The organism is Bacteroides luti (genome assembly GCF_900128905.1).
GTDB classification, from domain to species: domain Bacteria; phylum Bacteroidota; class Bacteroidia; order Bacteroidales; family Bacteroidaceae; genus Bacteroides; species Bacteroides luti.
Map to the genome: position 1 here is coordinate 1 of NZ_FQTV01000020.1, position 57,671 is coordinate 57,671.

The 57,671-nt window shown below is 38.8% G+C and carries 29 protein-coding genes, 1 pseudogene and 1 riboswitch; of the genes and pseudogenes, 5 read left to right on the forward strand and 25 right to left on the reverse strand.

Annotated elements, in window-relative coordinates; translation table 11 throughout:
• From BUC21_RS14610 to BUC21_RS14645, 8 genes are all read right to left on the reverse strand, one after another.
• The coding region (locus BUC21_RS14610) for a hypothetical protein (RefSeq protein ID WP_139261458.1) at nucleotides 1-215 on the reverse strand (215 nt) is incomplete at its 3' end.
• A 114-nt stretch (nucleotides 216-329) separates the two neighbouring features.
• On the reverse strand, nucleotides 330-2,612 hold the full coding sequence (locus BUC21_RS14615; protein WP_073403761.1) for a GH92 family glycosyl hydrolase: 2,283 nt from the start codon (nucleotides 2,610-2,612) through the stop codon (nucleotides 330-332).
• A 72-nt stretch (nucleotides 2,613-2,684) separates the two neighbouring features.
• The gene (locus tag BUC21_RS14620; protein WP_073403763.1) at nucleotides 2,685-4,814 is read right to left on the reverse strand and encodes a hypothetical protein; all 2,130 of its coding nucleotides are present in this window, start codon (nucleotides 4,812-4,814) and stop codon (nucleotides 2,685-2,687) included.
• A gap of 171 nt (nucleotides 4,815-4,985) precedes the next feature.
• A complete protein-coding gene (locus BUC21_RS14625; protein ID WP_073403765.1) occupies nucleotides 4,986-5,741 on the reverse strand; it encodes a DUF3823 domain-containing protein in 756 nt (251 codons plus the stop codon).
• A gap of 18 nt (nucleotides 5,742-5,759) precedes the next feature.
• Complete coding sequence (locus BUC21_RS14630) at nucleotides 5,760-7,718, reverse strand: RagB/SusD family nutrient uptake outer membrane protein (RefSeq protein WP_073403767.1); 1,959 nt, start codon at nucleotides 7,716-7,718, stop codon at nucleotides 5,760-5,762.
• A gap of 14 nt (nucleotides 7,719-7,732) precedes the next feature.
• Nucleotides 7,733-11,260 carry a TonB-dependent receptor gene (locus tag BUC21_RS14635; RefSeq protein ID WP_245797133.1) on the reverse strand — a complete coding sequence of 1,176 codons (3,528 nt, stop codon included), beginning with the start codon at nucleotides 11,258-11,260 and terminating at the stop codon, nucleotides 7,733-7,735.
• A 62-nt stretch (nucleotides 11,261-11,322) separates the two neighbouring features.
• Entirely contained in the window at nucleotides 11,323-12,264 is a 942-nt protein-coding gene (locus BUC21_RS14640) for a FecR family protein (protein ID WP_073403769.1), read from the reverse strand.
• Nucleotides 12,265-12,334: 70 nt separating this feature from the next.
• The gene (locus tag BUC21_RS14645) at nucleotides 12,335-12,892 is read right to left on the reverse strand and encodes an RNA polymerase sigma-70 factor (RefSeq protein WP_073403771.1); all 558 of its coding nucleotides are present in this window, start codon (nucleotides 12,890-12,892) and stop codon (nucleotides 12,335-12,337) included.
• Between the two features lie 354 nt (nucleotides 12,893-13,246).
• On the opposite strand from BUC21_RS14645, the gene BUC21_RS14650 reads away from it, so the two are divergent.
• The 3 genes from BUC21_RS14650 to BUC21_RS14660 are packed head-to-tail and all read left to right on the forward strand — an operon-like array spanning nucleotide 13,247 to nucleotide 18,653.
• Nucleotides 13,247-14,305 (forward strand): efflux RND transporter periplasmic adaptor subunit, encoded by a 1,059-nt coding sequence (locus tag BUC21_RS14650; protein WP_083547724.1) that lies wholly within the window; start codon nucleotides 13,247-13,249, stop codon nucleotides 14,303-14,305.
• A 2-nt stretch (nucleotides 14,306-14,307) separates the two neighbouring features.
• Nucleotides 14,308-17,364 (forward strand): efflux RND transporter permease subunit, encoded by a 3,057-nt coding sequence (locus BUC21_RS14655; protein ID WP_073403774.1) that lies wholly within the window; start codon nucleotides 14,308-14,310, stop codon nucleotides 17,362-17,364.
• Nucleotides 17,361-18,653 carry a TolC family protein gene (locus BUC21_RS14660; RefSeq protein ID WP_073403775.1) on the forward strand — a complete coding sequence of 431 codons (1,293 nt, stop codon included), beginning with the start codon at nucleotides 17,361-17,363 and terminating at the stop codon, nucleotides 18,651-18,653. Before BUC21_RS14655 ends, BUC21_RS14660 begins: the two co-directional genes overlap by 4 nt.
• 696 nt (nucleotides 18,654-19,349) lie before the next feature.
• Here the strand turns inward: BUC21_RS14660 and BUC21_RS14665 are convergent.
• Nucleotides 19,350-20,642 (reverse strand): voltage-gated chloride channel family protein, encoded by a 1,293-nt coding sequence (locus BUC21_RS14665; protein WP_073403777.1) that lies wholly within the window; start codon nucleotides 20,640-20,642, stop codon nucleotides 19,350-19,352.
• 75 nt (nucleotides 20,643-20,717) lie between these two features.
• Nucleotides 20,718-20,780, reverse strand: a riboswitch (Fluoride riboswitch).
• 231 nt (nucleotides 20,781-21,011) lie between these two features.
• Here BUC21_RS14665 and BUC21_RS14670 point away from each other — a divergent pair.
• On the forward strand, nucleotides 21,012-21,461 hold the full coding sequence (locus BUC21_RS14670) for a bacteriohemerythrin (protein WP_083547725.1): 450 nt from the start codon (nucleotides 21,012-21,014) through the stop codon (nucleotides 21,459-21,461).
• 144 nt (nucleotides 21,462-21,605) lie between these two features.
• Here the strand turns inward: BUC21_RS14670 and BUC21_RS14675 are convergent, their stop codons facing one another.
• The 5 genes from BUC21_RS14675 to BUC21_RS14695 all read right to left on the reverse strand — a co-directional run bounded on the left by BUC21_RS14675 (nucleotide 21,606) and on the right by BUC21_RS14695 (nucleotide 29,827).
• Nucleotides 21,606-22,709 carry an Sb-PDE family phosphodiesterase gene (locus BUC21_RS14675; protein WP_073403781.1) on the reverse strand — a complete coding sequence of 368 codons (1,104 nt, stop codon included), beginning with the start codon at nucleotides 22,707-22,709 and terminating at the stop codon, nucleotides 21,606-21,608.
• A gap of 197 nt (nucleotides 22,710-22,906) precedes the next feature.
• Nucleotides 22,907-24,385: a calcineurin-like phosphoesterase C-terminal domain-containing protein gene (locus tag BUC21_RS14680; protein WP_073403783.1), complete on the reverse strand. Its 1,479-nt coding sequence runs from the start codon at nucleotides 24,383-24,385 to the stop codon at nucleotides 22,907-22,909.
• A 26-nt stretch (nucleotides 24,386-24,411) separates the two neighbouring features.
• Complete coding sequence (locus BUC21_RS14685) at nucleotides 24,412-24,954, reverse strand: hypothetical protein (RefSeq protein WP_073403785.1); 543 nt, start codon at nucleotides 24,952-24,954, stop codon at nucleotides 24,412-24,414.
• A 165-nt stretch (nucleotides 24,955-25,119) separates the two neighbouring features.
• Nucleotides 25,120-26,583, reverse strand: coding sequence for a SusD/RagB family nutrient-binding outer membrane lipoprotein (locus BUC21_RS14690; RefSeq protein WP_139261460.1), 1,464 nt, complete (start codon nucleotides 26,581-26,583; stop codon nucleotides 25,120-25,122).
• Nucleotides 26,584-26,602: 19 nt separating this feature from the next.
• Nucleotides 26,603-29,827, reverse strand: a complete 3,225-nt coding sequence (locus tag BUC21_RS14695; RefSeq protein ID WP_394332767.1) for a SusC/RagA family TonB-linked outer membrane protein — start codon at nucleotides 29,825-29,827, stop codon at nucleotides 26,603-26,605.
• Between the two features lie 335 nt (nucleotides 29,828-30,162).
• On the opposite strand from BUC21_RS14695, the gene BUC21_RS14700 reads away from it, so the two are divergent.
• Nucleotides 30,163-33,396 (forward strand): S41 family peptidase, encoded by a 3,234-nt coding sequence (locus tag BUC21_RS14700; RefSeq protein WP_073403791.1) that lies wholly within the window; start codon nucleotides 30,163-30,165, stop codon nucleotides 33,394-33,396.
• Nucleotides 33,397-33,663: 267 nt separating this feature from the next.
• On the opposite strand, the gene BUC21_RS14705 is transcribed toward BUC21_RS14700, so the two are convergent.
• From BUC21_RS14705 to BUC21_RS14755, 11 genes and pseudogenes are all read right to left on the reverse strand, one after another.
• Nucleotides 33,664-34,980, reverse strand: coding sequence for an acetylxylan esterase (locus BUC21_RS14705; protein WP_073403793.1), 1,317 nt, complete (start codon nucleotides 34,978-34,980; stop codon nucleotides 33,664-33,666).
• Between the two features lie 134 nt (nucleotides 34,981-35,114).
• Nucleotides 35,115-36,467 (reverse strand): glycoside hydrolase family 28 protein, encoded by a 1,353-nt coding sequence (locus BUC21_RS14710; protein WP_394332768.1) that lies wholly within the window; start codon nucleotides 36,465-36,467, stop codon nucleotides 35,115-35,117.
• A gap of 34 nt (nucleotides 36,468-36,501) precedes the next feature.
• A complete protein-coding gene (locus BUC21_RS14715; RefSeq protein ID WP_073403797.1) occupies nucleotides 36,502-38,967 on the reverse strand; it encodes a glycoside hydrolase family 95 protein in 2,466 nt (821 codons plus the stop codon).
• 129 nt (nucleotides 38,968-39,096) lie between these two features.
• A complete protein-coding gene (locus BUC21_RS14720; RefSeq protein WP_073403799.1) occupies nucleotides 39,097-43,398 on the reverse strand; it encodes a hybrid sensor histidine kinase/response regulator transcription factor in 4,302 nt (1,433 codons plus the stop codon).
• A 184-nt stretch (nucleotides 43,399-43,582) separates the two neighbouring features.
• Nucleotides 43,583-44,395: an SDR family oxidoreductase gene (locus BUC21_RS14725; protein WP_073403801.1), complete on the reverse strand. Its 813-nt coding sequence runs from the start codon at nucleotides 44,393-44,395 to the stop codon at nucleotides 43,583-43,585.
• A gap of 23 nt (nucleotides 44,396-44,418) precedes the next feature.
• Nucleotides 44,419-45,597, reverse strand: coding sequence for a mannonate dehydratase (gene uxuA, locus BUC21_RS14730; protein ID WP_073403803.1), 1,179 nt, complete (start codon nucleotides 45,595-45,597; stop codon nucleotides 44,419-44,421).
• A 10-nt stretch (nucleotides 45,598-45,607) separates the two neighbouring features.
• Nucleotides 45,608-47,785, reverse strand: a complete 2,178-nt coding sequence (locus BUC21_RS14735) for an alpha-glucuronidase family glycosyl hydrolase (RefSeq protein ID WP_073403805.1) — start codon at nucleotides 47,783-47,785, stop codon at nucleotides 45,608-45,610.
• A gap of 188 nt (nucleotides 47,786-47,973) precedes the next feature.
• Nucleotides 47,974-50,631 (reverse strand): glycoside hydrolase family 3 C-terminal domain-containing protein, encoded by a 2,658-nt coding sequence (locus tag BUC21_RS14740; RefSeq protein WP_073403824.1) that lies wholly within the window; start codon nucleotides 50,629-50,631, stop codon nucleotides 47,974-47,976.
• A 14-nt stretch (nucleotides 50,632-50,645) separates the two neighbouring features.
• Nucleotides 50,646-52,274 carry a GH35 family beta-galactosidase gene (locus BUC21_RS14745; protein ID WP_073403806.1) on the reverse strand — a complete coding sequence of 543 codons (1,629 nt, stop codon included), beginning with the start codon at nucleotides 52,272-52,274 and terminating at the stop codon, nucleotides 50,646-50,648.
• Between the two features lie 129 nt (nucleotides 52,275-52,403).
• Entirely contained in the window at nucleotides 52,404-54,353 is a 1,950-nt protein-coding gene (locus BUC21_RS14750; RefSeq protein WP_073403808.1) for a RagB/SusD family nutrient uptake outer membrane protein, read from the reverse strand.
• Between the two features lie 12 nt (nucleotides 54,354-54,365).
• Nucleotides 54,366-57,420 (reverse strand): annotated as a pseudogene (locus tag BUC21_RS14755) (SusC/RagA family TonB-linked outer membrane protein).
• Nucleotides 57,421-57,671 lie beyond the last annotated feature (251 nt).

Genomic DNA, 57,671 nt, shown 5'->3' on the forward strand with positions numbered 1-57,671 from the left:
GTTTGAGGAACCCAAAAGTTCATTCCCCAGGGAAGGGCTATGGCAGGATAGGTATTACCGGTTGATAACTCATAAGTAGACTGGCTGCCAATCAAAGGATTGACGTAATCTACCGGTGAAGATGAATCACTGCTGGCTGCAGATACAAAAACTGGATTTGACACCCACTGCAAAAGCACAGTGAAAATAGCTGCTAATAATTTCTTATTTCTCATAATATATAATTAAATCTATAACGGTTTCTGTTTTACTAAAAAGGGATAACCTTTTGCTAATACAAATAATAAGAGCAAATTACTTATATCAAGATTCACTTTTTTGTAAATTTCTTATTTCAGATTGACCGATACAGAATAGGGTCTGTCTTTTATTGATGTTCCCCATGACTTATTAGGTTTATTTCCCATTTTATACTGGATAGTACCTCCATTCATCAGCTCCTTATAGGTAAGCCATGTACGGGTAAACTTCTCACCATTGAGACTGGCCGACTGGATATAACGGTTTTTAAGCGAATTGCCATCAGATACTATAGTCAGAGTTTTTCCATTCTCCAAATGAACAGTCATCTTAGGGAATACCGGTGAGCTAACCACGTACTGATCAGTACCCGGACATACAGAATACAAGCCTAATGCACTGATAACATACCAGGAAGAGGTTTGTCCCTGATCTTCGTCTCCGGGATATCCATCGGGAGTTGAGTTGTAGAGCTTTTGCATCACCTCGCGTGCCCAATACTGAGTTTTCCATGGAGAACCGGCATAGTTATACAGATAGATCATGTGCTGGATAGGCTGATTTCCATGTGCATACTGTCCTATATTGATCATTTCCATTTCGGCCATTTCGTGAATAACCCTTCCGTATGTTCCCACTTTGAAAGTATTAGGAACAGAGAAAACAGAATCGAGCTTAGATACAAAGTTATGATCGCCTCCCATCAGGTTGATTAATCCCTGTATATCATGAAAAACCGACCAGTGATAATGCCATGCACATCCTTCCGTATAAGGGCCTCCCCATTCCGAAGGATCAAAATTTGGAACCCACTTTCCATCTTTTTGTTTTCCTCTCATGAAACGGGTACCGGGATCATACACATTCTTATAGTTGTAAATCTGTCGTTTGAAGATATCCTCATAATGACTGTTACCGGATAGGCGAGCTACTTGCATGGCACAAAAATCATCATAACAGAACTCCAAAGTTTTTGCTACCGATTCCGCATATCCCGGATAAGGTACATAACCCAGCTTGAAGTAATCCTGCCAGCCATCGCGCCCATTTGATGGTCCGATTGTTCCTTTATTGGTTGCTTCGTGATACATTGCTTCCAGCGCCTTATCCGCATCAAACGTTCTTACTCCTTTAACATAGGCATCGGCCAGCAGGGAAGCAGCATGGTTTCCTACCATTCCGCAACTATGTCCCGGGAATGACCAGGATGGCAACCATCCGCTCTGATCGTAAGCATCAACCAACGACTTTACATATCGTCCGTGCATCTCGGGATGCAGGAAAATATTTAAAGGGAACTGTGCACGGAAAGTATCCCAGAATCCATTATCGGTATACATGTATCCTTCGTGCAACTTACCATCGTAAGGGCTATAATAAATAGGATTATTATTTGCATCGTATTCATAAAACTTTCTTGGGAAAAGCATAGAACGGAAGAAGCATGAATAGAATGTAGCCTTTTCTTCGGGAGTGCCACCCTCTACTTCTATTTTCCCTAATTGCTTGTTCCATGCATCCTGAGCTTTTGATTTTGCATCTTCCAGCGTATTCAGGCCGGCCAGTTCTTTCTTGAAGCTAAGCTCTGCCTGTTCGATACTGATAAAGGAAGAGATAACCTTTGCTTCTACTTGTTCATCAGGGCTAAACTGAATATAAGATCCGACATAATCGCCAAAGGCTTCTTTACTATCTTTTGATATGTCACCTTTGTCGTTCTTCCAGGTTCCATAAGCCTTGAACGGTTTGTTGAATTTTACCACAAAATAGTTGGTAAAGCCTTGGGGCACCGAATGATTGGCATTTTTACAATATCCTACTATTTTCTGTTCTTCGGGATAGATTCGTACCATACTTCCGCCACTATTTCCATCCACTACCACATAAGCATCTTTTTCCTGAGGGAAACTGAATCTGAAGTATACGCCTCTTTCTGTTGGAGACATTTCTGTTGTAAGGTTATTATCGAATGTTACCTTATAGTAATGCGGTTTGGCAATTTCATTTTTATGATCAAAGCGTAATGCTCTCTGGTATTGGTCGACTACCAGTTTGCCTGAAACAGGCATCAATGAAAAGGCGGCATAATCATTAGTCCACGAACTGCATTGATGTGTTTGACGGAAACCACGTATGGAATCCTTGAAATACTGATAAATCCATCCATCACGGTTGACTCCGGTTTGAGGAGTCCAGAAATTCATACCCCATGGCATAGCCAGTGTAGGGTATGTATTTCCTCTGGTTAACTCAAACCTGGAGTTAGTACCTTGCAAAGTATTCACATAATTCACAAAATCTTTTTCTGCAGCCTGAACCGGAGCATAGAGGATAATAAATAATATTATAGCTATTAGTTTTAATTCTTTCATTATATTTCTTCTTTAAATTAAAAGCACAAATAATAAGCTGTGCATGATCATAGAATTATCTTGATCACTGCTTTACCATTTAATTTGCACCTTAACTCCATCAGGATTATTTTCAAAGGTTACTTTGCAGGTTTTACTTTCGTTATCCCAGTTCCAGCTTGCATCTGCCACTTTATTTCCTGCGGCATCAGTAATTGTACATGTTGCAGGTTTTGAAGGCAACAGAATGCGCATCACATTAGAAGTGTTGAGCGGACTTTTGGTGATGAACGAATAACTTGTTTTGGTTACTTTTTCATTATATACACGTGAGGCAGCAGCCAACACCTGAGGTTTATTTAAGTTCTTTAGTCTGTCTATGTTCAACATATATGCCTGCTCACCCGGATTTACAACCTTTTCATGCACAACAGGAAGCTGAGGATCAAATAAGTCGATTAAACGTCCCTTCAGAATATATGGTTCTTTACTTACACTTTCATCCATAACAGAAACTAAATCATACGCTCCTCTGCCCAGGTAGAAATTATTTTTAAATGCCAGTATGCCTGCTTTTGCTTTTTGTTCATACAACTGTTTAACTATACTAACCAACTGACTGTCGTTACCTGATTGCATCACAAATTCTTTCGGGTCTTTGCGTATAACATAAACAGTTCCTTTGCCGAAAGTATATTCGCCTTCGTTGGCAGAAGGCTCCATGTTCATTAACTTAAATAAGTGCTCTGAAGGTTTACAGAAGGTGTTTCCTCCTGTATTCCACCATTCCTGTACAGTTTGAAAAGGATCTGAGTCTCTTCCGCAATACACAAGCACTCCTCCGGCTTTCACCCAATCGGCAATATACTTGTGAGATTCGGGAGAAAGAGGTTTCATATTTGAATATGACATGATTAAGATCTTAGTATCTTTCCATGTTTTGGGATAGGATACATTTTCAATATGAAGAGTCTTCACAGGAACACCTCGTTTGAGGAATGGTAACGCCTGACCGTAGAAATTAGATAGCTGAGGATCTTCATATCCCTTGTGTGTTGGGAAACGTTGGAACATTAATGAATTAGACATCAGTACACTTATTCCTGCAGATCCACTGACTTTATTATCAGACAAAGGCATCTCATTCAGTGAGTTTACCATAACCTGCATCTGGGTAGAATAATATCGTGGAATGCGTTCTTTTTCTTCGCTGTTGGGTTTTCTGTATAAGCCTTCATAAATTCTGTCGGGCCAAGGCATTACTTCATAATTAGCAAGATTAGGATACAACAATTGTGCTGTAAAAGTAGCCTGATAGTTTTTCTTATAATCTCCCCAGTCACGAGGCCAATCCTCAATAGGGTCTGTTAAAAAGAACATTTTACGGCCCGTTGGAGCTGTCATAGATTCCATAGATCCATATTCGAGAAATGCATTTTCGAAAACACGTTCTTTTTTAATTCCATTATAAAAATTAGGTTCGCGAGAAGTACCGGTCCATACCTGAGCAATGTATCCATCAACACATGGAAGAGATGCCAGACTAGCTTCGGGACTTACAATTTGCCATTGCGAATAGTTTACCAATGAATGTGTAGGTACATAACAACGTACATTCATTCCCTTACTTTTTCCGTACTCTTTAGCAAAGGTAAATACTTCCTTCAGTGCCTTATAGTACAGTTTATATTTTAGTTTATTTGATAAGTATGTATTTTCGGGAGATTCATGTTGCGGACGCCAATCGAATCCATACTCCTTTTTCCACTCTTTTTTGAAAGCCTCACTATACCCGGCTCTGGCCCAGAACTCAGGTTCTTCAAGGTAAATAGCATCGATACCTGCATCAATTACACGCTTTATATGCTTCTCCTTCATGTACTTGATATAATTGTCAGTAGGCACAATATAAGGAACCATGTGTCCATGCCAGATTGTATCTCCGTTTTGTTGTACCTGACCTTCATCCAGGTGCATTTTGCCATCCCATTTTCCCGTAAAATAGTCCTGATACTCTCCCCAGGCTATTCCGGTCATGAAATGAGTTATATATCCTTTATCACGCCAGGATTGAACCCGCTGTTCAAAAGTTAAGTTTTTCCTGTCGCCTGCTCCATAAACAATAGCAACATCTGATCTTACATCAGTAACAGGCTTCCATTGTCCCGATGTTTGAAAAGTAGTTTTTTCTCTTCTGTAATCAATCTTTTGAGCGCTAACCATCGTTGAACTGCCAGCAAAAGCGATGGTTAAAATAGCCCCCATTAATATACCTTTATCTATATACATATCTATTATAGTTTAAATATTAAATTAAATGGGTATTCAAACAAAAATACATTTCGCACTAAGTTGAATACCCACTAATTATAAAGAAAACAACTCTCTACTAAACTAAGAAACCTTTACCTGTTTAGGCTCGTTATAGTTATATCTTCTACTTCCGTCAACGCTATAGTCAATACGGGCACCGGCACGCACATAGTATATACGGCTGCCTGGCAATACCGGAGTGGTAAGAGTGATGGTCTTTCCAACTGCATTATTTGCATCAGCACCAGACAGGTGAACAGAATAACGACTGTCGTAGTTATTATTTCCTACATAAGGACTAGAGTAGTTTACATACAGATACACATCAATGCAATTCTGCTGAAAATTAGGATCAGTAGTTCCTCTTTCTATTTTAATCTGTGTACTGATGGTGCTGTTACTGTTTGCAACCGGCTCTCCTACCCATGAAACAGCAAGAAATGGATCAACCTTGAATTCATGAGTTACAGTTCCTTTTATATCAATTGTAAGACTTTCATCCTTGGTAATTTTACCGGTATTGTCGGTCTGAACAAAAGGTACAAATGCTCCCAGAGGGGTTATATTATAATTGCCTTCGAAAACTTTAGTGTCCTGGAACTGACCATCTTGTTTACAAGTAAAATACCAGGGAGTAGGATTATTACTCCAGCTAAGTTCGAGCATTTTGAAGCGAACGCCTCCATCACCAACTTCAGTCTGGAAACCTTTACCTGTTGTATTATCTATAACGGTGCCCTTAAATGTCTCAGCAGGTGCTTCATAATTATCATACTCACAGGATGTGAAGCAGAACAAACAGAGTGCATAAACTATTGAATATATTATTTTTTTCATTTTCTTATATTTATAGAATTAGTAACCAGGATTCTGAATAATAAGATTATTACTTGTTGAAATTGCATTGCCAGGTATTTGTTGGTAATACCATCTTGTATCAAAAGTATAGGTGTTACCTCTTTCATCCCAACGGATATCAAAGAAATACTTACCAGCATAATCTGCATAGAATGGCATCAATGTATAGTAACGAGTGTTTTGTTGTTCTTTATCTGCAACTCTCCAACGCTTCATATCCCACCATGTTTTATTTTCAAAGCCCAGTTCTTTACGACGTTCTTTACGAACTGCACTTGTGAAACTTGCAACAGATGATTTTTCGGAACTGCTTAGTAATGTAGCACCAGCACGGTTACGTATTTTATCAATGCATGAATAAGCATCGCTCAGATAATCGGCCTTGCCTAAAGAAGCAAGTTCTGCAGCAGCTTCTGCTCTAGTTAGAAGTACCTCTGCATAACGCATTTCTATCCAGGGTTGAGTTGCTCTATTTTCGAGTACCAAAGCTTTTGGAGTACTTTCACTTAACCACTTACGAATGGTAAATCCAGACAAAGCACATGTACCATCGCCAGTAAAGTATCCGCTGGCACCAGCCGGATTCATCTTTGTTCCGTCATGAAGTGTATAAGCTGTTTGATTAGCATTAGATGAGCTAATAATAAGTGTTTTACCACCTACATTTACATAATTTTCATATCTGCTTGTATTTCCTTCAGGTAATAAGCGATTAATCTTACCAGTCTCTGCATCATCTTTACCTACATAAATACCACGACGAATTTCAATGGATTCACCTTTAAACTGATCTCCCGGTAAAATTACAGTAGCTCTTAAACGAGGCTCGGCAGTTGCAAAAATATCCATTGTGTTATTATACAATTTATAAGTACCATCTGCATTATATACATCAAGATGTCCTTTGCTGTCTTTTGGCAGACCATCAAACATTTCAACATAGTCGAGTGTTGGGCTTATCTCAGAAGAATATCCGTTAGCACCTTTACATTGTGCAGGAACATTATAAGCATCGTAACCGTGTACTGATTCAGGATAAGAATACTCTTTCACAAAAATAGCCTCTGTACTTGCTGCATCAGAAAACAAATTCAGATAGTTTGTATATTGAGCAGTCAAATCACCTGCTTTCCAATCTTTCATGTATAGATCATGATGGCCTTCAACAGCTTTCGCTGCATCATAAGCCTGTTGGAAAAATCCCTGAGCCAGACTTGCATCCATTCCACAAACACGTTTATTTCCGTTTTTGCTATCAAATAGTTGTATCTGATTGTACTTTGCAATAGAACCTGCATACAACATAGCCCTTGACTTAAAGGCATAAGCAGCCCATTTGGTAGCACGTCCGCGCTGATTGGTTTCTGAAAGCAGGCTTATGGCATTATCAAAATCAGCTGATACTGCTTTCCAAACTTCTTCTTCGGAAGATCTTGGAACATTAAGCTGATCAACAGGTTGTTCAGGGTACTTTAGTACATTATTTACCAAAGGAACACCACCGTAACGTTTTGCAAGTGCATGGTAAGTAACGGCTCTTACAAAGTAAGCTTCACCTTTCCAGTTATTCAACTCTTTCTCAGTATAGTTATCTTTATACTGATCGATTGTTTCGAGGAAATAATTGCAATTACGAATTAAAACATACAAATCACTGAAAATTTTATTATCTACATTTTCACTGGAAGCACCACCCATATCACGGCTTAGTCCCTCACCAGTGATACAACTTGGAGGATTTACAAGCCAGAAATGATTAAATAAACGTGTAGGAGTATAACGAAAATCCTCTATTGGCAGACAGCTGTAAAGACGTGCCATATATGATGAAATACCATTACTTGTACCAAAAACATCTTTATCCTGAACAACATTCATTGGAGGGATATCCATATTAATACATGAAGAGATGTTGAAGATAAAAAACAAGCACAATATATATTTAGCTATTTTCATAATCGTATTTTAATTTAAAATTTAACATTCAGACCAAGAGAAATAGTCCTGTTCAAAGGATATAAGTTACCGTAGCTATCGCTAGGATGTTCCGGGTCTATATATTTCATGCTGGAGAGTGTGAAGAGATTGTATCCGTTTACAAACATACGAACGCTCTTTATGCCAACTTTCTTAGTTAAAGCCGAAGGTAATGTATAGCCTAATTCTGCACTCTTTAAACGAACATACGAAGCATTGTGTATACGGAATTTTGAATCCGATTCAGGAACTGAACCTGTATAAGCTAAATCTCCGGAAACCCATTGAGTATTTGGATCGTATGGATCAGCTGAAGGATCAGCAGGATGCCATCTGTCAAGGAACATTGCCAATGCATTTGAGTAATCTGATCCCCACATTGGTTCAATCAATTGCTCTACATAAGATACATAATTCATGGTTGATCCCTGGAATAATAAATTCAAATCGAATCCTTTCCATTCTGCACCTAATGTCAAACCAAAATTAACGATAGGAGTTCCTGAGAAGCTGATAGGGTGTCTGTCAAGATCTGAAATAATACCATCTCCATTCCAGTCTTCATAAATATAATCACCAGGAAGAGTTGAACGGGAAGCATATACTGAGCTATTAGCTATATCCTGATAAGATTGGTAAATTCCATTGCTTCCATATCCCCACCAGATATTCTGATAACGGTCATTTGAATTATTGCGCCAGTTATCATAGGAGTTGCCTTTAGCAGACATTTCCTGGTATGTGTTTTGGGTACGCGTAATAGAGAAGATTCCTTTTGCATTGTATTTAAAATCTCCGATATGATTGCGATGATTCAACTCAAGTTCCAGACCATTGGTAAAGTCACCATTCAAGTTTTCCTGAGGCAGACTGGCACCAACAACAACTGGTAAACTCATAGCACGGGTAGTAAGCAAGCCTGAACGATCACGAGTAAAGTAATCAGCAGACACACCTAACAAACCATTCCATGCTTCCATATCAAAACCAACATCAAATGTTTTAGCTACAAACCATGTTATATTTTGGTTTGCAATACCTTTATTTACAGAACTATTTACGAATGTTCCATCAAATACAGATCCGCCTGGTAACTGATTGTTTGAACCTCCGGCAGGATAAGTGTAACCTGTGACAAACTGATAACTTGAAGCACTGTCATCACCCATTCTACCGTATGAAGCACGAACCTTCATATTATTAATGAAATTGAGTTTGGAATCTTTCCAGAAACCTTCTTCAGAGATACGCCATCCTCCGGATACAGATGGGAAGAATCCCCATTGATGTCCACTTGCAAATTTTGAAGAACCGTCATAACGGAAACTGAACTCAGCCAGATATTTGGATTTGAAATCATAACCTAATCTTCCCACCAATCCCATATTGGCTTCTTTATACAAATCACCCGATCCGGTGCTCATGTTGCCTTCCTGGTTCTTGCTGTTGCCGGCAAACAACTGATCGAGCCCTAAAGCTAGTTCTCTTTGAGCATAGAAGTTATCGCCGTTTCTTTTCTGACCTTCAAGTAACACCAATGCATTTACATTGTGAGATGAGTTGAAGGTGTGATTATAATTCAATGAAAGTTGGTACAATACCATATCTTTTGAATAAAACTCACGACGAATTTTACTTGGACTCTGGTGAGTTACGGCATTATATTTGTCAGCAGCCTCATCATATTTATAAAGCTGATATTCCTTCATGTACGATTTATTATCAGAGTTTCTGTAATCGTAGCTTAACATGGCCTTAGCCTTAAGTCCTGTAAGGTAAGGAACATCATATTCTGCACTGAATGAAGACTGAAACCATTTATTATTAAATTTCTTATATCCGCAAATATCAGCATCCATCATAGCAACAGGATTAGATCCATCAACTGTTCCTTCCTGAATGTAAGCAGGATTATTGTTTGCATAAATAGGCTGAATTGGAGCTGCACGCTGGAATGAACGAATAATCCAATCGGCACTTTCATAAGGCTGATTCTTCTCGTCCATAATACCGCTTATTTGCAACTCTACTTTTAAACGATCGGATATCTTGCTTGTTACATTTGAACGAACATTATAGCGTTCATAGTTCAGGCTATTGCTACGTAAGAATGATTCCTGATATTCATAGCCAGCAGATACATAGTACTGAGTTTTATCATTTCCACCGGTAGCACTTATGTTATGTTGTGTTTGAGGAGCATTTTTTCTCATTACAGCATCGTACCAATCTGTACTTTGCTTTTTGCCACTTGCATATTCTTCTATTTCGGCAAGAGAATAACGTAAAGTACCTCCATTTACATTATGCATTTTCTTTTCGTTAGCCAAAATCATCCACTCTGCAGCCGATACACTTTTCGGAGAGCCTGATGGACTTTGCCAGCCAACTGAACCATTATAATCAAGATCTACTGTTCCGGCTTTACCTTTTTTAGTAGTGATCAATACTACACCGTTAGCAGCTCTCACACCATAAATTGCAGCCGATGCATCTTTCAATACAGAAAGACTTTCTATATCATTCGGATCAAGTCGGGTTATATTATCACGTGGTACACCATCAATAATAATCAAAGGATTACCTAAGCCACGGATATCGAATGTGTTATTAAATTCTCCAGGTTCACTACTCTTCTGAACAACACGAACACCCGACACTTTACCTGTTAGCATATTCTGAGCATTTTCATTCTTAGTAGTAAGTAACTCATCACTCTTAATTGCCGATACCGCTCCGGTAAGAGTTACTTTCTTTTGAGAACCATATCCAACAACAACAACTTCGTCAAGAATTTTACGGTCTTCAGCTAATTTTACTGTTACATGAGTTTTGCCATTCAGGGCTATTTCTGCGGTATTGTATCCAATAAAAGTAACTTGTAATATAGATCTTGGGTTAGTGATTTTTAGATTAAAATTACCTTCAAAATCACTGACTGTACCATCTGTTGTGCCTTTTACTTTAATATTTGCACCAATGATAGGTTCACCTTGTTCATCGGTAATTTTACCACTTATGTTTATTTTGTTATTTTGTTGAGCAACAGCTGTTGATTTTGTTTTTCCTGAATTTGAAAGAATAATATGTGTTCCTTCCATTGAATAATCAATATCAGTATTCTTCAATAAGTTATCCAATATTTCAGAAACAGGTTTTCCTTTGGAATTTACTGAAACTTTATGGGAAACATTCACATTATTATTGTAAATGAAAAGATAGTTGGTTTGACTTTCTATCTCATTCAGTACAGCTTCTAATGCAACATCATTCTTTGATATGTTGACTCTGGCACTCTGAGAATTACTATTCTCAGCCATTAAACAAAATACAAAGAAGAAAAGAAAGAATGTAGTAACTTTCATAATTCTAAAAAAATGGTTAATTTGTGGATTTTCATAGTGATGAAAACCCAACAAAGGAATGTTTTTCATATCTTTGCAAAAATTGGTTATTAATACATTTTGTGAAACGAATTGTGTTAATTGAATGCCGATGGGTACGCCAATACCTGTCGGCATTTTTAATTTTAGTTTTGTTTTAAATGTGTTTATGTCATGGGCTTAGAGATTAAGGTTAAACTTTAATATATATATATCACGTCGTTGTTTTCGCTCCTTTTAAAATTAAAATAAACATCTTTCTGCAATACTTTCAGCGCATAATCAATACCATCTGACTGCCTGAATTTTCCGGTAAGAATACAGCTTCTCACTTTCTTATTATTAATGACAATTCTAATATCAAAATACTTCTCAAGTTTCAGCATAACATCCGAAAAGGGAAGATTCTTAAAGCATATAAGTCCTTCTTTCCACCTATAATTTCCATAATCTTCAATTTTAGCAGAGACTAACTTTCCTCTTTCCAGGTAAGCCCGGTTATCAGGTGCTAAAACCAAGGATTCTGCATTATTGCTAGCTAACGATACTTTAACAGATCCTTCCATCAAAGAGGTTTCGAATTTGCTTTTATTAGAATATGCTTCAACGTTGAATTTAGTACCAAGTACCTCTACATCACATTTCCCGGTATGTACAATAAATGGTTTCTTCTTATTGTGTGCAACTTCAAAGTAAGCTTCACCATCAAGTATTATTTCGCGCTTATTTTTGGTAAACACAGCCGGATACTTAAGCGTTGAACATGCATTAAGCCATAAATTTGTTCCATCAGGAAGAGTTAAGTTAACCCGTTGTCCGGCAGGAACAGAAACTATATTCATAGCTACTCTGTCATCAGACAGAATTTTGTTCTGAATAAATAATGTAGCTGAAAGAGTAAATATGATAACAGCTGCAATCTTGAGTAATTCACGTACTGGAATCCTTGTATAGAAAGGTCTTTTATTTTCTGTAACCTCTTTATCCTGTTTACCCAAAAGAACTATTGCATCGAATAATTTCCTTTCACGGAAAAACTCCTTGCCATTTTCATCAGAGGATTCCATCCATGCTCTGATTTCTGATTCTTGTTCAGGCGTAGCCTTTCCTTCGAAAAAACGATATAATGTTTCTTTATCCATTTTATTGATCATATATTATAAAAGCAGATGAAAGATAAGTATCCCTAGTGAAAAAATGAGTTTTTTTTCATTATAGGAAAAAAAGAAGAACCGGCATATAATCTTTGAGAGAGATACGAAGTGCCTTAATTGCCTTAGAGATGTGGAATTCAACACCTTTCGTAGTAATATTCAATTTATCAGCAATTTCTTTATGAGACATGTTCTGATATCGGCTCATAATAAATATATCTTTGGTTTGCTTTGGAAGCGATTCAAGAGTTTTATCTACGATCTCATTCATTTCAGCTGTAAAGAGCTCATACGGTTCGCATTCCTGAAGTGATGCCACACGCGTTGAAAGTTCCCATTGAGCATTGGTAAGCAACATTTCCGAAACATTTTCAACAGTCTGACGATGAGTTAGATGATTCAGACATTTATTTTTAATAATAGTCAATATATAAGCTGGAATATTAGTTTCAGACTCAAGTCTGTGTCTGTTTTCCCAATAATACATAAGAGCCTCTATCGTGAAATCTTCAGCAATAGCAGTATCACGAACATAAAAATTTGCAAAACGAATAAAACGACTTTGATAGTCAGTAAATAGTTGATTAAAGGCTTTTAATTCTGTAGTTGCATTCATCGAGTTCTTGTTTTTAGATCTGTTAACAAATCTAATGCGCGGCGAAATTACAAAATTAATCGAGAAATTATTCTATGTAATACTATTATTTGAAAAAGTAATATTAGTTTCCGCTTTTACATTATTATTACACAAGATATTAATTCCCACAGGCAAGCCTCATTTATTACAAGAAATACTTCTAAAAGTCCTTTAACTTTATAAATTATTTTGTAGTTTTGCGATATCAGTTTTTAACATATACTGTATTTAGCTCATAAATACTTCGATAGATAAAAATCGTTTCTTAACCATGCAGCATATATTACATTTTAATATACTAACTTACAAACACTGTTTTCATAAACATAAGAAATGAAAAAAAGGACAAACATACTTATTGCAGCAGTACTTATATTGCTTTCTGCTTTTTTCCTATATGTAGGATTTGTTAAGTCGGCCGACAAGAATAAGGAACCAAAGGAGAAAGGACAAAAGAAGGTGGATGCTTTTGTTGTAAAGCCAACTTTACTGGTTGCAGACATTACAGTGACTGGATCATTGCTGGCTTTCGATGAAGTAGAGTTAAAGAATGAAGTTGCCGGACGGGTAGTGAAGTTAAATCTGCCTGAAGGTAAATTTGTAAAAAAGGGAACGTTGCTGGTTAAGCTGTATGATGATGATTTGCAGGCTGCATTGAAAAAACTGCAATCGCAACTGGCTGTTCAGGAGCAGATTTATAACCGACAGACTAAACTGATAAAGGTAAATGGTATTAGTCAGAACGATTACGAACAGACGCTCCTGCAAGTAAATACAATAAAGGCAAACATTGCCGAACAAAAGGCAGTGATACGAAAGATGGAGGTACGCGCTCCTTTCGACGGCATTATTGGTTTGAGGAATATCAGCGTTGGTGCTGTGATCAACTCGTCTACATCACTGGCTACCATTCGCACAAGCAACAAATTAAAGCTCGATTTCTTTGTGCCGGAAAAATACAGTTCGGAAATAGCTAACGGCATGAAGGTGAACTTTACCATGTATAATAATGAAAAGCAATATAATGCAACGGTAATTGCCACCGAACGGGGTATCGACAATGCAACACGTAATCTGAAAGTGAGAGCCGTGATAAACTCATCATCCAAAGAACTTATTCCGGGAGCTTTTGCCAATGTGGAACTAAAGCTTGGCAATAACCCTCAAGCCTTAATGATTCCTACTCAGGCTATCATTCCTCAGGAAGATGATAAAAGTGTGATTATTGCTCATAAAGGGAAAGCGCACTTCGTAACTATAAAAACGGGAGTTCGTAAAGCTTCTCTGGTTGAGGTAACCGAGGGACTTGAACCGGGTGATACCATTATTACTTCCGGCATTCTCTTTCTGAAAGAGAAATCTAAATTGTCATACTCAACCATAACCAAATAGCCATGCTTATTTCTGATATTGCTCTAAAAAGACCTGTTGGTTCTATTGTACTGAGCCTTATTATCATTCTGATGGGTGTGGTGGGGTTCAATTTTCTGGGAGTCAGACTTTATCCGTCTATCGACCCTCCTATCATTACCGTACAAACTTCTTATGTGGGTGCTAACTCCGAAATTATTGAATCGCAGATAACAGAGCCTCTGGAAAAATCAATTAATGGTATCGAAGGGGTGAAATCTATATCCTCACGTTCGTCTATCGGAACAAGTAATATTACGGTGGAATTTGATTTGGGAACTGATTTGGAGAAAGCGGCAAACGATGTTCGCGACAAGGTTTCGCAAGCTACCAGCCGACTACCGCAAGACATCGACTCGCAACCTACCGTTACCAAAGCGGATGCAGACTCCGACCCTATTATTATGCTGACTGCCCAAAGCACCACCATGAATGCCATTGAGCTGAGTGACTATGCGGAAAATGTGTTGCAGGAAAAGCTGCAGACTATTCCGGGGGTGAGTTCTGTTTCTCTCTTCGGACAACAGAGACCTGCCATGCGCCTTTGGTTAAACCCTGAAAAGATGGCGGCTTACGGTATTACGGCTGCAGATGTAGATAATGCGTTGGGGAAAGAGAACGTGGAAATGCCGGGAGGTAAGATTCGTGGTAATGCCACCGAGCTTATCGTAAAAACCCGAGGACGATTAACTACCGAAGACGATTTTAATAACCTTATCATTAAGCAGAGCGACAATCAGGTAGTGCGCCTGCAGGATGTTGGTGAAGCTGTATTAGGTCCTCAGAATGATGAGTCGGGTTCGAGGGTAAATGGAATTACGGGAGTAACGCTTAACCTGATCCCTCTGCCGGGAGCAAACGATATTCAGATTGCCGACGAGTTCTATAAACGATTGGATCAGATAAAACAAAACCTACCCAAAGGAATGGAATTAAATATCGCTCGTGATAAGTCGGTCTTTGTCAGACAGTCTGTTCACGATGTGATAGAAACTCTGGTCATTGCTATTATCCTGGTAGTAGTTATTATCTTTCTGTTCTTTAGAAACTGGATCATCGCTCTGCGACCGTTGCTCGATATACCGGTATCGCTTATCGGAACGTTCTTCATCATGTACATTATGGGATACTCCATCAATGTACTCACGCTTCTTGGAATTGTTCTTGCCACCGGATTGGTGGTGGACGATGGTATTGTGGTTACCGAAAACATTTTCAAACGTATAGAAAAAGGTAAGAACAAATGGGAAGCAGCCTTTGAAGGAACTCGCGAAATCTTTTTTGCCGTAGTATCTACTTCGCTTACTCTTGCTATTGTATTTATACCGATTGTATTTCTGGAAGGATTTACCGGTAGGTTGTTCCGAGAATTTGGAATTGTGGTAGCCAGTGCCGTATTAATTTCCGCACTCGTTTCCCTCACACTGACTCCGGTGCTGAATGTGCTGTTGGGAGGTTCCTCCTCTCATCATTCAAAATTCTATGTCGCTAGTGAGCCTTTCTTTGTAGGGATGGAAAACGGTTACAGACGATTGCTGAGCTATTTTATTTCAAACAAATGGGTTGCATTCTCTATTCTTGGATTCTGTATAATTGTTATTCTTTCTGTATCCAAAATATTAAAATCGGAACTAGCACCATTGGAAGATCATAGTTTTATACGGACTGCAATCACTGCTCCCGAAGGATCAGAATACAATGCTACCCAAAAGATAATAGACAATATTGCCCGGATAAACATGGATTCTGTTCCCGGATCTGAATATGTGCTTGCCAGATATGGAGGTGGTTTCAGTGGTAGCTCTAATGCGGGTTTTGTTATGACCTTGCTTGCCGATCCGACAAAGAGAAAGGCTTCTCAGCAAGATGTTTATGACAAACTATCAAAAATCTATTCCAAAATACCCGATGCCAGAGTTATTCCTAGTCAGGAGCCAACCATATCTACCTCGGCCAACAGAGGATTGCCGGTACAGTTTGTAATTCAGAATCTGGATTTTGAAAAGATACGGAAAATATTGCCCAAATTCATGGATGAAGCACAAAACAGTCCGGTATTCAGCAATGTGGATGTGGACCTGAAATTCAACAAACCGGAACTGAACGTTACAGTAGACAGATTGAAAGCGAACACGCTAGGTGTGAACGAGAAAGATGTGTCGAGTGCATTAAATCTGGCATACAGTGGTGGACGTTACGGTTACTTCCTTAAAAACAATAAACAGTATTATATCATTGGTCAGGTGGCCAAGGAAGATAGGAATGTTCCTGCAAATATATCATCCATGTATGTTCGTTCCCAATCGGGCGAAATGATACAGTTGGATAATTTGGTTAAAATTAAGGAGACCAGTAATCCACCTATCTTATACCATTTTAACCGTTACAAATCGGCAACCGTATCGGCCAACCTTGCCAAAGGGAAAGCATTGGGAGAAGGTATTGAAGAGATGCAGAGAATAGCAGACAAGCTACTGGATGCTTCCTTTACAACTGCTCTTTCGGGCTCATCAAGAGACTTTGAAGAGAGTAGTTCCAACATCTCCTTTGCCCTTATATTAGCTTTATTGCTTATTTACCTGATTCTGGCTGCACAGTTCGAAAGTTTCCGAGATCCGTTCATCATCATGCTTACCGTACCAATGGCTATTGCCGGTGCCATGCTTTCGCTATGGATGTGCGGACAGACAATAAATATTTTCTCGGAAATCGGGATGATTCTGCTTATTGGTATCGTAACAAAGAATGGTATTCTTATTGTGGAGTTTGCCAATCAGAAACGTATGGCAGGTATGACCAATAGAGTGGCAGCCTTCGAAGGAGCTTCTGCCCGTCTGCGTCCTATTGTTATGACTTCACTGGCTACAATCTTCGGTTCACTGCCTATTGCATTGGCCCTGGGATCGGGAGCCGAAAGTCGGGTTTCCCTGGGTATTGTAGTTGTGGGAGGATTACTCTTCGCACTGATTCTTACATTATTTGTAATTCCGGTTACCTATATAGCAATATCAAGTAACAGTAAATTTAAAAACCAATCATGAGAGCTATACATCTGTTCCTTTTATTGATGCTGTCTGCTACAACTCAGGCACAAAACGTGCTGAGTCTGGACCAGGCAGTGAACACTGCACTGAAGAATAATTTCGATATATTAGTGGCACGCAACGATGCCGATATTGCCCGTATAAACAATACCCGAGGCAATTCAGGCATGTTACCAACCGTAAATCTGAACGGATCGGGAGAATACAGTCTGAATAACATCAATCAGAAAAGCTCATCGGGCACAATAACCAAATATTCTTCTCAATCGTCTACAACACTGGGAGCAAATGCACAACTCTCGTGGACTTTGTACGACGGAGGAAAGATGTTTGTTACCAAAAACAAGCTGAACGAGATTCAGGCTCTTGGCGAACTTCAGTTTCAGACAAAGGTGCTGGAAACCATGTACAATGTAATTGCCGCTTACTACGATATAGTCCGACAAAAGCAGCAGCTTGTTTCTATCAACGAAGCAATAAGGTACAACAAAGAGCGGGTTATCATAGCCGAAACCGGATTTAATGCCGGTACGCTGGTGAAAACCGATTTGCTTCAGGCAAAGATCGATTTAAACGTGGAGAAAGAGAAGGCCATCAGTCAGCAATACATCATCAGTGAAGCTATCAAGGCACTAAACAACTTATTGGGACAAGATCCAAGCGTTTCATTCGAGGTATCCAATTCTATTCCACTGAACTATACACCCAATAAAGAAGAACTGCTGGATAAGCTCAATTCATCAAACAGTAATATTCTATCCTTCAAAAAACAGATAGATATAGCCCGGTTGGCATTGAAAGAAAATCAAAAGGGCTACTCTCCTACCTTTAAGCTAAACGGAGGATATTACTTGTCGAACACTTCAAATTCGGAAGGATCCAGCTTAAGAAACCGAGTATTTGGTCCTCAAATAGGAGGAACACTTTCTATCCCCCTTTTCAATGGCGGAGAAACCAAACGAAAAATCTCAGTCGCAAGAAAGGAACTTGAATCGGCTGAATATGATCTGGAGAATATAAAACTACAGGTGAACACCGAACTACTAAACACCCTGACCGATTTCGAGAGTCAGCAACAACTTCTTCAGATTGAGAAAGACAACAATCAACTGGCAAAGGAAAACATAGAGATAAGCATAGAGCGCCTTCGCCTGGGACAAACCACATCACTTGAGGTTCATCAGGCACAGGAAAGCTATGTGCAATCTTCCACACGCCTTATCAACTTTGAGTACAACCTTAAAATTGCCGAAACAAGATTAAAGCAGTTGATGAGTACATTATAGAAAGAGGCTCTATTTCTATCTGATTCTGCTGATTCATGAACCATGGAGAATTAAGCATACCGTTAATCAATGAGCTAATTCTATCTGGTTTCTGCTGATTCATGAACCATGGAGAATAAGCATACCATTAATTATGAGCTGATTCTATCCGGTCTCTTTTGTTCGGGCGCTAACAGAAGGTTAAGTGCACAGAGAGCAAAGGTATATTTATATCATCTTTCTTCTGATTATTGAAAAACAAGAAGAAATCAGCTATTTTCATTAAACCAGAAAAGCACCTTTTCGTAGTTAGATTATCAGATTCTTTGAAAGGAGAGCGAGAATTATTATAATAATGAAGACCATTTATAGTAGATAATCTGAGATGTTAGTCTAAACAAAAGGTTATCTTTTCTCAAACATGTACATGTTTGATTTCAATCTTGTACATGTTCGCTTCTAATCTTGTACATGTTTGCCGAAACCATTAACCAATAAAAATTAGTTATTGGCCTTATCTTTATTAAACAGATACCAATAAACTACTACCCTTCTTAAGCCTTGTCTTAAACTGATTCCAGTTGACTACTACAGTTCCTAAGTCAATAATTAGTTGACCAACTAAACTCTTAACTCTGATACGAGTTATCTTTCTATATCAGCAAACAGATAAACAATAATTTCAGCAATGACGTTCGCTTTTATCGTTCTCTACAGTTACGCTGATTTCCTTAAATTTATATGAGCCAGATCTTTTCCTTTCTCTCTTACCAGACGTACAATTTTAGGACTGCCTACAATTTGTGATGTATAGATACCAGTATGACCGGAGAAGAGGTATGCTACAAAACAAGCCGTACCTAAGTAAACTGCATTTCCTGCTCCGAAAAGTTCTATTCCCATTAATGTACAGGCAATAGGTGTGTTTGTTGCTCCGGCAAAAACGGCTACAAATCCCATTCCTGCAAGCAGAGCCATAGGCAACGGCAGAACAAAAGCCAAGGCATTACCCAATGTTGCACCAACAAAGAACAGTGGTGTAACTTCACCTCCTTTAAATCCGGCACCGATAGTAAAGGTGGTAAATAGCAACTTGAGAATAAAGTCGTAAGGCATTCCGCTTTCATTGAACGAGCTTACCAAAGTGGGAATTCCTAGTCCGATATATTTGGTTGTTCCTAAAAGATATACGGCAAGCGCTATTACGATTCCTCCCATAAACGGACGCAGAGGCGGGTATGATATTCTTGACTTAAACAGTTTGCCCCAGAACGTGATGGAACGGGAAAAGAGCATGGCTACCAAACCGAAAATAATTCCGGCAGCAACAGCGTATAATACATAAACTGGATTTACTTCCGTAATGGAGGAGATAACATAATGTGTGTGGTGAGCTCCCCATACATGACATATATAGTTGGAAAACACTGCAGCAAAAAGACTTGGCAGTAATGCCTCGTAGCGCATTCTTCCTAAAACCATAACCTCGAGCGCAAATATAGCTCCGGCCAGTGGTGTTCCAAAAACAGACGAGAATCCGGCACTGACTCCCATTACAAGTACAATTTTTCTGTCACGGGGTTTCAGTTTAAAGATTCTTGTAAACTGATCGGCAAAGGCTCCTCCCATCTGAACTGCTGTTCCCTCGCGTCCGGCTGATCCTCCGAACAGATGGGTTATTATTGTGCCAAAGACTACTAAAGGGGCCATTCTTAATGAAATAATCTGCTTTGGACTATGAAACTCCTCGAGCAACAGATTGTTTCCTTTTACTACACTATTTCCCCAGTAATGATATGATAAACCTATGATGAGTCCGCCAACGGGCAACAAGGCTATCATCCACAGATGACTTTCACGCCAATCGGTAGCCCAGCTTAGAGCGTTGAGAAAGAAAGCGGATGCTGTTCCAACAACAAGACTGATTAAAAAGCTAATAAGCAACCAACGAAACAAGTAAACGAAATAGTAAGATTGATGAGGCAGAATTCTTTTTGATAATAAAACCATAATGCTAATTTTGTGACCTAAAATTATTTAATTAAGCCGGAAGGATAATGCATACCTTACCCATCAGACTTTTGTCTTTAAGTAGGTATCATCAGCTCAATTGAGCGGTTTAAGGCAGATGCCATTGCCAAAACAGGCCGCAAAGGTAAGTATTATATTTAATTATACCAAGAGTGATAACGATCGTATTCTGAATAAGTTATTGCTTAATTACAAAAACTCTTTGGTAAAATATGGTTCTTGCTTCAAAAAAAGAGCAATAAAATTTGAGAATTAAGAATTTTTATTTATATTTGGGAAAACGGCTCCGGTAATAGAAAGTTTTCAAAGCAGTTAAACACATAAAACGACACTATAATATTACCAACAATGAACACTACTATAAGAACAGAGAGAATGAATCATAATTGGGATGATTCATTGTTACTTGGCATTGAGACTATTGACAAGCAACATAAATCGTTTTTTACTTTACTGAATGAGATTATTTCGTTAAGTGAAAATAATGACAATGAGGACAAGGTGCTAGATTTATTGAATGAACTTCAGATTCATGCCGAATGCCATTTCAATACAGAAGAAGCGTTAATGCGTGAGGCTAATTCGCCAAACTTGGAGGAGCATATTAATCAGCATATTATATTTCAGAAAAAGACTAAGGATTTTATGGTTGTTTATAGCTATGGAAATAAGGTATTGATAAACAAAATTATAGCATTCATGAAGCAGTGGCTTATAACTCACATAAGAGAATATGATACCGATTATGCAAAATGCGTTAAAACATATTATGCTCAAAAAACAATGTTCAGTCATTAAGAATAACTTTTTATAAAATGGAATGAGCACATGGGAAAAACTCCTATGCGCTCATTCGCCGTCAAAATAAAAAAGCAGATTTATTTAGCCATAATTTTTGTAATGTAGTCAGGCCAAATATATTGTTACAGTTTTTTATCCATTTTATTTAGCCATAACTTTATAAGTGTAGCTTAAACCGTGATTGGGTTCAACAACAAGGTTGGTTATCTCAAAGTTTACATTTCCTTCCTTTGTACCATTCTCCAGCTTCACAGTTACTGTTTCAGTAGTATTAGGCTTTATGGTATAGTCACGGAAATAAACCACGTCTGGATTGTGTTCTGTTTTTAATAACTCAAATGTTAGATCGGATTTATTCTTGAAGGTAATCTTTATGTTTTTACCGCTTTTAACCACATTCGTTACTTCAATGGCATTTTCGAACAATGCTTTCAGGTATTTACGTTCACCTATAATTTTATTACCAGCATATACGACAGTACGTCTGTTGAGCAATGCATCGCGAATACCCTCAATACTACGTTCTTTTGCAAAGACAAAAGTCATGGTGCGATGTTCCCCTTTGGCAAAGTCATATTCATTATTGATAGGTACATGAATATCTGAATTGCCAAGCATGGTCAACTTCTTATCAAGCGCCCACTGAAGTGCTTCGGGATAATACTCTTTTCCGTTGGCAACTTCTATCCCATTCATGCAACCGGCATTGTAAAGTTCGGTATGCTCGGGCCACCATTTAGTAGAATCGGGTTGTTGGGAAGCCCATCCCGGATGGTTCCAGAATATAAAAGCGTTCTGTGCCTTGGCTGCCTTGAAAGCATCCCTCCAATCTTTTTTATCCAAAGAATCATTGTTAGCAAGAAAGATAGCATTGAAGTGTCCCGGGGGCATGGAACGGGTGATTTCGCTTCCGCGAATAACTAGTACGTCTGCTTCTTTGGTTGCCTGTTCGGCTATTTCGAACGAGCGACCAAGCTTAGCATCAATATCCTTTTTGTGAGGACGATACTCAATGTGGTCTGTAATGGCAATAGCATCTAGTCCTTCGAGATAAGCTTCTCCCACACGGACAGACGGCCATACCAGCCCGTCGGAAAAGACGGTGTGAATATGAAAATCGCATTTCAGTGTTTTATAACCCTCAATATCGGGCACTTTAAGTTCGTGGCGCTCTTGCGCAGCCAGATTCATAAAAAATGACTGTGTCAGCACAATCATTCCGAATAGTAATGTTTTTTGTTTCATGAGATGTATATTATATCTGATTTAAACTGTTTGCATACTTGAAGTAAAAATGAAAGCTACATTTTTACGCTCATAATTCATCAATATGATTCAAAAACAAATGAGCGTGTAAGTTAAGAATTTTAATAAAATAAAAGCGTTAAATGCGCATCATTTTTACTATTAAGTTGCTCAAAATAAACATTGTGTCTTTATAGTCAGATTGATACGTTTTCTGTGTAAACCTCGCCGAAACGATTAGTGACTTCTATGGTTATGTTTTTTGTTCCGGCCGATGGAGTTGCCCGAAACAAATGTAGAGTTCGGTAACCGGAAGCTTCCCCTTTCATGGTTATATAATCCTGATCTTCGTCCTGGAATTGCTCCATAGTGCCTTTCAATACTCCGTCTTCGTACCATTTCACCTGACAGCGGGTATCCCAGTCCCAGTAATTAACCACCAGATAACCAGGTTGTGTTGCAAACTCTCCGGGTTTGTAAACACGAAACTGATAATTAAGATCGCGACCTGTGGCTTTATAGTGCCACTTTACATCGTCTCCTTTAACATCGACAACAAGAAAGCCATTTGGCGAACCGTCTTTATTCACCTCTCCTGCCCACCAGGCACCACATGCGGCTCCTATATTGTGTTCGTAAATGGTAGAAGTTACTTCTTCATTCTCATAAAAATGAGTGTGTCCTGCAAAGATGTGTACACGATAATCTTTTAGAATCCTCATCAACTGAGCAGCATTACTGATATTTCCCGAACCGTCTGTACTACGATTGGAAGTTGGAGCATGAAGATTCAGAAAAACCAGTGAACCGGATTTTACGTAACTGAGATCTTTCTTCAGCCACTCCAATTGTTCGGTTGAGAATTTCGTTGTGTACTCTTTATTCTTGAAATAATCAATGGACTTCATGGTAACCACATGCACATTACCAATGTTGAAGGAATAATCTGTAGGGCCAAAAAAGGATTCGTAGGTCTTCTCAGCATAATTACCAGATGTATCGGTAGTGTTGTGGCGATCGTTATAATTCAGATCGAAATCGTGATTACCAATGGTATGAAATATAGTGAATCCAAGGTTAGAAACTGTTGCTTTATATAAGGGGAATAATCCCATGGCATCCCATACATTGTCACCCAATGTCATGCCTATAATCTCTTTATCAGAATGCAGGGTTGCATAGTTTTTTAAATCGACTATCGTTTCTTCACTGAAACGACCAAGTTGTGTGGTATTCTTTACTTGCGGATCGGAAATAGCCAGGTAAGTAAACTCGCTAAGTGGTGCTGTGCGTTCCCGGAGTGTAAAGTTACATTGGTTCACCTTTTTATCACTGCTCAGCTTTGCATAGTATCCGCTTGCTATGCCGCTAGTGGATGGTAATTGATAACCTGCCGGAACAGAAATTGTAACGAACGAACTTTGCTGCAAGTTGGTTGGAAGATAATAAATTCCTTTATCATTAGTTAATGTAAAATTTGAACCATCGTTCACTACTACACCTTCAATTGGTTTATCGCTTGCATCAGTCACTACACCTTTAACAGTCATACCTGCCTTATCGGCAATGCTGTCTCCCATTTGGCTGTCAGAACCACCAGCGGCCTGACAGCTTACAAATGGAATAACAAACACTAATAAAACATTGAAGATGATATCTCTAAATAATCTATTCATTTTATTGAAAATCTTTTATTCGTTTATCAAAGAACCTTAATTGTTACTTTATTGAAAAGAGAAATAATCTCTTCGGGAGTTTTTGCTTTGTTCAGTGCATTTTCGAAAGTAGCTGTATTGTCTTCGAAACAGAGCACATTGGCACAGTCGAGAATGTGAGTAAGCTTATTGATTGCTTCTTCTTTACTCACGGAACCGCCTTGTGTACTTTTTTTATAATACTTATTAACCTTGTTGACAGCTTTATAGATAACAGGCTTAACAATCTCTACTGCTGCATCCGAGAATCCGATGCTTACATCGTACACACGAGTATAGTTTTGATTGAAAGCTGTCCACTTTGCCGAAAGCGGTTCTCCCAGAAAATGTTCTTCTTCGAATGTAGCTTTTGGAGCAGGAATAGTTCCATATACTTCGAATACGAATATTTCTTCGTCCGGGTTATTGATTTCTTTACCAGATTCATTCCCGGAAGCGGGATTATTCATTGCCAGGACTTGATTTTGCTGTGCAAAGGCGCATTGAACGGCCAGTAAAGCCGTGATGCAGAATAAAATTGTTTTTTTCATCTTTTATTTCATTAATTAGTTTATACAGAATCAACATATATCTTCTTTACGAATGCAAAGAGAGTGATTTTATATTTCTGTAAGATGAACAAAATATTAAAGCCGGATAACAGAATTGTTTAATTTCTGTTACACGGCCTTACTGAATTTAAGAGAGAATGGTGTTTATTTTTGCCAGATCAATTTTACATTGAAATCATCACCTCCCATACTGCTTTTAGCAGCCTGATAATTGATCAGATTGGTTCGCTGCAGGGATGCCGGATATTTGAAACGACGAGGCATTTCGTTACCCTGGGGCACGCCTTTGCCTACAGGCATGACTGGAAGCAAAGTGCGGTTATATTCAAACCACTGCTGATAATCGCAGAAAATAAGTGCGAAGAATTTTTGCAGCATTATTCGTTCCATTGTTCCGTCGTAAGCAGCCTTTGTATTATCGAAATAGGTAGTAGGAACCACTCCTCCCCATTGAGTAATCGCAGCTTTCACACCGTTTTCGTAATGTGTTTTAGCATCGTCTGTTATAATTCCCTTAAGGGCCAGTTCGGCTTTAATAAACTCTACTTCGGCATAGTTCATCAGCATAAGATTCATTGGTGCTGTTGCAACAGCTACGTTGGGTATTGATGCGTTAAAAGATGGGGCAATATCGTAACCGCTAGGCCAACCTATATATGATTTTACAGTTCCGTTTGTTGCTGTCTTGGCAAAAAGAGGAAGGCGGGGATCTTTTAGTGCAGACAGGTTATTGATAAAGAACTCTGAAAGACATATATAGGATGTATAATCGGCAGGACGAGTTAGCGGAGCTTCCTCCGGAGCAACACCGGTTATATAAACTTTCGCTGCATCGTCATTGGATTGAAACACGGGATAGGTAGCAGGGTTACTAATCATTTTAACTAGCTCTGCTTTTGCATTCAGGCCATCTACATCGAGCACACGAAGAAGAGTACGTATACGAAGCGAATTACAGAATTTCTTCCATTTCAGGATTCCGGCTGATTTCCCAGAAACAAGCGTGTTATCGGTTCCGTACATCATTTCACCACCAGTATTGTACTTCAGTCCGCTAGTCTCTACAAAGAGCTGATTAGCCGAATCGAGTTCGTTAATAATGGCTTGATAAACTTCTTTCTGAGTATCGAATTTAGGAGTGTAAATCTTTTCATCTCCACGGCAAGCTTCTGTCATTGGTACATCGCCGAAGCTATCGGCAAGCAATCCGTAAATCCAGCCTTTCAGTGTAAGGGCTATAGCTTTATAATTGGGTTCGTTAAGGGTTTCTGCCTGGTCTTCCATTTCACGGATATTATTTAGCCATTTATAATAAGTGGTCCATGTACCGTCTCCGGCAGCATCGCTCATATAATACCACCCCACTCCACTGGTATTGGACATTGAAATTTTGCATTGCATCAACGGAAACGTGTGACTGTTGAACTTGTTCCAGTTAGTAGTAGCCATTCCATAAAGGATTGGATCGAGAAATGTTCCCGGATTAGCATCCTGCAAGCGGGTTGGGTCTGTATTCAGTTCTTCGAAGTTACCGGTGCATGAAGTGCATAATAATCCTCCCAAAAGCAAACTTCCTAATATATTTCTAATTATTTTCATTTTGTTTATCTGTTACATTTATGAATGATTAAAAGCTAAGGTTTATATTCACTCCCAATGTGCGGGTTGAAGGAAGCGAACCGGTTTCTATACCCGGAGTGATAGAACTTCCGTTAAGTGCAGCCGCTTCAGGATCGAACAATGGGAAGTCTGTGATGCAAAGCAGGTTTCTTCCGTAGAAGGCTATAGATGCATTGGTAAACGGACTTCTGCTGAGTATCTTCTTCGGTAAGTTGTATTCCAAACGAACTTCTCTTAACTTAAGGAACGAAGCATCGAAAGTATTTGCTTCTACATTGGCTATTCTGTAATACTCCTTGTAATAGGATTCAACGGTAATCAGCTTTTCGTTTGGACTATAACCTCCATCGCTATTTTTTACTACTCCCGGAGCTACCATGTATATACCTCCTAATTGAGTAAGATCGGGGTTGCTTGTGAGACGAGAATCATCGGCTCCAATATAGTATTCCGTGCCAGGTAATCGTCCGTTGAGTGTATGTTTCAGTTTTCCTTGTTCAGTCATTTTGTGGTGAGATTGTGAGTAGATCTTTCCTCCCATCTGTCCGTCTATCAGGAAGCTGAATTTTACGTTCTTATAAGTAAATTCATTGTAGAATCCAGCTTTCCATCCTGGATAAACACATCCTACATACTCAATTTCTTCGCCACGCTCAGGTAAGCCGTTTGCTCCGATCACCACATCTCCGTTTTCGTTACGAACTAGTTTATATCCCCAAAGGTCACCACTTGTTCCTCCTACTCTACCTATCAGGGAAGCACTACCAATGCTGCTGATTAACTGATTTTCATCGGTACCTTCGGCCAAAGAAAGAATCTTGTTTTCGTTTCTGGACCATGTAAGAGATGTTTTCCAGTTAAAGTCTTTTGTAAGTACCGGTGTGGCATTTAGTTCTACTTCGTAACCGCGGTTGCGTACATTACCCGAGTTAATTGTTGCACGGGTATATCCGGTTGTAGGATCCATCGGTGCATCGAGAATCTGATTCTTTGTACGGTTATAGTAGAAACTAAAGTCGAGTCCTATACGGTTTTTAAACATTCGCAAGTCGAAACCTGTTTCGTAATTCGTTGAGATCTCTGGCTTAAAGTTTTTGTTGTAAAGTGTAGATGCAACTTCTACAGAACCTGCAAAATCACTTGTATTATAGTAAGCTGATGTTTTGTAAGGATCGGTATCGTTACCTACTTGTGCCCAGGATGCTCTGAGCTTTAACAAACTTATCTGTTTAGGAAGTTTTACCATTTCATTAATAAGGAAACTACTGCTTACCGAAGGATAAAAGAAAGAACAGTTTTCCTTAGGAAGAGTAGACGACCAGTCGTTACGGCCGGTTACATCGACAAATATCTTATCTTTATAAGCAAAGTTAGCCGCAAAATAAAGACTGTTTAGCTGCTTGTTATTGATTGTTGTCTTCACCTGAGGATCAGATACTCCATTAGCCAGTTTATATACACCCGGAGTAATTAATCCGGTAACTGATGCAGAGAGCATATCATAATATTGTTTCATCATGTTCCCTCCCACAGAGGCATTTACATGCAATCCGTTGCTATAACTATCGTGATAAGTAAGCAATGCATCGTGGTTCATTTCATAATCAAATACATTCTGCTTTTTAAAGTATCCGTTTGCATAAACTACATCACTTACCGGACGATGCTGTTCGCGTTGATCGGCAGAGAGCTGAATGCCCGAGCGAATCATGAAATCGAGCTTATGGCTAAGCTGAAGTGTAGCCGAAGCAGATGATACAATGCTATGTTTCTCGGATGGATTTTCTGATTCGTAAAGTATAAAGAAAGGATTACCTATGAATGAACTGTAAGGTTGCAGCTGTTGTACATTCTCCTTACCTGTTCTCCAAATAGGACGAAGCCAGTCGAGATTAACATTTGGATTCTGAAAAATAAGGAAATAAGAAATGGAATTACTGTTATAACCAAGTGCTGGCGTATTGTCTACCTGGCGATTGGTATAACTTGCCTTGAAGTTTACTTTCAAAACTCTGGAAACCTGTTGCTGAGCCGTAGCGCTTACAATGAATCTTTCGAAACCTGTATTGGGCAGAATCCATTCATTCTTTGTATGGGTAAACGAAGCACGGAGAGATCCTTTATCGTTTTTCCCTGTAATAGCTACAGAGTTAGTCAGCGTATATCCGGTTTGGAATAGGGCTTTTCTATTGTCTTTATAAGGAACCCAGGGTGTGGCAGTGGTTGCACGTGTCTGAGTTTCCGGATCGTATTGGTAATAAAGCTGATTGGCATCAAACCGGGCACCATAGGCACTACTTGTTCCACTGGTGCTGCTATTGCCATTACCAGTTCCGTAAGAATAGTACAACTGTCCGGCATAATCTGTTCCTGCCTTACCTATATTGCTTGGCAAACCCTGTCCAAACTCATATTGATAATCGGGCCATCGCATCACACCATCCATACTAAAATTGGAGTTGAATGTTACGCCAATACCTTTTTGAGCATTACTGCCCGATTTTGTAGTAACCATAATCACACCATTGGCAGCACGTGTACCATAAAGCGCTGTTGCACTGGCACCCTTTAAAACCTGAATATTTTCAATATCTTCGGGATTGATATCGGAGAACCCGTTACCGTAATCGACTGATTGTTCGGAAGATGTTCCGGCTCCATAAGCCACACCTGGATTGGTCATCGGACTACTCATCGGAACTCCGTCGACTACTATCAATGCATTATTTCCATCCTGGTTCAAAGAGACATCTCCTCGTAGTGAAATTCGGGTGGAACCAAGCGGACCACCGGGAGAAGCGATACTAAGACCAGCAACTTTACCACTAAGTGCCGACGACCAGTTATTAGGCATAGCACTCGTTATCATGTCTCCATTCACTGTATGAGTAGAATAACCTAGTCCGCGTTCTTCACGTTTAATTCCTAAAGCAGTAACAACTACATTATCAAGTTGAGTTGCTTCATCTTCAAGCTCTACATTTATAATCGTATTTTTAAAAGCAACTTCTTTCGTTTTGTAACCAATAAACTTAAATACAAGAATATTCTTATTTGTAAGATTGTTTTTTGTGGTTAAGCTGTATTCACCATTTACGTCTGTGATTACACCAACAGTTGTGTTCTTAACCGAAACTGTAGCACCGATTAAAGGTGCTCCTGATTTATCAGTCACCTTACCCTTTACTGTGCTTTGTGCAAAAGCTATTCCCGGTAAAACGGCAAACAGCATAATTAACAAAATCCGATTTAGCGTTAAGATTGAGATTTTCGCGTTCATAATTATTTTATATAGTTAATATTCCGAATAAGCAAAGTACCTTTACTATTCGAGTGCAAAGAGACTTAATTGATATTAACATAATATGAACGAAACGTTATAGCTCTGTAACAAGTTTGTGTCAATACTGTTACCTCAAATGTATTATTGTTTATAATAATTCAGTTACAATTCTATAATTATACAAATTAAATAATCTATCTTTGTATAGATTTCACAGCTGATTATTCTTATATAATTCTTACTATAACTTTACATACATTTTTATAATTAACGGATATCTAAAGATGAAAAAAATTTATGCGTTTCTTTTTGTCACAATGCTGACAATTTGTGCCTGGGGCCAAAACAATCCTCTTTGGCTGAGATATACAGCTATATCGCCAGATGGGAAATCAATCTTATTCACTTATAAAGGTGATATCTACTCTGTACCGTCAGATGGAGGCGTTGCATATCCTCTGACAATTAGCGAATCTTATGAATATTGTCCGGTATGGAGCAAGGACGGAAAAAGTATAGCCTTTGCAGCCGATCGTTATGGCAATTTCGATGTTTATGTTATGCCAGCTACTGGTGGTGAAGCTAAACGTCTGACTTTCCATTCTGCAAATGAAACACCGACCAGCTTTACAGCCGACAATAAAAGTGTTATTTTCTCAGCGTGCAGACAAGATCTGGTAACAAATGCTCAGTTTCCTATCTCTACAATGAGTGAACTTTACAGCGTTCCTGTATCGGGAGGAAAGGTTTCTCAAATTCTAACTAGCCCTGCACTTAACGCTACTATCACAAGTACCGGTGATAAATTAATATATGATGACCTGAAAGGATACGAAAACCTTTGGAGAAAACACCATACTTCATCTATTGCACATGATATCTGGGTTTATGATTTTAATTCGAAAAAGTTCACTAAGCTGACTCAGTTCAATGGTGAAGATAGAAATCCAGTATTTGATTCGAATGATAATGACTTTTATTATCTGAGCGAACAAAGTGGTTCTTTTAATGTGTTTAAAAGCTCTTTAAATAATTCTTCCAGCAACAAGGCTTTGACTCATTTCACAAAACATCCTGTAAGATTCCTTACCAAATCCAATAATAACACGCTTTGTTTTAGCTTTGACGGTGAAGTATATACAATGAAACCGGGTGGCGAACCACAAAAAGTAAATATTACTATTGCCAACGACGGACGTACTCCTATTCAAAAGAATATGCAAGTAAACAGCGGATTTACTGAGGCTAGACTATCTCCTAACGGCAAAGAATTTGTTTATGTTTTCCGTGGAGAAATATTTGTAAGTAGTATTGACGGAGGTATTACCAAACGTATCACTAATACTCCATACCAGGAAAGAAATGTTAGCTTCAGCCCAGACGGACGATCATTGCTATATGCTGCAGAGAAAGATAACAGCTGGAATATATACACCACTAAAATAACCAGAAAAGAAGAGCCTTATTTCTACACATCAACCGTATTAAAGGAAGAACCTGTAGTTACAACCGATGCAGAAGAGTTTCAACCTGAATTTTCGCCAGACGGAAAGGAAGTTGCTTATCTTGAAAACCGTGTTGTACTTAAAGTAATAAACCTTAAGTCAAAACAAATACGTACCATTATGACTGCAGACAAGAACTATTCTTATGCAGATGGTGATCAATATTATAAATGGTCGCCCGATGGAAAATGGTTCCTTGTTCAATATGGTAGTCCGGAACGAGTTATGACTCCTGAAATAGGTTTAGTTGCTTCCGATGGAAAGAGTGAGATTCATAATCTTACACTCAGTGGATATGATGATTTTTCTCCTAAATGGGTGTTAGATGGAAAAGCTATGATTTGGGCGTCGGACAGAAACGGATTGCTTAGACAAAGCGGTAATCCGGTTAGTGGTGATGTGTTTGAGATGTTTTTCTCAAAAGAAGCTTTCGATCGTTCCAATCTCTCTAAGGAAGAATTCGCTCTTCTGAAAGAACAGGAAGACAAAGCAAAAAAAGAAAAAAAAGAAATAATACCAAAGGTAAAATCAGAGAAGGATTCACTGAAAAAAGTAACAGCCAAAGATATTACAATTGACTGGGAAAACCTGACTGACAGAAAAAAGAAGCTCACTACTCATACTTCTGAAGCCAGTGACTGGATTCTTTCAAAAGATGGAGAAAAGCTCTATTATCTAACATCTTTCGATAAGGGTAATGATCTGTGGGTTACAGAACTTCGTACAAAAGAGACTAAACTTCTGACTAAACTTGATGTTAATGGTCCTTCAATGGAATTGTCATCCGACGGTAAATTTATATTCCTTCTGGCAGATGGGAAGGCTATGAAGATTGATGCAGAATCTGGTAAGAGTGAATCATTAAAAACCAATGGTGAAATGTTATTGGACAAGACCGCTGAAAACAATTATATTTTTGATCACTCTTGGCGTCTTCTGAAAGAAAAATTCTATGTAGAAAATCTGCATGGAGTTGATTGGGAATTCTACTATAATGCTTATAAGAAATTCCTTCCTTATATTACCAATAATTACGATTTTTCGGAAATGCTTAGCGAAATGCTTGGAGAATTAAATGCTTCACATACCGGAAGCGGTTACAGGGGTGGTGCAAATATGAGCGATCAAACGGCTTCTCTTGGTCTGTTGTTTGATTATAACTATACCGGCAAAGGAATAAATGTTGCCGAGGTTATTGAAGGAGGCCCTGTAGATAAGGCTGCCTCAAAGATTAAGCCGGGTACCATCATTGAACAAATAGACGGAATGCCTACTGATTCTATTGATTTCTATCAATTACTAAATCGCAAAATTAATAAACTAACCTTGCTTTCTTTATACAACCCGGCAACTAATAAAAGATGGGAAGAAAGTGTGAAACCTATCTCATCTGGTGAAGAAGGTGAATTGCTTTATAAGCGTTGGGTAAAAAACCGTCGTAATGAGGTTGAACAACTTTCAAATGGAAAGATTGGTTATATCCATGTTCGCTCAATGGACGATTCAAGTATGAGAACTGTATTTGAAGAAGCTCTGGGACGTAACATTGGCAAAGAAGCTTTAATTATTGACACCCGTTTTAATGGTGGTGGAAATATTCATGAACAGCTTTCGGACTTCCTGAGTGGGAAAAATTATTGCGATATTATTCCTCACGGTCAATTTGTAGGTTCTGAGCCACAAAACAAATGGTCTAAGCCTTCAATTGTTTTGATGGGAGAAAGTAATTATTCGGATGCACATTTGTTCCCTGTTGCATATAAACTTAAGAATGTTGGTAAGACTCTTGGTATGCCTGTACCGGGAACAGGTACCTTTGTATGGTGGGAAAGTCAGATTGATCCAACTATTTACTTTGGAATACCAATGGGTGGATGGCGTACTCCTGATGGCAAATTCTGTGAAAACAATCAGATGGAGCCGGACATTAAAGTATTCAACGAACCAGATATTCTCTCAACCGGTCGCGACCAGCAAATTGAGACTGCAGTGAAAGAATTGATGAAAAAATAATGCTGACTAAAAACAGCAAAAACAATGATGCAGCTCTCTTTCATGGAATCATTTCTTTACGGTTATTCTTATCATCAGATTTATGATGCTTTAAAATAACTAAAAGAGAGATTGAGAGAAAAATTAAACCAAGCCATTTCAAATCTTATTTTTAGGTTTGAAGTGGCTTGGTTTTTATTTCAACTTACATTACCAACTCTGCAGATATATTTTATATTTCAGGGATAAAAATGCACGAAGCTACACAAAAAGCTGCTTTCGGGATGCTTATTTTAAATGTTTCTTAATCCAGTCCAACTGATCGTAGCGAGTTTCGGTGGAGACCCAATGTTCGTTGACCGGAGTAAGTAATGCTTCCTTCGGACAAGAGAGTACGTTATAAACACTATAGCTGGTAGTAGGAGGACAAACATTGTCGTTATAACCCCATGTCATAAATACAGGCACCTTAATGCAACGGGCAAAGTTAACCACGTCATAGTAAGAAAGCGTTTTTATTACCTCGGGAGTAAGCTCAATACCTTCGTATTTGCGGTTAAAGTGTGGATAACCACCGCTACGACCTTTTTCGGCATAAGCTGCCATATCGGCCAAAGCGGGGTGATTGGCTACGCACAAAGTGATACGAGGATCGAGTGCCGTAACAATCAAAGAGAGTGCTCCACCCTGACTGCCCCCTTGGGCTATTACATTCTTGCCATCCCATTCAGGTAAAGAACAAAGATAATCAACTGCACGAACACAGGCCAGGTAGACCTTTTTCATGTAGTATGTATCGCGATCGTTGATGCCATTAGCCAGATAACCATTTGGATGATGATCGCCAAAGGCACGTGTAATGTCCTTATAAACTTCAGCGCTCAAAGAAGGGTCGATGCCATGTATCTCCATGTCGAAACGAATACAGCCAGACTCGGCATAGAACATAGTTTTAGTTGGGTCCATGTGCTTTACACCTGCTCCCGGAGGACATACTACTACAGGATACTTACCAGCCTTTTTCGGCTTAGTAAGATAGCCGTAAATAAACTGTCCCGGTTTGTAGCATTGTAGCTTTACAAGATAGCATTCCACCTTATCGGACGAAAATTCGCTGACGTACTTCACCTCAGGATTCATCGGGCATTTAGCCTGTCCGTCGAGAGCTGTTTTCCAGAATTCCTTGAAATCTTTAGGTATTTGTGTGTATGGTTCCAGTTTCTCAGGAGAGAATCCCACTTTGATATGATGATTAAATGTACGGCCTTTCAGCTTTACACTCATCTGGCAATCGCGGAAACCGGGATTTTTCATTGTTCCCAATGCTATTTCGGCCTTACCGCCTTTTAGAGTAACAGTACCTTTTGTATCGGGATCAAGCTCATCCTGACCGATGCTATAAGATACCTGTAAGCCATCCTGCAAAATGCCATACTCGTAAACGGCCACAGTAACAGTAGCCTTCTCGCCAGTTTTATAAAGCCAGTCGGCATGATTGGGAGTGGTAACCCAAAGCACGTTATTCTGATAAGGATAGTTTTCTGCCAGTGCAGGCACAGCCAACAGACAGAAAAGCAATGTGATACAAGTAAATAGTTTTTTCATTGATATTTTGATATTAATAGTGTGTGCGTATTACGTACAAATGTATAAAATACATGCCCAATCATCCAAATTTATTGGTGAATGGGCAAGACATTATTGGCCAATAAATAAAAATATAACCTTATTGGTTTTCTCTACATACCTTTATAATCTTTTCCGTTCACTTTTACATTCTCAAAATGAATATTCGAAACTCCTGTCACAGCATTGATTTCTGAAGCAGTAATCCCCTTAAAGTCGCAGTTCTTAATAAAGATATCGCGAGCTTGAATCTTATTTGCAAACCCATCCAGATGCAATAAATAGCGACTCTTGTTGCTCTTTATATTCTCTAAATAGATGTTATGAAAATAAGGAGGATACGGACCATCGTCTACATGCCAGTATTTCATTTCCATACCTAAAATGGATTCGTCGCACTGACCAACGGTGATGTTTCTTACATACACATTTTTCACCTCGCCTCCACGAATGGCATTTGATTTGATACGAATAATGCGGCTCAGATTAGGACTATCCATCAGGCAATTTTCCACCCACACATTATAGCATCCTCCGGTAATTTCACTACCCATGGCTACTCCGGCATGTCCATCCTTCATTCTGCAGTTACGCACAATAATGTTTTCACTAGGAATATTCCAGTAACGTCCATCTTCATCACGTCCCGATTTGATAGCTATACAGTCGTCTCCCGTATCAAAATCGCAATCTTCTATCAGAATATTTTTGCACGATTCAGGATCGCAGCCATCGTTGTTATGACCGTGACTTTGCATTTTCACCTTTCTTACGGTGATATTCTCTGAAAGTAATGGATGAATCAACCAGAACGGAGAACGATTCAACGTAAATCCTTCTAAAAGAACATTCTTACACTTATAGAGATTAATAAACTGAGGGCGCATTCCGGTTTTTCCTTTGAATACACGTTTCTCAAAGGGAACAGAATCTTCTTTCATATCATAAAGCACAGTCTTTTCGGCTACTTTCTTTCCATTCTTAAGAGTAACCCCATCAATTCGTTCTTTACTAAACCAGTTTGCTTCAGAAGCCATTCCGTCCATTACGCCATTACCGGTAATGGCCATATTGGTTTCACCATAAGCATAAATCAACGGAGATATGTTATAACAGTCGATTCCTTCTATGCGTGTTAATACCGTATCAAAAAGATTATAATCGGTGGTAAACATCAGAAGTGTTTTATCCGAGAGATGCAGATTCACGTTCGACTTCATTCTGATTGGAGCCGTTTTATACACTCCATCCGGAATAACTACAACCCCTCCCCCCTGAGCAGAACAAACCAATATTGCCTTGTTAATGGCACTTGTAAATAAAGAATCTGTTCCGTTATAATAATCGGTAATAAGATAAGTTTTATCAGGAAAAGTTGGAAGAGGTATATTTTCGTATACCTCTTTCATTTTATCCCACTGATTAACTTTAGCTTCACAAAATGCTGTTATAAAGATAACCAGCATAAAACAATTTAAAAACCTCTTCATACTTGATACCTTATTCTGCTGTTAATTCTACAATCTGTTCCGGTTGTGTCTGAACATCATACTCGTAAGAAGTAGTAAGTTGTGTACCTTTTAAAGGAGCACGTTCGCTAATCATCGGACGAAGTACTTCCTGTGTTTTAAACAAAGGATTAGTATTTTCGCCCTTAGCTTCTTTCAATCCTGCTAAATGTACATAAGAACGTACACGAAGATTTCCTCCGATAGTCGATTTGACTTTAGCAGAAACAAGTTTTCCGTCTGCCCATTTCATTTCAACGATTTCAAAACCTCCACGAGTTCTCAGTCCACGGATAGTTCCTTTCTTCCATTCACTTGGTAACGATGGAAGCAGTTGAACCGCACCATCATGACTTTGTACAAGCATTTCCGCTATACCGGCTGTACATCCGAAGTTACCGTCGATCTGGAAAGGTGGATGAGCATCGAACAAGTTTGGATAGGTTCCTCCGCCCTGACCTTTCTGAAATTCAGGACTTACATAAGTTAGCTGGTTTTTAATTAACTTATAAGCATGATCGCCATCCAGCATACGAGCCCAGAAACAAACTTTCCATCCCATAGACCATCCGGTTGACGGGTCGCCACGTTGAATCAAGGTATTCTTTGCAGCTTCGAACAATACCGGAGTTCTGTATGCAGAAATCTGATATCCCGGATATAATCCCCAAAGATGAGAGATATGACGGTGATGATCTTCCGGATTATCCCAGTCCTGGAACCATTCCTGTAATTGTCCGTGTTGTCCCACCTGCATTGGAGGCAATTTGCGACGCATCGAAGTGATTGTGTCACAGAATGATTTATCCATGCTTAATATCTGTGCAGCCTCAGCTGTATTAGAGAATAAGTCGGTTACCAGCTGATTATCCATTGTTATTCCGGCAAAAAGATGCCCTTTTGAATCTTTAATTTTAGGTCCGTTCTCCGGTGAGTTTGAAGGAGTAACCACTAAATATCCGGTATTAGGATCTTTAACCAGGAAATCTACAAAGAATTCAGAAGCGCTCTTCATTATAGGATATACCTTCTTTAAGTACTCCTTATCGCCAGAGTAAAGATAGCGATCCCATAAATGCTGACACATCCATGCAGCGCCAACCGGCCACAGACCACAGTAAGCATAATCTACAGCACCATTCATGCGCCAAAGGTCAGTATTGTGATGCAACACCCACCCTCTGCAACCATACATTTCACGGGCAGCCTCACGACCATTTTCTGATAATTCCTTAACCATCTGCAAAAGAGGTTCGTGGGTTTCTTTCAGATTGGTCAGCTCTGCCGGCCAGTAATTCATCTCTGTATTAATGTTGGTTGTATAATTACAATTCCATGCCGGTTTCACTTTACCATTCCATTTACCTTGCAGGTTGGCAGGCTGGCATCCCGGTTGAGAACAGGAAATCAGTAAGTAACGTCCGAACTGAAAATAAAGCGATATTAAATGAGGATCGTATGAAGTGGCAAACTCTTTGATACGAACATCCATTGGTTTGTTCATCTGTTCGGTTTCTCCAAGAGATAGTTCAACACGGTTGAATTGCTTCTTATAAGCAGCTATATGAGCAGCCTTTGCCTTCTCATAATCTTTCGATGCATTTTTCAGATAAGCAGAATTACGTTGGTATGGATTGCCAGAAACATCTTTGTAGTTTACAAAGTTGGTTGCCATAGAAACATAAAGAGTAAGCATATTCGCTTTTCTAACCTGAATAACAGAATCGTTTGTGTTTACTTGTCCACCTTTGTTCTTCAACAGCAAATCAGCACAATAATGCACCTTACCCGGAAAGAAGTTTGAACCGTCAGTAATCCCTTCCAAACGAAGCTTACGACTATCCAAAGCTGAGCGTTTTGGATTCTTCATTGGAGTATTCAGAGACAAATCGCAACTGATAGCTCCCGGCTTGGAAGCTGTAACCCTAACTATGAGCAATTGATCAACAAAAGAAGCAAACACTTCCTGTTTGTATTCCACTCCGTTTACTTTGTAACGAGTGGTGGATACGGCATTATCAATATCAAGTTCACGATAGAAATCCGTAACCTTAGCATGATCCGTATAATTGATATTCAGGTTACCTACAGTCTGGTAAGGCATTTCGTTCCCTACCTTTGATATAACCTTCTCACCAGCCAGGTCCTGAGCCTTATCGTATAAACCGGAGAATATCATCCTACGAATTTCTGGTAATGCACCCTTGGCATCTTTATTATAATTCTGGTAAGGCGAACCTGCCGAAACTGTTTCTTCATTAATCTGTATAGTTTCCTTTTGCGGATCGCCATACACCATACCGGCTATTCGTCCATTACCAACCGGCAATGCTTCTTCCCAAAACTGAGCCGGACGATTATACCAAATCTTATAAGGAGCATGCTGAGCATAAGCACCTCCTATACCTACTGAAAGTAATAAAGTTGCTAATAATTTCTTAGCTGTTTTTATTTGCATAGCATTAATTTTTAGTTGCACAAAAATATGACTCCGCAATAAAAACAAGTTGTAATATTGGTGCTTTTACTTATCTTTTCTGACTTTACATAGTAACCGGACTATTTTTCAATTCACAAAACAGCCTTTTTACTTTTTACGGGTCATATATTCTTTGGGAGTGCAATTCATAGCCTCCTTAAACACTCTGCTAAAATATTGAGGAGTTGTAAAGCCACTCATATATGCAACTTCCGAAACATTATAAGTCTCTTGCTCCAATAGCTGGATGGCCCTCTTTAAACGCATATTCTTAACAAAATCTACCGGAGAAACACCCATGAGAGATTTCACTTTACGATAAAAAACCGTTCTGCTCATTCTCATAGCATCAGCTAAATCGTCTATTCTGAAGTCTGGATTCTGGATATTATCTTCTACGCTCTGAACTATATTCTTGATAAAATCATCATCAAAATGAGTTAGCTGGGGCGTTGAAGGAGTTATCCGATCAAGAGTAACGGTTTCTTTCGCGGTTTTTGTTTTATTAGATGTATAAAAATCATAAAGCAACTGTCGCTGTTTCAACAGTGAATCTATTTTTGCTTTCAGATAAGTAGCACTGAAAGGTTTCGTCATATAATCGTCGGCACCATATTCCAATCCATGAATCTGATCGTTCAAAGACGACTTGGCAGATAATAGAATAACAGGAATATGACAGATATTGCTATCATTCTTCACAGCCTTCAGATATTCAATACCATCCATTTCGGGCATCATAATATCGCTTACTACTATATCAGGAATCTCAGCATGAGTAATATCCAGTCCTTCTTTGCCGTTCACCGCTTCAAGCACTACATAGTCCTTACTCAGAACATTAGAAATAAAATGGCGCAACTCATCATTATCTTCAATAATCAGAATCCGGATTTCTTTTTCTTCGGGAACTGTGTCAGTTATAATCTCTTCTTCCTTTTGTATTTCGCTCTTTCCGCTGTCGCTCAAAATAAATTCTGCATTTGCATCATCTTTAAAAGCCTCATAACTGCCGGGAAGTTTCACAGAAAAAAGACTTCCTTCACCAAGTTTACTTTCAACCTTGATGGTTCCATGCAATAAGTTCAGCAGTTCTTTAACCAGAGAAAGTCCTATACCGGTTGAAATACTTGGATCGGAATCATTTAAAGTCTCAAAACGAGCAAACAGTTGATTTATCTTCTGAGTATTTATACCGCGTCCTTCATCTTTTACACTGAAATACAATACATTCTTTTCACCGGAAACAGAAAGCGTTATGCTTTTCTCATTGGAAGTATATTTAAATGCATTAGACAACAGGTTAAAGAGAATCTTCTCTAACTTATCAACATCGGTATATATAACAATTGATTCAACATCGCAACTAAGTTTGAAATCAATGTTTCGTGTATGAGCCATAGGCTGAAAGTTCTCAAAAATCTTTTTTATCAGCGGAACAACATCTACCTGTTCCACATAAACTTTCATTTTCTCATTCTGAATTTTACGGAAATCGAGTATCTGATTAATCAGCCTAAGCATTCTCTCCGTATTTCGTTTGGCAACCTGCATATTTTCCATTCCTTCCTCTGTGAGCTTTTCGTTGCTGATAACTTCTTCTATCGGACTGGCAATAAGCGTTAAAGGAGTGCGAAGTTCGTGAGAAATATCGGTAAAGAAACGCAGTTTCAGGTTAGTGAGCTGTTGTTCAAAATCTACCCGGCGTTTCAAGTTAGTCATTCGCATAACAAAATAGCCAACCAACAACAATACTGCAATGGCTAATATTATATACAATATAATAGCCCAGACAGTTTCTCCGAAAGTAGGTTTTATATGAATAGGTAAAGAAGTAACGTTATCAACCCATACTCCATCTGCATTTGTTGATTTTACCTGGAAAACATAATCACCGGCAGGCACGTTTACCAGACTAGCCGAGCGATTGTTTCCCAATACAATCCAATGATCATTCAGCCCCTTAATGCGATAAGCATACTTAATGGCATGTGAATCTACATAATCTAACGCTGCGAAAGTTATTGTAAAGTTGCGTTCTTTAGCTCCCAGTATTTGTGCCTCGTTACTGCAAATATCCTGTCGGCGTGAGGCATTATTGAGGTAGATATCCAGATGTGAAAATACAATGGGAGGAACATAACTACTTTTATGAACACCTTGAGGAGATATGCACAACACACCATACATTGAACCAAAGGCCAGCTTTCCCGACGAACAAAGCAATGGTTTGGCTTCGGACATCTGCACCTGATCACTATATTCCTCCAGCAGGTTCATCCGAGCATCAAACTTTAGCAGTTTATTTTCGGAAACAACCCAGATATTTCCTTTCAAATCTTCTATGGTTGAAAGCGACAAATCAGAAACTTGCCCGTTTGTTGCATTGTAATGCTTAAACTCAAGATTCTCTGACAGAAAACTTTTACTTTGCAATAAGCTGACTCCTCCACTTAATGTTGTGAGAAATAATTTTCCACTTCGGGTCTGAGAGATGTTCATAACATCGTTATTGCTCAGACTTGAATAACGCTCACCACATATATTGTGATAAAAACGTATAGTCTCGGGCCGTGAAAAGTTTAACGAGAAAGAAAGTAGTCCACCTGTAGTACCAATCAAAAGCTCTTTATCTTTTGTTTCGTACAGACAACGTACTCTGTCACACAGATGATTTGGATAATTATTGAGGATATTTCCGGAATGAATAAAACGCAATTTTCCGTTACCCTGAATATTATTAATCAAATTAATACCTCCACCGTAAGTACCAATCCACATTCGCCCTCTGTAATCCTGAATAATTGAATATATAGCATTGGAAGAAATACTAAATTTATCATTCTTATCAGGTAAGAAGCGAGTAATCTGGTAGCTTTTATCTCCTTTGGGGCGAAGCAGGAAAAGTCCCTCTTCCCTTGTACCTATCCAAATATTATTTCCCCTATCTTCATAGATGCAATACACATCTGTTTTATAAAATCTAGTTGAATGATCAGGTGATATTTCTCCTTCTTTTGATAAATTTCCTATCCAGCGATTATTCGAATCATACAAAGAAACAATACCATCTTGTCCCTTATTATTACGTTTCCATCCAATCCAAAGACGTTTTTTACGGTCTTCCATAATGGCACGACCAACACTCTTGCTATATTCGTTAGAAAGATAATCGAAACTCTTCTGGCGGAATGAGATATTATCAAAGCCATTCCCATCTGCATACCATATATTCTTATGCTTGTCTATAAAATAGCTGGATACCTGAATTGAAGTAAGAGACTTAACTCCAAAATCAGTTACGTATGCCTGCTCTAAACGTCGCGTTTCTTTGTTATAAAAACATAGTTCACCATCTGAAGGCTTTATCCATACGGTACCAAATTCATCTCCATGTATAAAAGGCCGTTGAATATCTCCGGGTAACTCTTTATACTTAGGATAATCAAGTAAATCAATCTTTCCTGTCTGATAATCCAGACGAATAGCTTTACCAATATTACTTAGCAACCATATTATGCCAGATCTATCCTGAAAGAAATTAGATCTAATGTCTATTGGTACATTAAATGGCTTAAAGTTCTTTTTCCGCAGATCATAGATGATGACTCCAAATTCCTGAAGAATTGCAATTTTATTATCATTAAGTTTCTCCAGACCACGAATCACAGCGATTGGCTTTTGTGGCGCACAAGGCAGCACATTCTTACTAATCTTGTCATACCTTGCAAAGAATCCTTTTGAAGTTGCCAAATAGATACCCGCAGATGTTTCTACCATGAATTGAAAAGGCATCTGGTTTGCAATCTTTTTCTTTCCAACAATCATTGTCCCGTTATTGGTCAATATCCATTCGTCTCCATCTTTATCCTGCAATATATTGTAGATAACATCTCCCAAATTACCACGGTTTGTATACAACTGAACAGCATCGGAGGAAGGGAATTTCTTTTCATCAATACGATATAATTCTTTTTGAGTTCCTATAACCCAGGAAATTCCATTATTTAAAACATGCACATTTGAAATAGAGTTGATGAGATTTTTGGAGTAAGAAGTGATATCTTCAAATTTATTTTGGTGAGTATTGAACAGATACAACCTATTATCGTAGGTAAGACACCATATATTATTTAATGAAGTCTTTATAATTTTTATAAATCGATGATTCGCTATGCGAACTGAACTGTTGGGGTAAGTTTTAAAATTACGAAACATATACCCGTCAAAACGTTCCAGTCCATTCCATGTAGCCATCCAGATATAACCATTATCATCCTGTATGAAGTTCTGAATATTCTTTTGAGACAATCCATCCTGCACAGAGTAATGCTTAACATTTAGCAAGCTCTGACCATAAAGAGCCACAGAGAAAAGAGATAGAAATATAAAAAGAAGATGTTTCTTCATGGTATTTAGTTTTTCAATATCACAAATATCGGAAAAATAAGTAACATGCCATCTTTTAGATTAGATATTGCAATCAATAGACCAGATTTTATAAAAAGAAAAACAGAATAAACTATTTATAAAAAGAAAATCTCAGCAAGAATAGCCTTACTGAGATTTTCTTTTTATAAGAATATGTATACTATTATACTCCGCTGAAGGAACTGAATCCACCATCAATAGGCAGAACCACGCCTGTTATAAAGCTGGCAGCATCACTGCAAAGGAACTGAACAGCACCGTTGAGTTCTTTGATATCGCCAAAGCGTTTCATAGGAGTTTTTGCAAGTACTTTCTTGCTGCGTTCGGTCAGTGAACCATCAGGATTGATAAGAACTGCTCTATTCTGATTACCGATAAAGAAGCCAGGAGCAATAGCATTTACCCTGATCTTTTCGCTAAACTTTGTAGCCATTTCCATTGCCAGCCATTTGGTAAAGATCTCAATGCCGCTCTTTGCGATAGAATATCCAGGAACGCGGGTTAATGCAGCAAAAGTAGCCATTGAAGATACGTTGATAATGCTTCCGTATCCCTGTTTAGACATTACTTCACCGAAAACCAGACAAGGATAAATAGAACCATTGAGGTTTAAATCTACCACCTTGTTCATATCTTCAACTTTCATGTCGAATATGCTCTTGTCGTCACTGATTGTTCCGCCCGGAATATTTCCTCCGGCTGCATTTACAAGAATATCAATTTTACCCCATAGATTGAGGATTTCTTCTTTTACCTTTTTAACCTGCTCTATATCGAGTACATTGCAGGCAGCACCTTTTACTTCTCCTAATGAAGAGAACTCTTCCAATACTTTATCTACATTTTCCTGGTGACCACCAATAATAAACACTTTTACGCCTGCTTCCAATAAGCTGCGTGATATATTACTGCCCAATACACCTGAACCTCCGGTTACGATAGCTACTTTTCCAGCTATATTAAATAATTCGTTCATACTGACTAATATTATTTTATATTCTAATACTTATTCATTAATTCATCTCTCACAGTTGCCATAATTCCGTCAACCTGAGCAAGTGCAAACATACGTCCGTGGAAAGAATATCCCGGATTGTAGCCTTTGTCACCATCGTCAAGCATCAGTCGGCCATGGTCTACACGCATAGGCAAACCCGGATTCTCCTTTTCGAAGATTCGAACTAGCTCAATAACATGTCCACGTCCGGTAAGGTGAGACGATTCCATAAAGTTTCCTTCGGGGGTTGCTTCCGTGCTTCGCAAATGTACAAAATGAGTGCGGGAAGCAAATTTCCTTGCCAATGCAGGCACATCGTTATGTAGTCCGGCACTTAAGGATCCGGCACAGAAAGTAAGTCCGTTATGAGGATTGTTCACCGCATTGAGGAACCATTCTATATCTGCCCCTCCTGTAACAATACGTGGCAAGCCAAGCATCTGGAAAGGAGGATCATCTGGGTGCACACACATGTTTATTCCATATTCATCGCACACCGGCATAATCTGTTCCAGGAAATATACCATATTGGCACGAAGCATATCCCTGTCTATACCATCATACAAAGCCAGTAAGCGTTTAAAGATAGCAACCGGATTCTGATCGCCTTCTTTAATGTTTCCGTTTACAAATCCCTGAGTCTTTACAATGATGGTGTTAATTAAATCGTCCTTCTCTGCTTCGGTAATGGTTTTATCCAGTTCATTCACCTTTGCCAATTCTTCCGCTGTATAATCATTTTCTGCACCTTCTCGTTTCAGAATATTACAGTCAAAGTATGCAAAGCGAATCTTATCGAAATAAAGTGAACTGGTTCCGTCGGCCCATGGGTGTTCAAGATCTGTACGAATCCAGTCTATTACCGGCATAAAGTTGTAGCATACAGTCTTTACCCCTGCTTTTCCCAGATTAGCCAGACTCACTTTGTAGTTGGCAATAAGCTGATCTCTGTCTGCTCCGGCATATTTAATGCTTTCGCTTACCGGCAGACTCTCCACAACCGACCAGCGAAGGCCTGCTGCTTCAATATAATTTTTAAGTTCATTGATCGCTTCGAGTGTCCAAATTTCACCATTCGGAATATTGTGCAAGGCGGTTACTATGCCTTCCACACCAATTTGTCTAAGCATGGCCAGCGTAATCTTATCGTTTTTGCCGAACCATCTCCAGGTTTTTTCCATTCTTATAATTCTAATTATGATGTAATAAATTCAGTTTTATCTTCTTTAAAGAGTCGAGTTCATTCACGGGGCGTTCAATGTCGTAAGGAATGGGCTGACGTGAGAAAGTCTGGAAGTAAAGCAGACAAGCGTCTTTCCACCAAACTGCATCCTTGCTTTGAATTTTTAGACGGGACTGTACTTCATGAAATCTCTGAGCATCAACAAACGATTCCATTTTATCCCATGTTTTCTGAAATCCCCTTACTTGCTGCACTCCTTTGTCATACGTATAGCAAAGTTCATTCCACAACGTCTGTCCGCTTTTCATTTTATATTTCCAAGGCACATGATGGAACCAGAGAAGATATTGCTCCGGACAAGTTTTTAGCTTGTTATAATCATTCCGCAATGGAACGAAATATTGTCCCACAGCTTTACTACCTGTATCTAATGTACGATCGAAACCAATGCCTAAAGTATCAGCTTTATGATAGTATGACGGAAGCCAGTCGGCACGTGCTCCAGGAACAGTACACCAAGGCTCTGGACCATAATGATGTCCCCATGCAAACAGGTGATGAAGTCCCAAAGGCATCATGTAGTTTACCGCTGCCTCTCTGGAAGCAAGCATCATCTCCTTCACCGGTTCCACAAACTCTTTCTGTTGATTAAATGTCTGTTTTATCCATTCATCAGCAATCACCTCTGGAGTGAGTTCATTATTCCATGCAAGGCGACCAAAAGCATACCAGTTGGCCTGAGCAAACTGATGTCCGCACCAGTTAGCATCTTCACCAATATTCGCAACTCCGGCAATGGCTGTAAGCGGATGTGGGAATAGTTTCCCGTCTGTTACCCAGGCAACAGTAGAACCTTCGCCTGAGCAATAAGTATCACTTTCCAGACATTCTTTATATAGCGGAGCAAGATAAACCAAGTGATTGGAAGCTCCAAGGTATTCCTGCGTAATCTGAAACTCGGGCATCAGTGCTGTTCGTGTCATGGCACCAAACAACGGACTAAATGGCTCGCGTGGCTGGAAGTCAATCGGACCATTCTTCACCTGAAGAATAACATTGGAACGGAATTTTCCATCGAGCGGAGTAAATTCATTATATGCCTGTCCGGCTCTGTCTTCCATACTCGATTTGTAGACAAAGGCACGCCACATCACAATTCCATTATAAGGTTTCAGTGCATCAGCCAGCATATTGGCTCCATCAGCATGAGTACGTCCAAAGTCCTGCGGTCCGGGAAGTCCTTCTGAATTTGCTTTCACCAGGAAGCCTCCAAAATCGGGAATTAATCCGTAGATTTCCTTAGCTTTATCCTTCCACCATTGCTGCACACCCTCATTCAACGGATCGGAAGTAGAAAGTCCACCCAAAGCTGCCGGAGAAGAGAAGTTCACAGAAAGATAAACGTGGATGCCATAAGGACGAAACACCTCGGCCAAAGCTTTGACTTTTTGCAAATAGGCATTACTTAAAATCTCGGGACTGGCATTTACATTATTTAGAACCGTACCATTAATTCCTATTGAAGCATTGGCACGGGCATATTCTTTGTATCGGGGAGATAATTTACCCGGAAGTTCATCCCATTTCCACAGAGAATGTCCGGCATACCCTCGTTCTATCGTTCCATCCAGATTGTCCCAATGGTTCAATATCCTTATTTTATAAGAAGGAACCTCCTTTATATCAAAGGTAAAAGGAGAAGATCCAAGTTGTATTGTTCTTAAAATATTAGAAGAAGGTACATAAAGCTGAATGTTCCTTAACAGATTAAAAACGGCATATAGCAATCCGTTTTCGCCCTTTGAGGCAATCACGGTTATTCTATTACCCTTCGACTTCATTGTACGGATAATAAAACCATCACTGCCTAACGTCTGCAACTCTTTCTGCAATCCTAAAGACTGAATAAGTTTGCTTTTTTCTGTACCAATTACGAGTGAATAGTCCTTCAATGAAGCAGCAACCGGCAATTCTTTTCCTGTGAGTTGCTTCCAGGCATATTGCAATTCGGTAATTGCAGTACAATCTCCCGGTTCTTCAATCAGAACGGAAGAAATTACCATTGAAAGACTTTTTACTTGTTTGGCGGAAAGAGGCTGATAACGAAGCCACAACTTAGATCCATCCTCAGCATATATTAGAGTTGGAATCAAAAATAAGAATAAACTATACAGAAAGTTTTTCATTCGTTCATATTTAAAGTGAAACAAAGATATACATATTTCATATAACAAATCTTTGTTACAAGAGTTTTATTCACATCATAAAAGAGAAAAATTATTCAATTCAACAAGAAAAAGGATGTTTCAAAACGATTCACCCTCTCTCCTTCTCTATTCATCAGACTAAAGTCTGTGGAGTATTTATAGTTATATCATTCCTGAATATAATAAGTATTACCTGTTACCTGAATATTCTGTTGAACGACCTGTCTGGAAGCAATCGATTTAGCATCGGGTTGTTTTCCACCAACAGATATTTGTACTGTTCCAGCTTCTACCACCGCAAAGTTATCATTATTACGAGCTGATATCTGGATTGGTTTCAGTTCAAATTCAACCTCTTTAACCTCACCGGCTTTCAGATGAATACGTTTGAATCCTTGCAAAGAACGGATAGCTGTTTTTAGTTTGCTGTCAGGAAGAGATACATAAAGTTCTATTACTTCATCGCCATCTAGCTTTCCGGTATTTTTCACTTCTGCTGTTACTTTTATATTTTCTCCGGCTTTAATGGTCGAAGGAACATTCTTCAGTGCATATTCAAAAGTAGAGTAGCTCAATCCGTAACCAAACTCATAAAGAGGTTCACCCTTAAAATAACGGTAAGTCTTGCCAGTCATATCATACTCGGTAAAAGCAGGAATCTGATCAATTGATTTATAGAAAGTAAGCGGTAAACGTCCAGCCGGATTATAATCACCAAAAAGAACATCGGCAATAGCTTTTCCACCACCTTGTCCAGGGTACCAGGCCTCAACAATAGCCGGAATATTTTCGTTCTCCCAATTAAAGGCAAGTGCACTACCATTGAGCAAAACCAACACGGTAGGTTTTCCCAGTTTCTGAATCTCACGGATAAGATCGGTCTGAGTGTTTGGTAATTTAATATCCAGACGATCGCCCCCTGAAAATCCTTCAACTTTCACCGGCATTTCCTCACCCTCTAGCAGCGGACTAAGCCCCATGCAAAGAATAACCACATCCGATGATTTAGCAAGTTCAATAGCTTCCTGCTTCAAGTTTGGTTTAGGAGTATCCCACAAGAATCGCATAATAGAATACTCTGTATTATTCTGAGTATATTCCAGACGAATATTATAAGCTTTGCCAGCCTCTAAAGTCATCAGCTCATACAATTTTCTTGGGTGATGAATATCATTCCATTGACTAATCAGCTTATCATTCACATAAAGATTAAATCCGGAGAAGCCTTCACCTCCCAATGCATATTCACCGGTAACAGGAGGAACAAGTACTCCACTCCACTTTACAGAGAAGTGATCATATTTCAAATCTTTAAAAGGAGGTGTTGTACGCCAGATAAAATTTACATTCTTATCAATACGTGAATGTACCGCTGCACCTTTCCAATTGCTGTTGTTATAGTAATCAGCCTTCAATCCTTTCTGTTGCATAGTTGCATCAGTATAAAGATAATCTGTAGGAACAGCGGTGAAGTATGGAAGTTTTTCGGCCAACTGACAACCTTGTGCAAATGTTACTTCTGCATTAGGAAGCTTTTCACGAAGTCCGGTCAGCGGAGTTTTAGGATGGGTTGGATAACCATTATAATTTCCTAGCAAAACTTCAAGATCATCAGCATTAGGACCAATCACTGCAACCTTTTTCACATTTTTGCTTAAAGGAAGCAGATTATTATTATTCTTCAGCAGCACAATAGACTTACGCGCTGCATCATCAGCCAAAGTCTGATGTTCTTTACTATCAACCACACTATATGGAATTTTAGAGTACTTCACCATTTCCTGTGGATCGAATTGTCCCAGCTTCATACGTGCAAGGATAATACGCTTAACAGAAACATCCAATTCCTTTTCTGTAACCAATCCTTGTTTTACAGCTTCTGCCAAATGGATATAAGTATCACCGCAATTGAGGTCGGTACCCGATTTGATAGCCATAGCTGCAGCTTCCTGGGGAGTAGCCACTATATGATGCCCTTTTTTCTCATAAAAATCACGGATAGCCCAGCAGTCGGAAACAATATATCCCTTAAATCCCCACTGATTACGAAGCATTCCTTCAAGAAACTTGTTACCACAACAGGGCGCGCCACGAAAACTCTGATAAGCACACATCACAGAGTAAACCTTAGCATCTGTTACTGTTTTCTTAAAATGTGGAGTATAAGTCTCTGCCATATCATAATCATTAGGCCATACATCGAATGAGTGACGGGTAGATTCCGGTCCGCTGTGCACAGCAAAGTGTTTGGCTGTTGCAATCAGCTTATAGTATTTAGAATCATCGCCCTGCAAGCCTTTGATAAAAGGAACAGCCAGTTCACCTGTAAGATAAGGATCTTCACCATACGTTTCCATTCCCCTGCCCCAACGTGGATCACGGAAGATGTTAATATTAGGAGTCCAGTAAGTCAAACCCTGATAGATGCCTCTTTTCCCTCGTGAAGCATATTCGTGGTGCTTAGCACGAGCCTCATCCGAAATTGCATTGGCAATGGTAAACATTTCATTGCTGTCCCACATAGATGCCATGCCAATAGCTTGAGGAAAAACTGTAGCTCTACCCGAACGGGCAACCCCATGCAAACATTCATTCCAGAAGTTATGAGCCGGAATACCTAGTCGGGGAATCGCGGGCGAATCATACCGTACGATTTCAACTTTCTCTGCCAACGTCATTCTGGATACCAAGTCTTCAGTACGTTTCTCAAAACTCAGAGAAGTGTTCTTGTAAGGAGGTATCTTGGCACTCGATGTTCCAAGACTTATCAACCCAAACGCAAGGAGTAGATATTTGCAGTACTTTTGTGCTTTAATTATTCTCATATTATCATCAGTTATTAATACTCGTATAGTTTCACATATTGAATATCCCATTCTCCTACGGGGATACGAAGGTGCCTTCCTTGGTGACTTTGATCTCCATTCAATCTTTTGACAGGAACAATTTTACCATCAGTAATTTTAATCTGGTCAATATAACCAATACCAGCCTTTTTATTTCCGGCAATGCTTTCGAAGCTAAGTACAACACCCGTACCGGCAACAATATATTCTGTGGGAGAAAGTTCTATAATTAATGCACCTGTTTCAGGCCAGATACTACCATCTTTTGCCTGCGGACTCCAGCCTAATGTAAAATCATGTCTGAAAATAAACCTGTAATTATTTCGTTCAATAATCCTTTCTTTATTCACATTATCGAAAATAACTCCATTGGTTTTGCCCAACCCTTGTTTTTCAATCAGTAATGAATTAAGCTGATGAAGAATAGAATAACTCTTCGTCAGCGGATAACTCTCCGGATTGGGAACGTCTTCTATAGAAAACGGACTGAATCCCATAGCATCGTGTTCTCCAAAAGCATAAAAAGCCCTGGCTGCATCAGCTTCTTCGAGTCTGATTTCGGGAATAAACAAAGGATTGCCGTTAGTTTGGTATTGTTTGATCCAATCAGGAAATCCCGGATCGTAAATATCTGGAGCAAGTATATCAATTGCAGGAGCAGCAAATCTCCAGATATCAAGTAAATGTGCCAGCGGACCAGCACTTGGATAGGCACCCGGCTTTCTGCCTCTTGAGTTCAAAGCCGCATTCAGGTACATGGGAATATTATATTTCTCTTTTCCGGCCTTAGCAACTTGCTGAACATATTCGGCATAAGCATAAGCCATAAACAGTTCGTCGGTTTCAAGCCCCTCGCCAAAAATTTCGGTCCACGAACCTTTAGTTTTGAATCCATTATCCTTCCACCTTTTCAGCAATGAAGGCTGAAGGGTATTCTTGTTCTTTTTCAGATAATCAATAAACCTAGCCGGAACATCAGAAGCAAATTTCTGATCGGCTACTTTTCCGTACTCACGGGCATCTTCAAGCATACCTATTTCATTCTCAACCTGAATCATGATTACTGTTTGGTCCTCTTTATCATATTCTGCCAAATGATTCAGAAAATGAGAAAAAGCACGTTTATCAACATTCAGATTAGATTCCGAAAAAGCACTCATCATTTCGAGTGGTTTGCCCGATTTAGTTACTGCACGAGGATACTTCCTTGAGTTTTCTTTTATCCATAAAGGAGCATAGCAAGACATAGAGTTTTTCCATGAGCCAAACCAAAGAAAAACAATTTTCAAATTGTGTTTGCGAGCCAGATTAATAGCTTCATCTGTGAGTGTGTAATCATACTTACCTTCTTCTTTCTCTATCAGTTCCCAATAAGCCGGAACCAGAACAGTATTGAGTCCCATCTTCTGAAGTTTTGGAAATATCGATTTTAAATCGTCAATGGAAGACGCTGATGAATTTCCTAGTTCTCCACCTAAAATTAAAAAAGGCTTATCATTTACAATAAGCTGAGATACAGCATCTTTCTTTGCCAGATAAGGAGCTTTAGTATTATCTGCATTTACAAAAGAAGTTACCAGCAATAAAGCCAATGTTGTAAATAGAGTACGAATGTATAGCATTGTAGAATTACCTTAATTATTAAAAATATGGCTGATCAGAAATCAGACTGTAGTTCAATTTCCAATCAGCCATTTTATGAGGTTATAACCCAATAAGGTTATCTATTCTCAGTAAATCCTTAAAAACTATTAGTATCCAGGATTTTGATAAGCAGCCTTTTCTTCAGCGCTCATTTCCATACCATCAATCTGACCTTGTGGAATTGGGCGCAAATAGTAATTGCTAGTGATTGTACGAGTTACTGTTGTAGGAGTATGATCTCCATAATTGCTTCCACAAATTTGGTATGAACCTGCAAGTTCAGCCCATTTTTGAGTACGTACCAAGTCGAACCAACGGTAACCTTCTCCATAATATTCGCGAGAACGTTCTGCCAAAATATAGTTAATATCAATTGTTGCAGGAGTAGCAGCTACCATAGCAGCACTATGGTCTTCCACTTTAGCAGCATTACCATTGTTGTTCCAACGCCATTTACCAGCACGAGCACGAATAACATTAATCAAATCTCTGGCACTTTGACCAGCAGTAGTAGTTGCACCTTTCACTGCCGCTTCAGCAGCGATGAAATATAGCTCAGAGAATTTAGCAATATTGAAAGGACGAGTACTTCCGGCATTAGGTTGTCCTAATCCAGTACCATTGTCTGTACGGTAAGGTCCAATTTTCCAAAGTCCCGGATATACAATTCTGCTTATTCCATTTGGTGATATCACAAAATCGGCTCTTCCTGGCAATACACCAGCACCAATATTGCTCTTGTATGTTGAATTAGAGTAATCAATAGCTGTTGCAGGTTCGTCATCAAGGAACGTTAGAATTGCATCACCCTGTACAACTGGCATATTGTTTGCATTATACAAAGATGCATTAGTTGCACCTCCTCTATTCCAGTTTCCTCTATATACAGTGGTAAAGGTACCATCGTATCTTGAATCATTAGTCTTATCAGCAAAAGTGTTTTTAATTACATTGATAGTTGGGCACATACGTGTCCATGGACGACCCAATGGTTGTGTTGCTTCACGTTGAACAGAACTTACTACAGAACTCCAATCTGTTTTAGCTGCACTTCTGATGTTTGTATAATTCCATGTCATCATCCAACAAGCAAAGTTATCTGGAGCACCGCCACTACCATAAGTTAGACTACCTCCATTATATAATTCACTAGTTTCTGTGTGATCAGCATACAAAAGAATTTCCTTGTTACGATCGTTTGATCCAAGGTTTACATCATAAAAGTTAGACAATAAACCAAAATTTCCTGGATCAGCAATAGCAGCAGTTGCTACGTTATATGCCTGTTGATAATACCATTTGGCATCGTGTCCATCAGGATCTGTTCTATCACAAGTTGGATAAGTAGGAATCTTGTTTGGATTTTCCAACCACCATCCATATGTAAGGTAAGCTTTTGCTAAATATAGGCGAGCAACAGTTTTTGTTGCACTTCCTGTTACACGTCCTACGGCTGGCAAATCATTAATTGCAGTCAAAAGATCTGGAAAAATAGCTTTTGTATACACCTCTGGCACCGTATTACGAACAGAAGTACGACTAGCTGAAGTGTTAAACTTTAGTTCACCTGCGCCTAAATCTAAAGGTACACCACCAAATGTCTGCACTAGTAAAAAGTAGTCGAACGCACGGAAAAATCTAGCTTCAGCAACCAGTGCATTCGAAATAGTTCCTACAGTTGTTGCATTTTCAATTATACCACTAGCTGTATTTATATTAGTAAATGCAGTTCCCCAAAGAGCATCTGAACGGCTACTTGATGGAGTAATTGATCCCACACCTGAAAGGTCCATATCCTTAAAGTTTGCATCAGCACTTTGAGCATAAGTTACTTCATCGGTACCTGTCAAACAAGAATTGTAATAGTAAGCTTGTCCATATATGTAGCGCAAATGGGCATACATAGAGGTTAATCCTCCCATAACACCTTGTTCTGATTTAAAGTAATCAGGAGTAAAAATACTACGAGGTTGTTCATCCAGAATATCAGAACATCCCAGCAAGGACAATGTAAGCAGAGCTGTTCCTATATATGCTTTTATATTTATTCGTTTCATTGTTGTATAATTTTAAAATGTCAAATTAAGACCGATCAAGTAATTACGAGTAGAAGGTGTGTTTGTACCTATAGTAAGCAGTCGTTTATTGTAACTAGTTACTGCTGCATTTTCGTTACCGTATGAGTTGGTTTCTGGATCCATGCCAGATTCTTTGTTGTAAGGAGAGAACAGTACAAATGGGTTTTGTATAGTGCAATAAAGACGTAATTTGTCGATACCTGCATTTTTCACCCATCTTTGCTTAAAGTTATATCCAAGTGTAATTGTACGAACCTTCAGATACGATGCATCAAAATAACCTAGTGTACTACCAAATTTAGGATTATCACCATCCATAGAACCACCTGGTTTTGGATACTTGGCATTTGTATTCTCTGGTGTCCAATAATCTACCTTAACATTACCTCTACGACCTGTCAACATATTGAGGTAGCCTGACGATCCATAAAGAGTACTAATAAGTACACCACCGCTTTTGAAAGCACCAACAACACTCAAATCAAAATCTTTATAAGCAACGCGGGTATTGAAACCACCTTGAAAATCTGGATCTACTTCAATAATCTGACGATCGGCAGGTCCAATTTGTCTTGTAGGAGTTCCATCAGCATTATAATCACCAGTGTATTTTACCTTAATCATACCAACATTTCCACCAGGTACATACTTTTGCAGATTAGCATCGCCATCTTGCCAAAGTCCTATTTTCTGATAGTCATAAATACAATTAATAGAATGATTAACAAACCACCAGTTACTTTCGTCTCTATCTGCACCAGAAGCAAGTTCAACTAACTTATTCTTATTAGAATACAAGTTAACACCAGCTTCCCATGTCCAACCGTTCAAATTGTCAAGAATTACACCATTAAGAGATAATTCGAAACCTTTATTCTGAGTTTTTCCAATATTGGCCATGTAACTACCAACTCCAGCTGTAGGAGGTAGAGAAACACTTAACAGAACATTATCTGTATTTTGTACATAGTACTCAATTGTACCAGTCAGGCGATTACCAAGAAAAGCGAAATCTAATCCATAGTTCCATGTTTTAGAGAATTCCCAACCTAATTTAGGATTAGGTAATTCAGAAACATATAAACCTGTAGCAGTTGTAGTGCCAAAGTTGTAAGGACGAGTAGCTAAAAGTCCAAGTGTTTTGTATGGATCAACGGATTGATTTGAAGTTTCTCCATAACCCACACGGAGTTTCAAAGCATCAATCATTTTAACATCCTTCATAAAGGATTCGTTTTTAATATTCCATCCAACAGATAAAGCAGGATATGTATGCCATTGGTGGCCTTTAGCAAGTCTTGAAGAGCCATCAGAACGGAATGTTGCACTAATCATATAACGGTTATCATAAGAATACATCGCACGTCCCATCCATGACATCAAACCACTCACTTGATAGCCTTGATAATCAGGATTAACTGTAATTTCTCCTTGTGCACGTCCTAGGTTATAGAATTGGAAGGCATCAGCCGGAATATTCTTTGCCGAAATTTGTGAACTGTTATAACGAGTTTGCTCTGCAGAATACATAGCTACAACATTTACCTGATGCTTTTGAGCAAAAGTGCGGTCGTAAGTCACAAGGTTTTCAATAGCCCAGTTTGTTGTAAGTGAATTACTTATAGAAGCTGTTGAAGGAGTTGTGGCAGTAGAATTGAATACTCCTTGTCCTGTGTAGTTACCACCGTTGCTCTGTCTGTAATTTAAACCAAGATTAGCACGATACTTTAATCCCTCTACACCTGGAACCTTTACCTCACCATATATAGTGTTATAAGATCCGAAAGCTTTAGTCTGATCTATCCACTGATCATCTAAATTTTCTATTGTTTTTCTTGTATATACCCAGTTTTCATCTAATGGCATCTTTACTGTTCTTTTCAATGTACCATCTTCATTATATGGGTTAGAAATAGGTGAAGTACTGATATTGCCGTAAATACCTAAATTACTACCATTATTAATAGCAAAGTTATTGTTTGTAGTGAAACCAAAACGGAAATATTTGCCAATTTCCTGATCCAAAGAGCCGCGAACAGAATAGCGAGTATAATCCTGCCCTGGTAACACAGCTTGATCTTTATAGTAGCCAGCACCAAAATTGTAGCTACTCTTTTCTGTACCACCTGAAATTGCTAAATCGTGACTTGTTACCTGAGCTGTTCTATAATATAGGTCTTGCCAATCAATATCTACATCTTCTGATTCGTCAACACCGATTGTATACTTATTAGCATCAGTGCGAAGTTTTTTAAATTCAGAAGCATTCATCATAGGATATTTCCCAAACACTTCTTTCAATCCATAATAACTGTTATAGCTAACTTTTGCTTTATCTCCTTTGCTTCCCTTATTAGATGTTATCAATATAACACCATTAGCACCACGTGATCCATAAATGGCAGTTGCAGAGGCATCCTTCAGGATATCAATACTTTTTATATCACTAGGGCTAATATCACTGATAGAACCAGCAAATGGAAGACCATCGAGTACAATTAACGGGTCGTTACTTGCATTAAGTGAACGAGTACCACGAACACGGATCTGCATTGAAGCACCTGGTTTAGAGGATGTTTGTGACATATCCACACCTGCAACACGTCCTTGTAAAGCTTGTGATATATTGGATGATGGAACATCTCGCATCACATCTCCTTTTACAGAAGCAACAGAACCTGTTACAGATTCCTTACGTTGAGAACCATATCCGATAACAACAACTTCTTCGAGAGTTTTACTATCTTCTTTCAGGGTTACATTAATAGTACTCCTGCCCTCTACATTTACAGTTTGGTTGATAAAACCTACAAATGAGAAAAGAAGCTTAGCGTCTTTCTTTACCTGAAGAGAATAATTACCTTCGATATCAGTAACAGTACCAAACAGTTGTTCCAACCTGGCGAACATTTACTCCTAAAAGCGGTTCACCATTAATGTCTTTAACAACACCCTTCACAGCAATGTTCTGGCCAAATGCCCAGAAGGGAATAATACAAAATAGAAATAAAAGCCCTAAAGGCCTCGTTAAATTAGTGTTTCTCATAATTAAATAATCATTTAGTGATAAGTAATGAAACTTTCTTTCTTCTTTAATAAAATAGCGATTAAAGGTTTTCTAAATTTTCATAAGTTCATATATTAAGGCGTTAAACATCATTTCTCAACACAACAAAGGTAAAATATAAGTTTTCAAAATCAGATAATAATAGTAACCTAAATTTGAAACAAGGTTACATCAACTTTTATAATAGTTACATTTTATATCACTCATGTTACATTAAGGTTATTTACAAG

What these genes read in the sequence shown, in the direction of transcription:
- BUC21_RS14665 (WP_073403777.1), bottom strand. Translation starts at nt 20,642, where the DNA reads ATGGTTTTATTATCAAAAAGAATTCTGCCTCATCAATCTTACTATTTC.
- BUC21_RS14720 (WP_073403799.1), bottom strand. Translation starts at nt 43,398, where the DNA reads ATGAAGAAACATCTTCTTTTTATATTTCTATCTCTTTTCTCTGTGGCT.
- BUC21_RS14740 (WP_073403824.1), bottom strand. Translation starts at nt 50,631, where the DNA reads ATGAGAATAATTAAAGCACAAAAGTACTGCAAATATCTACTCCTTGCG.
- BUC21_RS14725 (WP_073403801.1), bottom strand. Translation starts at nt 44,395, where the DNA reads ATGAACGAATTATTTAATATAGCTGGAAAAGTAGCTATCGTAACCGGA.
- BUC21_RS14710 (WP_394332768.1), bottom strand. Translation starts at nt 36,467, where the DNA reads ATGCTGGTTATCTTTATAACAGCATTTTGTGAAGCTAAAGTTAATCAG.
- BUC21_RS14660 (WP_073403775.1), top strand. Translation starts at nt 17,361, where the DNA reads ATGAGAGCTATACATCTGTTCCTTTTATTGATGCTGTCTGCTACAACT.
- BUC21_RS14655 (WP_073403774.1), top strand. Translation starts at nt 14,308, where the DNA reads ATGCTTATTTCTGATATTGCTCTAAAAAGACCTGTTGGTTCTATTGTA.
- BUC21_RS14695 (WP_394332767.1), bottom strand. Translation starts at nt 29,827, where the DNA reads ATGCTGTTTGCCGTTTTACCGGGAATAGCTTTTGCACAAAGCACAGTA.
- BUC21_RS14715 (WP_073403797.1), bottom strand. Translation starts at nt 38,967, where the DNA reads ATGCAAATAAAAACAGCTAAGAAATTATTAGCAACTTTATTACTTTCA.
- BUC21_RS14650 (WP_083547724.1), top strand. Translation starts at nt 13,247, where the DNA reads ATGAAAAAAAGGACAAACATACTTATTGCAGCAGTACTTATATTGCTT.
- BUC21_RS14750 (WP_073403808.1), bottom strand. Translation starts at nt 54,353, where the DNA reads ATGAAACGAATAAATATAAAAGCATATATAGGAACAGCTCTGCTTACA.
- BUC21_RS14675 (WP_073403781.1), bottom strand. Translation starts at nt 22,709, where the DNA reads ATGAAACAAAAAACATTACTATTCGGAATGATTGTGCTGACACAGTCA.
- BUC21_RS14635 (WP_245797133.1), bottom strand. Translation starts at nt 11,260, where the DNA reads ATGCCGACAGGTATTGGCGTACCCATCGGCATTCAATTAACACAATTC.
- BUC21_RS14630 (WP_073403767.1), bottom strand. Translation starts at nt 7,718, where the DNA reads ATGAAAATAGCTAAATATATATTGTGCTTGTTTTTTATCTTCAACATC.
- BUC21_RS14620 (WP_073403763.1), bottom strand. Translation starts at nt 4,814, where the DNA reads ATGGTTAGCGCTCAAAAGATTGATTACAGAAGAGAAAAAACTACTTTT.
- BUC21_RS14615 (WP_073403761.1), bottom strand. Translation starts at nt 2,612, where the DNA reads ATGAAAGAATTAAAACTAATAGCTATAATATTATTTATTATCCTCTAT.
- BUC21_RS14670 (WP_083547725.1), top strand. Translation starts at nt 21,012, where the DNA reads ATGAACACTACTATAAGAACAGAGAGAATGAATCATAATTGGGATGAT.
- BUC21_RS14680 (WP_073403783.1), bottom strand. Translation starts at nt 24,385, where the DNA reads ATGAATAGATTATTTAGAGATATCATCTTCAATGTTTTATTAGTGTTT.
- BUC21_RS14645 (WP_073403771.1), bottom strand. Translation starts at nt 12,892, where the DNA reads ATGAATGCAACTACAGAATTAAAAGCCTTTAATCAACTATTTACTGAC.
- BUC21_RS14745 (WP_073403806.1), bottom strand. Translation starts at nt 52,274, where the DNA reads ATGCTATACATTCGTACTCTATTTACAACATTGGCTTTATTGCTGGTA.
- BUC21_RS14685 (WP_073403785.1), bottom strand. Translation starts at nt 24,954, where the DNA reads ATGAAAAAAACAATTTTATTCTGCATCACGGCTTTACTGGCCGTTCAA.
- BUC21_RS14625 (WP_073403765.1), bottom strand. Translation starts at nt 5,741, where the DNA reads ATGAAAAAAATAATATATTCAATAGTTTATGCACTCTGTTTGTTCTGC.
- BUC21_RS14640 (WP_073403769.1), bottom strand. Translation starts at nt 12,264, where the DNA reads ATGGATAAAGAAACATTATATCGTTTTTTCGAAGGAAAGGCTACGCCT.
- uxuA (WP_073403803.1), bottom strand. Translation starts at nt 45,597, where the DNA reads ATGGAAAAAACCTGGAGATGGTTCGGCAAAAACGATAAGATTACGCTG.
- BUC21_RS14700 (WP_073403791.1), top strand. Translation starts at nt 30,163, where the DNA reads ATGAAAAAAATTTATGCGTTTCTTTTTGTCACAATGCTGACAATTTGT.
- BUC21_RS14735 (WP_073403805.1), bottom strand. Translation starts at nt 47,785, where the DNA reads ATGAAAAACTTTCTGTATAGTTTATTCTTATTTTTGATTCCAACTCTA.
- BUC21_RS14705 (WP_073403793.1), bottom strand. Translation starts at nt 34,980, where the DNA reads ATGAAAAAACTATTTACTTGTATCACATTGCTTTTCTGTCTGTTGGCT.